Below are 57,671 nucleotides of genomic sequence, written 5' to 3'. Positions count from 1 at the left end.
ATAACGCAAGAAAAATACGGTTATGATGCCGGCGGTATGATCCCAAGTTTGCCTGTAGAAGATGAAAAGCTACTGGTAAAACTAGACTGGAACATCAACGACGATCATCGTGCAAGCTTCGTATATAACTATAACGATGGCTTTTCTTTGTCTCAATCTGATTCTGGTTCTGATAGGCTATCTTTATCAAACCATTTCTATGAACGTGGCGCAGAGCTCAACTCCTTTGTTACTTCAATCTATTCAGATTGGAGCGATGTGTTTTCGACCGAAGTCCGTATTGGTTATTCAGAGCTTGATAACCGTCAATTATCGCTAGATAAAGCATCTGGTTTTGGTGAGTTTCAAGTAAATGTCGATGATGTCACTGTTTACTTAGGTCCGGATGATTCTCGTCAAGCAAACAAATTAAAGTACGATAACCTTTCTCTGAAACTTGCAGGTACCTATTACCTTGATGAGCATGAGCTTTATTTCGGATATGAGCGTGAAGAACTCGATGTATTCAATATGTTCGTGCAACACAACGAAGGTGAATATCGCTTTAGCAGCATTGAAGATCTCAGTAATGGTATTGCGCGCGTTTACTATGGCAATGCTTCATCACATAACCCTGAAGATGCAGCTGGTGAATTTAAGTACGCACTAAATACGTTGTACTTCCAAGATAAGTTCGACTTTATCGATTACGATATGACCATCACGGCAGGCGTTCGTTACGACTGGTATACAAGCGATGACGTGCCAGCATATAATCCTAATTTTGAACAGCGTTTTGGCTTTTCAAACCAACAGAATCTGGATGGCGTTGACCTATTACAACCGCGTTTAGGTGTTAATTGGACTTACAATGACCAGCTAGAATTGCGTGGCGGTATAGGCCTTTACTCTGGTGGTAACCCAAATGTATGGATCTCAAACAGCTACTCAAACGATGGTATTCGTAACATCCAAACAGACAAGAAAAACCTTCAGTTGCTAGGCCCAAATGCAGTTGCGTTCGTTGGCGACGGTAAAGCTGGTTTCGATATTCCTAAGGAATTATACGATACTGTCTCTGCGGGTGGAGCTGACGATAGCACTAACGTAACTGACCCTGATTTTGAAATTCCTTCTGAATGGAAGCTTTCACTGGGTGCAACTTATGTTACTGAATCTGATTATGTATTCAGTGTTGACTACTTATACACAGATAAACAAGATTCAGCGGTTATCAAGAATATCACATTAGCATCTGATGAAACTGCACCCGATGGCCGCCCAATTTACAATGATAAACTTCATTCTCGCGAATCAGACTTAATGCTAACCAATGTGTCGGGTGATGATGGTTATAGTCATGTTCTATCTTTCGGCATGAACAAATCATTTGATAACGGTATAGATTTAGCGCTTTCTTACGCATACACAGTTGCAAAAGATGTGCATCCAATGGGTAGCTCTGTCGCGTTTTCGAACTATCACAGAATAGCAACTGCGGATCCGCAAAACCCAGAAGTCGCGACTTCAGATTACGAAGTACCACATCGTGCAACAATGTCTCTATCGTATAAAACTGAGCTATTTGATGGCTTAGAAACTCGCTTTAGCCTATTCGGTCAAGCAAGTATGACAAACCCTTACTCGTACACGTTTAATAACACAGGTATGTTCGGTTATGCTGATGAAAAGCGCGATTTGCTATACGTACCTTCTGAAGGCGACCAGCGTGTAGTCTATGGTGAAGAGTTTGATAAAGCTGCATTTGACTCATGGATTGGTCGTGAAGGTCTATCACGAGGTCAAATTCAAGACCGAAACTCTCAAGACGGCGAATGGTTTGTTACTTTCGACTTAAAAGTTGAACAAGAGTTTGGCGGCTTTGCTGATGGACATAAAGGTTCTGCATTCTTCGTAATAAAGAATGTTGGCAATCTACTTAACGATGACTGGGGCACATTAGAACGTGGTACGTCAATGCAAAACGCAGTGACAGCATCTATCAATGACAATGGTCAATATGTGTTTGAGAAGTTCAATAACCCTTCAGGCACTGACTTTGAAATTAAGCCATCGTTATATGAAATCCGTTTTGGTGTTAAATATAACTTCTAAATGATAAGTTCAGATTGAATTTATCACTTTTACGACACGGCTACCTTCTTTAGAAGCTAGCCGTACTACGTCGTAAACCAGCAGATGGTTTTGCTTTATAAATTAATCAACATAGTTAGAGAATTGTAGTATTAGGTGTCGTTTAATCACATCTAAAAATCTAACTCTCATAATCTACTTACACGGGAAATGAAACAATGAAAAACGTTCGCTTAACTAAAGTAGCTGGCGCACTAGCTCTTGCACTTGGCGTATCAGCGAGTGCTTATGCTGCTGACACGTCATCTGCAATGCGTGGTAAAATTACAACGCCAACAGGTGAAGCCGCTGCAAACGTTAAAGTTACAGTTATTCACGAACCAACTGGAACAACAAGTACTTTTCTAACCAACGAGTCAGGTACGTTTATCGCAAAAGGCCTCCGTGTAGGTGGTCCTTATCGCGTAATCTTGGATTCCAACAAGTATTCAGATACACAACTTGACAATATTTATCTAGAGCTTGGTGATACTCACCGCCTAAATAACCAGCTTCAGCCATTACAACAAATAGAAAAAATCGAAGTCACTGGATATAAGCTAGTGCAACAAGCTGGTGGCTCAAGCAGTGTATTTGGTGCAGATACCATTGAAAACGTGCCTAGCTTCAATAATGATATCAAAGATATTGCACGCTTAAACCCACTAGCCAGTATCAATGGTAATGGCGAACTAACGATTGCGGGTAATAACCCAAGAACCAACGGTTTAACCGTTGACGGTATCGGTCAAAATGATGATTTTGGTCTAAACTTTGGTGGTTACCCAACGGCGCAACCACCTGTAGCACTTGATGCAATTGAACAGATCTCAGTTGATACCTCACCTTTTTCTGCTAAAAAAGGTAACTTTGGTGGTGGCACAATCAATGCTGTTACTAAGTCTGGCTCTAATGAATATACTTTCACTGGCTTCTACGAAACCAGCACACCAAGTCTAGCAGGTAAGCTTGATAACATTTCTGAAGCTAAATACAAAGAAGATGTAAAAGATGCTGACGGTAAAGTAATTCACCGTGCGGGTTCAAATATTCTTGATCAAGATGGTCATAAGACTTTCGAGGTGGCAAGCACAGATCCTATCGTTACCGAAAAGCGTTTGGGCTTTAGCACCGGTGGCGCGATTATCAAAGACAAGTTATTTTACTTTGTTAACTACAACTCTTGGAAACAAGAGATGGACATGGACTACGGTTTTGATGGTTCGGGTACAGCGCATGAATTTGATGTGAGTGAAAATGACTACAATAAATTCATTACTACATTAAACAGCGTATATGGTATCGAAGATGGATTTGGTGGTAATCCAGAAGACACCAGCGATAGCGTGTTAATTAAGCTTAGCTGGAACATTTCAGATCTTCACCGTGCAGACTTTACTTACCAATGGCAAGATGAAGAAGATGCAAGAGGCTTCGCAACAGGTGGCGAAACAGTATCAATGGCGTCAAGTCGTTATACCTACACAACCAAGTTCGATAATTTTGCCGCTAAATTGTATTCAGATTGGTCTGATGATTTCTCGACAGAAATTGGTCTTGCCTACAAAAATGTAACTAATGACAGCGTAACAAACTCAGATTTAGGCACCATTAAGGTGTACTTGAATGGCGACCGTGGCGCAGGCTTCCAATTCGGTCGCGATGTATACCGCCATGTCAATGAATCTGAAACTGAAACTTTTGCGTTTACACTTGATGCAACTTACTTAATGGGCGACCATGAGATTAATTTTGGTGGTCAATACGAGAGCAAGCGTCTTTACAACTTGTTCGGTGAAGACTCAAGAGGTAGCTGGACGTTTGGTAGCATACAAGATTTTGAAAACAAAAAGCTATTCCTAAACAAGTATGATGACTACAAATTCTCTTATACCAATGCTTATACTAACGATGTCAATGACTTAGCTTATGATGCCACGCGTGAGCAACTTGCGCTTTATATTGAAGATAAGTTCTATGTGACTGATGATCTTGAAATGACAGCGGGTGTTCGTTACGAACGCTTATCTTCAAGCGATAAGCCAACGTTAAATACCGCATTCCAAGAAACTTATGGTTATACGAACCAGGAAAACTTGGATGGTGCTGATATCATTTTACCACGTATCGGCTTCAAGTATTATGCAACTGAATCACTTACCATTAATGGTGGTGTTGGTCGTTTCCATGGCGGTATCCCAAATGTTTGGTTTAACAACCCATTCCAAAAAGACGGGTTAACGCAGGTTAGCGCAAACCAGGACGCTATCAACGATTATTTCGCTGGTGTTGAACAAGTTGACTTCACTCGTGTACCACAGCCAATTCAAGATTCTCTACAACAAGGTGCTGGCAGCACAGCTTATACGGATCCTAACTTCGAGCTACCATCGAGCATTCGTGCACAGGTTGGTTTTGAATATGATTTTGATTCTGAACTATTAGGTGATGGCTTCAAGTGGACTGCTGAACTTGCTTACCACAACAAGCAAGACGAAGCGGTATGGCATAACACTTCTATCACGCCAAAGCTTGATGAAAACGGTAATATCGTGCGCTCTGCAACTGGTCGAATCATCTATGACAACAAGTACTCTGGTGAGCTTAGAGATAACTATGACATTATGATGACCAATGCAGATGAAGACGCACGTTCTATTATTTTAAGCACCGCAATTGCTAAAGAGTGGGATAACGGCCTTTACGTTTCTGCAAGTTACACGAATCAAGATGTTGAAGATGTATCACCTGGTAGCGCTTCTCAAGCAGATGGTAACTACAAACACGCAACTACGCACAGCCGTAATGTTGACTTAGTAGGTCGTGGTCACTACGAAGTAGAACATAGCTTCAAGATTAACTTGCGCTACACTACTGAATTCTTTGACGGTTATGCGTCTAAGTTTAATGTGTTCTTTGAACGTCGATCTGGCCGTCCATTTAGCTACACTATGGGCTCATACAACGACTACGATTTTGGCGATACTCGTGACTTCGCACGTACATCAGCATACCTAGCGTACATTCCGTCTGGTCCTGATGATGCCAATGTAAACTGGGAACAGTCAGATTTATCATGGAACCAGCTAGAAGCCTTACTTAATCGTGCTGGCATTACTGAGCGTGGACAACTACTAGACCGCAATACGGGAACTCAGCCTTGGGTTACCACCATGGATGTTAGCTTTAAACAAGAAATCCCAGGTTTCTATAAAGACCATAAAGGTGAACTTTACTTTATGATCGAAAACTTCGCTAACCTACTAAATAGTGACTGGGGTGTAGAGAAGAAATTAAGTTACTCTGACCAAGCTGTTTATGACTTCGGTGGCCTAGATGACGATGGCAAGCTAATCATCGAGCCACGCTACAACGGTGCAGATGTTCGTAACTACTCGACTATCGATAAAGGCGCGTCAGCATGGCAAGCTAAAATTGGTATTCGTTACACATTCTAATATCTAACACGTAATTAGATAATCTCCCAAAGGCCAACGATTGTTGGCCTTTTTTCGTTAATCAGCATTACTTGTATGACTGTTTACTAGTCTATTTTGAAGCACCGCTAACAGTTCAATAAATTTCTCTTTCTGCTCATCGCTAAAACAACTAAGTAGCTCAGCTTCCCAAGCCAATGCAAACGGCGTTAACGTTTGATAAAGCACTCTTCCTTGCTCTGTCACCGCAATAGTTTTTGCACGTTTATCACTTGAACTTACTAACATCTCTATCAACTTTCTGTCTTGTAACTGTTTGATCGCTCTCGAAACTGTCGATTTGTCCATATTTGCCAGTTCACAAATGTGCTTAGCGGTGCTCCCCTCCTTCTGTATTGCGTGAGATAACACCCGCCATTGTGGCTGAGTTAATTCTCCCTTTTGTTCATAGACGTGCGCAAAGTCACTGCTCACTTTTGTTGACAGTGAAACGAGCTGATACGGCAAAAATTCGTTTATATTCAGAAGCTTTTCATCATTTTTAGACATTATTCCACACTCCCAACTGTCACTATAGCTTTACAGGGCGACTAGCTGACAAACATTGAAAATACTCTCACATGAGAGTATCTTACTATAAAACATTAAGGAGTCGAGACACATGAGCCAAGAACTTCAATATTTAACTGGGTTTGGTAATGAGTTTGAAAGTGAAGCATTGCCGGGCGCTTTACCTATAGGTCAATTTTCACCGCAAAAAGTAAAATACGACCTTTATGCAGAGCAATATAACACTACAGCATTTACAGCACCTCGTGCTGATAATCGTAGAAATTGGTTTTACCGTATTCGCCCTTCTGTTTTACAAGGGGAATACGAGGCCATTGATAATGGTTTACTGCGTACAGCACCAATAACTGAAGCCATTACCCCCCCTTCTATGTTGCGCTGGAACCCTATCGAGGTACCACAAGAAAAAACAGACTTTATCAATGGCTTAGTAACGATGGCTGCTAACGGCAGTGCCAACGGACAAAGCGGGATAGGCATTCATGTTTACGTTGCTAACGCATCAATGGAGGGACGTTACTTTTATAATGCGGATGGTGAATTATTATTCGTCCCACAGCAAGGTGAACTCATTTTACATACAGAGTGCGGAAAACTCGCGATTAAACCAGGTGAGATTGCCGTTATCCCTCGTGGGATCAAGTTTAGAGTTGAGTTACTCAGCGATGCAGTGCGCGGTTATATTTGTGAAAACTATGGCAATCCCTACATCCTGCCGGAACGAGGCCCCGTTGGCGCAAATGGTTATACAAACGAGCGTGATTTCCAATACCCAGTGGCTGCCTTTGAAGACATAGAAGGCGACTTTGAACTGGTTGCTAAGTTCAACGGTAATTTATTCCGCTGTGACATTGGCCACTCACCTCTTGATGTAGTAGCGTGGACAGGTAATAGCGCCCCATACAAATATGATTTAGCACGATTTAACGTAATGAACACCGTAAGCTTTGATCACCCAGATCCGTCAATCTTTACTGTGCTTACTTCTCCATCAGGCACACCAGGTGTTGCCAATGTAGACTTTGTGATCTTCCCACCGCGCTGGATGGTGGCAGAAAATACCTTCCGCCCTCCTTATTATCACCGGAATATCATGAGTGAGTTTATGGGGTTGATCGAAGGAGTCTACGACGCCAAAGAGCATGGCTTTGTACCTGGTGGCATGAGCCTGCATAACTGTATGTCTCCACATGGACCAGAAGCGGATGTCTTTGAAAAAGCAAGCAATGCAGAACTTGCACCGCAGCGTTATGAAAACACGCTCGCGTTTATGTTTGAGTCACGTTACATTATCTCTCCAACTAAGTATGCTTTAGAAGGCAAAGCGCGTCAGCCTAACTATGCTGATTGCTGGAAAGGCATTAAAAAGTACTTTAAAGGAGCATAAAGATTATGTTGAAACTCTATACTTATTTTCGCTCATCTGCGGCCTATCGAGTGCGTATTGCTTTAAATCTTAAAGGATTAGACCACGAGTTAGTCCCTGTAAACTTGCTTAAATCGGAGCAAAACGGCGAGGCATATTTAAGTAAAAATGGTCAAGGGTTGCTTCCAGCACTAGAAACTGAGCATGGCGTTCTTGCACAGTCTTTAGCAATACTGGAGTGGTTGGAAGAAACGCAAAGCGGCCAAGCTTTGTTACCACAAGACCCATGGCAAAAAGCGCAGGTAAGAAATTTTTGCTATGCCATCGCTTGTGATATCCACCCTATTGATAATTTACGTGTACTTAAATACTTATCAAACGAGCTAGGCGCATCTGACGACCAGAAAAACGAATGGTATCGTCACTGGGTTATCGAGGGCTTTAAAAAGCTAGAGCCTATGATAGGCGACGGTCAATTTTGCTTTGGTACAGAGCCTACACTAGCCGACGTTTGTTTGGTGCCACAAGTATTTAATGCGCTGCGTTTTAAAGTGGATATGACTGCATTTCCTAAGATCGCCCGAGTATATGAATATTGCAATACGCTAAGCGCGTTTTCTGATGCTGCGCCTGAAAATCAATTAGACGCACAATAAGGCTATTAAAAAGAGTGATATGCTGAGCATATCATTCTTTCAATTAAACGAATGTTTGTTATTTCAGTGCGCTATAGACATGGTCAAAGTGACCAATAAGGTCATGACCCAGATCAGTCAAATATCCCCCGTCAGGACTGTCAATGACCCCTTTTTCAAATAGCCGCACCGCCGCACCTTGCACACCTTCTGGCGCACTGCTATGAATTTTTATTCCCTGATGCAAACTATGTCTTGGAAATCTAGCTAGTAAGGTCAATTCATCCAATAATTTTTGGTCTAAAGCCATTGTCATTTTTCCTTATTCTTCTATAGTCATTTAACACTCTAGTTCAAAAAACTAAATTTGATGAAGTTTTTAATTTGTTTAATCGCTGTTAATTTGATCTCACTGCCGATTTTGGCTGCAACGCCCGCTGATTTAAGGTTGTATACAGAAATACCAAAGGAAGTGTGCTGGTATGAAGGTAAATCATATAGCGAAGGCGCACTGTTGTTACAGTTTGATATGCTGTTTGTCTGTGCCACAAAAAAATACAACGAAGATAACAGTAAACTTATGTGGGTAAAAGCTGACGCATCTGGTACGCCAATTAGACCTGAAATTTCAAATAAAATTAGGGTAAACTAGGTGTAATATCTCAAGTTATATAGAAGTAGAAGATGACAACCCAAGCAAATAACCCCCTTCACGGTATCAAGTTAGAAGAAATTATTGTAAAACTTGAACAGCAGCTAGGCTGGAAAGAAATGGCAGCCGCCGTAGATATCAACTGCTTCAAAGATAATCCAAGCGTTAAATCTAGTCTCAAGTTTTTGCGCCGCACACCTTGGGCAAGAACCAAAGTGGAGCAACTGTATCTAGATACATTTCACGGCTTTCAGTGGCCAGAGATAAAAAAATAATCCGTTTTCCTCAAGCTTATTTGGCTGAATAAAGCGCGTTGTAGGTTTCCTGAAGTTTCTCAAGGATGTGTTTGGGAACATTTTTATTACAAGCTAAGTAAAGTGACGTATTAAACTTATCTAAGGTATATACCGGCTCAAGTAATTGAGCCGTTTGCTCTTTTGCACTTCGAAATCGAAACTGAGCATCACTTAGTATCACCAAGTCAACAAAGTCTTTTCGCGCTTTGAGTAGTTCAAAAACCTTGTCAAAGGAGTTAATCAGGATCAGCTGCCTTCCCTCTTGAAAACCATGTTCCATTAAAAACTGGTGGCTAAAATTATCCCGGATCACTGCAGTTCGATAAACTTGCGCGTCCTCTAATTTATTCAACTTGATTTTGCTTTCACGTAGCGCATAAAAAGATGTAGAAAAAGTATCAATTGGAAATACCCAGTTAAACTCATTTTCGCGAATGGTATTTCTGGCTGTTGAAAATACGCAGGTATCTTCTTTTCTCAATGCGGCATTATAGGCTGCAGGCCATGAAAGTACGTTGATGGTGTAATCCACGCCAGCGCCATCAAGCACGGCCCTAACTTTATCCGCAGAGCGACCAATCAACTCTCCTTTTTCATTAAGGTATTGGAAATCAGGAAAGTTCTCAGTGACAATATTTAGCGTATAGGCAAGCGCACTGAAACTCATCAGTAAAATACAAAGACCAATTGAGTATACACCCATCTGAAACTCTCCCCATAGCTACTTGAATAATATAGTCTTAACTTAAAGGTTGAGCAATTTTTAAAAAGGCTGAATGGTTTTTTAAAAAGCGTATTATGGGTAATTTATTGAAGTGAATGAGTGATAGACATGGATCCCCACGCCTATCACAGAGCTGTTTAGTTACTTAATTGCGTTAGCTATTGTTGATAGCATCAATTAAAAATGCACTCAACTTGGCGCCTTCTTTGAGCGTCGTTTCTGAGCTTGTTTGACCAACGAGGGAGCTATCGGTAAATGGTGCAATTTCCATCATGTCTGCACCTGTGATTTTAAACTCGCCTCGCAGCGCTTGTAGAATTAGCATCGCTTCGTCTGGAGTCATACCACCCGCCTCAGGAGTACCTGTTGCAGAAGCAAATTCTTCATCTAGTGCATCAATATCGAAGCTGACATAAAGTTCTTCAACGCCATCAGCCTTTAACTGTGTAATAACTTCTTCAACAATCGTTTGTGCACCACGCTCCCTAATTTCATGAGCCCAATGCTGCTTAACACCAAACGTTGACTCCCAATGAGATTTAGGTTTGCCACTAGAGCGGATCCCAAATTGCACTAAGTGGTGTGGTGCAGGCAGGAACTCTAGGATATGCGTACACCAAGAGCCAAAACATAAATCGATACCTAAGCGTTCGACAAGTAAATCCGTATGGGCGTCAAAATGAATAATTGCTGTTTTTACACCGCGAGCACGCTTTGCTTTAAGATACGCTTTTGTTAATGGGTAGCTGATTGAGTGGTCGCCACCAATACCAAACACACCTTTATCTGGATAATTTTCGTAAAAACCATCACAAACATCTTCTGTAATAGATAAAGGTGACACGTAATATTCACTCTCAGGATCCGCATAAAGTGCTTTTTGACAGTTGCTGATCGTGCTTTCATTCAAGTATTTATCATGAAGTAAATGTGGAATAACACGCACATCTCCAAGGTCAAACGCATTCGTTTGCGGCTGCTGCTCAATTAATGTCGAGCGCAAAAATAACGGACCCCAGTTGGCACCGCGTAAAATTCCACCACCACAATCTGAACTAATCCCAAGAATTACCGCTTTATGCTCACTTTCGCCCAGCTGTTCTAGCGATGTTTTCCAAAGAGCATCAATACCTTCTGTTTGCCCGTATAGCTTTTGTCTTAGCGCATCTTTTCTTTCTTTCGCTGTGTTTACTGTAAACACACCATCTCCCGGTGGGCATAAACAGTGCTCAAGTTTTTTATGGAATTGTTTTTTGCTCTCAGACATCGCTATCCCCTCTTAAGTGCATAATCATGCGATCCAGAAAAACCTTGCCCATTACGCATTATAGTGTGCGTCACATTCAAAATACGGTCGATTTAAAATGCGTAAAAACCATAAATTTAAAATAAAAAACCTTATAATTCATAGGGTTTCATTGGTTTCAAACTTAGTTTTTGGAAGGCTTTACCTGTTCGTTAGGTCGTTGTTGCAGCACATATAACAGGTTCAAATAGGAAGTCAACCACAGTACCAACAATGCTCGTTGGCGCTGCGGTTGTTTATTCATAGAGGGCGTTTAGTTATTCGTAGTGGCGTGGAACTTTTGTTTTAATTACAGCGATATAGCCATGCCAACTTGCGTACGCTAGTAACGGCATAATAACGATAAAACCAGCAGTCCCAGTTGCAAATCCTAGCATCACCAAAAACACTAATATACCGCACCATACCACCATAGCGCCGACATTCTCTTTTACCGCATGCATTGAACTGATGACCGCAGTCATGATATCGACTCGACGCTCCATCATTATTTGTGGGGTAAATGCTGAGATTGCAAATACGCAAACCAATAAAATGCCCCCCACAATTGAGCCGAGGGCTAAAAACGCCGAAAGCTGTTCAAACGTTGGGTTAGGAACATTAGGATATAGCGCATGAATGAGTGCTGCCAAGCGCATCCAAACAATCATAATGACCATTAGTAGCACCGCAAACCCCCATTCACCAGCGGGATTGCGAAACATAGATTTAAGGCTATGTGTTAACGTTGGTTTATGACCCTTTTCTAACTCCCACGCGACATCATACAAACCTGCTGCGAAAGCAGGTCCAATAAGTGCGAAGGCAACCGCAGCAGGCAAAATAACCAGGTGAGTTCCTGATTGATATACTAACCACATGATAAAGGCGGGGATCAAGGTAAAAATAAGTCCATACACTAGGCTAAGTAATGGCGCATTCGCAATATCTTTAAAGGCTAATGCGAGCCAGTGAAACGGTGCCATGACCGGGACTTTGTTGCACTCAAAGCAACGTGCAAATTCGTTGTCTTTATTTATAGAATGTGTAGCAGGCATAACCATTCCTCATTGTTGCTCTCATGTTAAGGTTTAGTGGAACATCGACAATCCCGCAAGCTATTGTGAGTTATAATACTAACCGCTTTAATTCTCCAACCAATTTGAAGGGTAAATTATCAGATAAGCGTGTTTTAAGTTTTTTAATTAAAACAAATGATTAGAAAAACTTTTCTTTGCTTATACGGATGTAGATAGCTTGTCAGTGGCAGGACGCAAGAGCATGCTACTAAACACTATTTCCCCACTTCAAAATCGCTCATTTACTTAATACGATTGGTATAATTTAAACACCTCACGCTTAAATAGGACATCTGTCCTGTACTTGATAGCCGTTAACTATAAACATTACGCTTTAATTATAACTAAGGTTTACTATGGAAAAGGTATTTCACTTAGGTCTTACGAAAGCCGACCTACAAGGCGCTTCACTGGCAATTGTTCCGGGTGATCCCGAGCGCTCAAAACGCATCTCTGAATATCTCGATTCTCCTGTCTGCTTAGCACAAACGCGCGAATTTCATATTTACCTTGGCTTTTTAAATGAAAGTCCTGTGGTAATTTGCTCAACTGGTATAGGCGGCCCATCTACGTCAATTGCAGTAGAAGAGTTAGCGCAGCTTGGCATCACTACTTTTTTACGCATAGGTACAACTGGCGCAATTCAACCACATATCAATGAAGGTGATATATTGGTGAGTACGGCATCAGTGCGTTTAGATGGCGCTAGCCAGCATTTTGCGCCAATTGAGTTTCCTGCGGTTTCTGATTTCCACACTACAGCCGCTATGGTACAAGCCTGTGAATCATTAGGTATTACCCATCATGTCGGTATTACGGCGTCTAGTGATACTTTCTACCCAGGGCAAGAACGTTATGACACATACTCAGGCTACGTTAGAAAGGCGTATCAGGGTTTATGTGCAGAATGGCAAAAGCTTAACGTGATGAATTATGAGATGGAATCTGCGACATTGTTTACCATGTGTGCAGCACTTGGATTGAAGTCCGCATGTCTTGCAGGTGTATTGGTAAACAGAACACGCCAAGAGATCCCCAACGTTGACCATCAAGCTGTTGAAAAGAAAGCCGTCACAGCTGTGCTAAAAGCAGCTGAAATCTTACTTTCGAAATAATCGCTGAAGATATAGAGATTGAGTGATTACTCAATCTCTATATGTGTTAGTAAATGCTCAGCATTGTATGCCTGTAACACCGCTAGACTTACTTGCAACTGATTTGCAAAGCCTTGCTTTTCTAGCAAAGTGATCCCTGCCACATTTACCTCAGATAATACTTTACCCGACATCGCTAGTTGGCTTAGTGCACTTTGTAATGGTGACAAGCTTGGATTATAAGCCGCATTTTCAGCATAACGTCCATAAAAACACTCGCCACTGTCTAGTTTAATTTCCACGGCACTTTGATTATGTGTGTAGGGACAATAAGCACTAAGATAATGATGATAAAGCGCAGCACTAATTAATTCAGGCAAAGCTTTATCCTCAGCTAAATGATGTGTTTGAGAAAAAAGTTTTTCACTGTTACCCAGATCGTCCGGACCAAAGGAAGTCGGCAGCAAATCACAGAGCGAGGTTTTGCCTGTCGGCAATAAAATCTCAAGTTTCTTTGCGGTGTTTAGTTCATTCATAAATTGGCGACAAAACCCGCAAGGCGCGGCGTTGATCGTCATTTTAGAGATTTCAATTGCACCATTTAACCATGCATTGTTAATTGCCGCTTGCTCAGCATGAACAACTAAAGAAAGTGCTTGGTGTGAGAACTCTAAATTCGCCCCCAAAAACGCTTGATGAGATTTATCATCCCACGCGATGGCACCAACATAAAATTGCGAAATAGGAGGTGTAGCAAACTCAGCAGCAACTTCAAGCAGAGCAGCTTCAAGCTCGAGATCAGATAAATTAAAGCGATTTTGGTATTGTGTTAACTGGGAATAACTAATTATCCCACGATGTGCAGTGGCGTATTGCGTTAACGCACTTTTTATTGATGGTTCTATCTTTGCCATATTGTTGTCATGTTTATCTATGGCAGGATAGTTTACGCAAGAGTTACAACCGACTCAACCATTCTCTTGCAGATTTAAAACACTCAAAGTTTTCTGCGCTGATATTAAAACGTTTAATTTTCTGAAGAAAAAGATCATGCATATAACCTTCAAAGCCAACAACCCTTGCAATATGCATGTTGCCAATGTTGTGTGCAACTTTTGGCATTATGTTGACAATATCGATCGCAGCAAAGCGATGCTCAAGTTCACTGACATCCACTAGTACTTTACTACTATTATGCTTTTTAGCATATAGATTTGCTTTCTCGTATGCTGAGACCACATCGTTTGCACTCGCAACACCTCTGACCTTCATCATAATCAGATCGTTACACTCATCAAATGTGACACTAGTAGAAATTTTGTGCATGTATCGTAGACCTATCAACCGACAATTCTTGAATAAAACAAATAAAACGACTGGTTAAACCAGCCGCGCATTTTAAATCAATGAGAATTACTGTCAATAAATATACTAATAAAAAACCAATCAAACTAAAAAAACCAATCCATTAGGATTGGTTTTGTAGCTACTATGCTTATAAATGTAAAATTTTACAAAAATAGATTATTCAAATTGTTGCACTAACCCGTGTTGCGCATACCGGCCGCTATACCTGTCATCGTGATCATAAGTGCCAGTTCCAAATCATGATTGGTTTCTTCACGCACCCGCTTTAACAGTTCAATTTGTAACAAGTTAAGTGGATCAGTATAAGGGTTTCTCAACCCGATTGACTCTTTGATCCAAGGTTGCTGTGATAACAGCGATGACTCTGGCGCAAGGCCGCGAATAAGCTCGATGGCTTGTTGCAAGTTGTCTCTCAACTCACCACCTAAACCTTTATACTCATCACTGACTAAACTTGCATCATACATCTCGCTGAGCCAAAGGTCGGCTTTACAGAATACCATTTCGAGCATTTCTAGACGGGTTCTAAAAAATGGCCACTTTGCACTCATTTCTTGCAGCATGTCTTTACCAAACGTTTCTACGGCGGCTTCAAGACCTTCTTTCGCCCCCAGCCAAGCAGGTAACATCAAGCGATTTTGACTCCATGCAAAAATCCATGGAATCGCCCTCAAACTCTCTACTCCGCCGTTTGGATTACGTTTAGAAGGCCGTGAGCCTAGTGGTAACTTAGACAGCTCTTGTTCTGGTGTTGCCATTCTAAAGTAAGGAACAAAATCAGGGTTTTCTCGAACAATACTGCGATACTTTTTACAGGAAGCTTCACTTATCGTCTCCATTACCTCTACCCATTTAGGTTCAGGTCGAGGAGGTGGCAACAAATTACTTTGTAAAATCGCACTGGTATAAATGGATAGACTTTGCATCGCGACTTTAGGCAAACCAAATTTAAAGCGGATCATTTCGCCTTGCTCGGTTACTCGCAAACCACTTTTTAGCGAACCAGGCGGTTGAGATCTCAGCGCTTGTGCAGCAGGCGCACCTCCACGGCCAATCGTCCCCCCACGGCCATGGAAAAGCACCAGCTCAACGCCCTTGGCATCAGCAAGATTAACCAACTTTTCCATTGCATCATACTGTGCCCACCCTGCCGCCATCATTCCTGCGTCTTTTGCAGAGTCAGAATAGCCGATCATCACATATTGCTTGGCACCAATCGTGCCTTTATACCAAGTGTTCTCAAATAATCCGCTGATCACTGATTGTGCATTATTTAAGTCATCCAGCGTTTCAAATAACGGCGCTACCGGTAAGTTGAATTTACACCCGCTTTCTTGGAGTAATAAATGCACGGCGAGAATATCTGAGGCACTTTGCGCCATTGAGATTATGTAAATGCCAAGTGCGTTTTGGTCTTGATCCGCAATCGTTGCAAATGTTTCTAGCACCTCTTGAACATTGGAAGAAGGTTGCCAATGACGCGGCAGTAACGGTCGTCTTGAGCTTAGCTCGGTTAATAAGAAGGCTTGCTTGTCTGCTTCTTGCCACTGAGCATAATCGCCAAGACCCAAATAGCGCGTTAATTCAGAAAACACTTCGGTATGTCTGGCGGAATCTTGGCGAATATCTAACTTACATAAAGACACGCCAAAACAGTCAATTCGTCTTAATACATCCAACAACAAACCATCAGCAATATTAGCCATACGACAATCAACTAGTGAGCGATAACATGCCTCTAGTGGCTCTCTTATCTGTGAGACCTGCTTAATCTTGTCCTGATATTGAGAAGGTGTGCCTTTGATTTTATATTCCAATGCTGCAATGGTTTCTTCGACCTCAGCGCGTAGTTGCTTTAGCACATGACGATAAGGTTCATTACTGCCGTCCGCTCGCGCTATAAAGCTTTCGGACGCATTACTCATAGAGAGTTCTGCGCCCAAAATTTCTAGATCGCGACGATATAAATCAAGCGCCATCCAGCGGCCATGATCAAGCACAGATTGCGTCACATGAGAAGTAACAAACGGGTTGCCGTCTCTATCGCCCCCCATCCAAGAAGTGAGCTGAATAGGACTAAAATTGGCGGGTAGTTGTAAATTTAATCGCGTTTTCACTTGGGCGTTGAAATATCGAACAAACTTTGGCACGGCTTCCCAAAGACTATTTTCAATAACCGCAAACCCCCACTTTGCTTCATCCAGTGGCGTAGGTCGCTTTTCTCTTATATCGCTGGTGTGCCACGCCTGTGAAATCAACTGCTCAATGCGGTCAATAACCTCATCGTAAACAGGATCCTCACCAGAGGTCACCTCAAGCACTTTTAAACATTCGCTCAGCTCGACGTGTTTGTTGATGATAGTTCTGCGTGTTACTTCCGTCGGATGAGCGGTTAGCACCAAATCGATTTTTAGTTTGCTTATTACATCTGCAACTTCGTTAAGTGCCAGTGCGCCAGAATCAACTTTACTTTGCAACTCATCAAGCGCCTTATCGACTTCGATCATCACGCCGTCAGGAGAGCCCGATTTTGAAATGGTGTGAAATTGTTCTGCGACATTCGCTAAGTTTAAAAAATGATTAAATGAGCGAGCAACGGGAAGTAGCGCTTCATCGCTTAGGCTACGTAATGTGTCAATCAGCGCTTGCCTATCTGAATCATTACCACTTCTAGAGGATTTTGCTAGGTGCCTAATTTCTTCAACTTTGTCTAGCGTCTCTTGACCCTGCGCTTGTTGAATAATGTGTCCTAACATCTGCCCCAAAAGGCTCACATTACTACGTAGGCTTGCGTATTGCTCAGTCATACAATCTCCTTGATGAAAAGATACTCGAACTCCACTATACCGAGAATAAATTGATTTGCGAACGATCTATTTTCAAGACGTTAACGTAACAACATGACAAAGATAAGTATTATTCGAGTGAGCGAATGATTGTATTTTACGATGGTAACTGTCCGCTGTGTATGAGGGAAATGAATGAACTTAAACGTTTTGATAAACACAATAGCATTGATTTGGTGAACATTCACGATACCCGATTCGATACTGAGTTTCCTGAGATATCGCGTGAAGCAGCAATGGCAAAGCTCCATGGTTACGATAGCCAAGGCAAGCTTATTATCGGGCTGGATGTTACCGCAGCGGCTTGGGGTCAAGTCGGTAAACATCGCTGGATTAAATTACTTAGGCTACCAATAATTCGCAAGATTGCAGACTGGCTTTATTTGTTTTTTGCAAAACATAGAATGAAAATTTCTAAACTTTTGTCCCCAAGTCAATGCAGCATGCAAAATAGTGGAGATTGCAATCGTGACTAACCCCGCAATTATAGTCATTGGCGCAAGCTCTGCGATCGCGCGAGCCTTTGTAAAAACGCAAGTCGAGCAGAATTCCGACGTAAGAGTAATCACCGTGTCTCGGCAAGCTAAAGCGGCTTCAAAAGCGAGTGCCCTGCACTTTCAGTGCGATTACTCCGAGGCACAGATCCAGAAAGTTGGGAGACAAATATTTGAGCTTGACTGCACGGTTAAAAGTGTCACCATTTTTAATGGGCTACTCCATGACGAGTTTGATAAATTCCCAGAGAAAAAGCTTGAGGATGTTGATCTCGGCTACAGCATGGCACTTTTCAACATCAATACCATGATCCCCATGCTTTGGTTACAAGCTTTATTGCCGACCATTAAAGGGAAACAGTCATGTGTAGTTACTGCACTCTCTGCCCGTGTTGGAAGTATCAGTGACAACCGGATGGGAGGCTGGTACAGCTATCGCAGTTCAAAGGCAGCACTTAATATGATGTTTAAATCCGCGGCTGTCGAGCTTGCGCGTCGGGCAAAAAATATTAAGCTCATTTTGTTCCATCCAGGCACTACCGATACGCCACTTTCAAAGCCCTTTCAAGCCAATGTCCCAGATGAAAAACTCTTTACGCCAGAATTTGTGGCAGATCAACTCAGCAGCATCATAGCAAAGAGCCACCCGGATGGCACGGTGAGCTATGTTGACTGGCAAAATAAATCAATTGAATGGTGATCACTTCATGAAACACTTCTCCAGTGACGATATTAAAACCCTAGACGAACGTTACCGCGCACTGATGATAAATTCATTATCGGGTTTCAAAAGCGCTAACTTAATCGGAACAGTTGATGGGACAGGTCAGGAAAACTTGTCTATTGTTAGTTCAGTGTTCCACCTTGGCGCCAGTCCGGCGCTCGTTGGCGTGATTTTTAGGCCCCATAGCGTACCAAGGCACACGCTAGAGAACATATTAGCGACGCAAAAATACACGATTAATCAAGTTAACATTCAAATTTATATGGCGGCTCATCAAACCTCTGCCAGATATGAAAAGAGTCAATCTGAATTTGAGCAAACAGGATTAACCGCAGAGTACTTAAATGATTTCCCTGCTCCTTTCGTTAAAGAAAGTAGATTAAAATACGGACTTGCACTCAAAGATCATCAAACCATTAAACTTAATGACACAGAGTTAGTAATAGGCGAAATTGAATCGCTTCACGTTGAAGAAAAAGCGTTACTCGAAGACGGTTATATTGATATCGAGGCGCTCGACTGTGTTGCGATTTCAAGTTTAGACGGGTATCACAGTACCAAGCGTATTAATCGCTTAGAGTATGCAAAACCAAATAAGCCAACCAGAATTAAGCTGCTCGGCTAATTTTTTACAATGACTCTAAGAGCTCAAGCAATTCTTCAAGCTCTTCTTTGAAGTGCTTCTTTTGCTTGTCGCTCATGGTGTCTTTGAGTTTAACAGCGAGATTTGCATACTCATTTATTCGCCTTGCTTGAATATCTATGATGCGCTCGGGCAGCGCTGCGGGTGTAGTGACTATTGCTTGCTGCAACAGTTTAGGTGAAACCTGCTCAGTGCCGCTCAATAACATGGCTTGTTTAAACTGGCTAAAGCGCCTCTGTTCATGTGCACGCCAAACCTGACGCGCAAACTCGCCTTGTTCATAATATTCGTTAATAAGCTCCTTTTGTTTATTACTCAAATCACCAAGCCAACGCTCATAACGGTTAAATTGGTCTCCTTCCTCCCAGTCATCATCCAACATTTCTTTTTCTATGTTGGCTATCAGCATTTCTCGCTGTTCACGGTTAAGCGAATTTAGGTGTGTTTCTAACTTGGGATATACGGCTTCAACGACGGAATACCAATAGTTTCTTGTGGTATACACCATATCTACCAAATCACTCTCCGTCATGGTTTGCCAGCGCTTCAATAGTGATTGGATATGAAATTTGTATTTTGGTAGCTCTGACTGTCGATGCCACGCAACCAAAGATTCTACATCAGCCTCCAGCTTTTCCTCTTGCTCATCCGTCAGCTCAACATAATCGGAAATATAATAACTCGCTAACCATCCTAAGTTGTTATAGGCCAATCTTTGACTACATCCAGCCAAACACAGTAAACATAGCGCCAGTGCTATTAATTTCTTCATCCCATTGCCTCAATTTTTGTTTTTATTACCTTATATTAACGCAGTATCTGCGATTTTAGATTTGTATTTTGTAAATCTGTGTTTCTGGCATTAGAATAACTAACAACATAGTTAGCATAGCTACCTTAAGGAGGTCTATGATGTTAGGCAGGATTTCAAAAGCATGTATCGCCATTGCTCTGTTAAGCCAAGCACCGTTGGCAACAGCTGGATTGGAAGAAGGCATAGATGCACTCAATGCTGGCAGGTTCGAAGAAGCACTACAAGAATTCAATTATTTAGCTGAAATGAATTACGCCCCAGGCATATATCAACTCGGTGTGATGTACGAAGGCGGCTACGGTGTCATCAAAAATCCACGTAAAGCGGCAGAGTTATTTCAACAAGCAGTTAAACTTGGTGAAGCCGATGCGATGTTTGCGCTCGCAGTCATGTATGACGAAGGTCGCGGTGTTAAAAAAGACCGTTCTAAATACGTTGAATTAATGACTAGAGCGGCAAACAAAAACATGCCAGCCGCGCAATTTAACGTAGCGCTGATGTATGCAAACGGTGACGGTGTACCGCAAAGTTACCGCCACGCACTTAACTGGTATGAAAAAGCCGCCGCGAACAACTACACCCTAGCCATGTTTAATTTAGCACTCATGTATTTTCAGGGCTTGGGAGTCGAGAAAAGTATTGAACGCTCGTACGTATGGAACACATTAGCCGAGTTTAATGGTTATGCTGAAGCCACAAAGAGCCGAGTGCTCGACGAAAAACAGCTTTCCCCTTCACAAATCGAACAAGCAAAAGAACTCGCTAATAGTATTTACGAGCGGATTCAAGCCGGCAAATACGTGGCAGAAACACGCACTAAATAGTCTAAGTTTAGATTAAGAAAAAAGTTGATTAACTAAGGCCTCATAAGAGGCCTTTATGCTATTTCACCCTTCAAATTGATTAGAGAATTAATTCAATTGGTATTAATCATTGCCTGTAAACATCTACCATTTTGATCTTCCATGACTCCTCCTTGAGGGATCCAGCCTTGTTTGATTAGTTCATTAACCTCCTTGATTAACCCTTTATAGGTCGCGGTTTTCACTAACGTATATTCCATTTTTTATTTCCTTCGATATTTGTATTAAAAAAGCCTATCTTTTTATCATTGTTGAATCTGCTAACACTAAGGTAAACTAGCACTTCATTCATAATGGTCTTTGAAAATGAACCGCAAAAAGAAAATTTACGAAACCCTAAAGAAAAAAGACAAGCGTGCTAATGCTAAGCTCCACAAAAGCAACAAACCGCGCTACATCTCAAAAGCAGAGCGTGAGAAAATCGCAGCCCAGCAAGAAAGTGAGAAATTAGATAGCGAAGACAACGAGCATTAATAGCCCCAGTTTTGTGTCAGCTCAGCCTACAATTCCTCATTAAAAGTTTTCTTTTTAAATCTGTAAATTAGTTGTACACCGGAAGTTCAAGGGATGCAGCTAATCACGAACCTAACTTTAGAGCCATGTTAGCTTTAAACCTAACTAAAGCAATAATATAGCAGCATCTAAATAGCTCGATACTACTTTTTCCTCAAAAAGAGCCACTCCAATGGCTTTGTAAGCAGCTTTGAATGGCTAAGCAGCATCTTGTTGCGCCATTTAGTGTTATTAGACTGGAGTATAGGCTTTTTATGGCTAAAGGTATAAAAGCCTTCTTCGCCATGATATTGACCCATACCAGAGTGACCTAGGCCACCAAAGGGTAAAGACTCAACTGCCACCTGCACTATGGTTTCGTTGATAGCTAAAGTACCCGTTGCGAGCTCCTTTGACACTTTATTTATGGCGCCCTGAGATTGCGTAAACAAATAGCTCGCAAGTGGTGTGGTGTCGTCTCTAATGTGGCTCATTGCATCATTTAAGTTGGATATTTTTAGAATGGGCAAAATCGTTCCGAATAGCTCCTCTTGCATCACCCTCATACTTCTGTTGACCTGGGTAATGATATGCAGAGGGAGCTGACGATTGTCGCGTGCGGTCTCAGCTTGCCACACATTCGCGCCTTTACTTCTGGCATCAGTAATAATGTCATTTAAGCGCTGAAATTGTCTGTCGTTAATAATTGAAGTTTGGTTTTTTACACCTACTTTCGATTTATATGTTTTTTCGTAGTGCTGTTTTAGCTCAGTAATAAATACGTCGTATTTTTCTTCGTGCACTAATACATAATCTGGTGCAACACAGATTTGACCTGAATTTGAGAGCTTACCCATTAACACGCTCATCGCAGCGCCGCTGATATCGGCGTCATCAAGCACTATAACAGGTGATTTCCCCCCTAACTCTAAGGTGACCGGCGTGAGATTTTTAGCCGCAGCCGCCATCACCTTTTTGCCAACTGCTGTTGAGCCTGTAAATAGCAAGTGATCGAATGGCTGTTCAGTAAACGTTGATGCAATATCAGGCCCGCCTTCAATGACGCACACTTCATTGTCCAATCCTTTAAAAATGGCTCTTATCACCGTATTCACCTTGGGAGTGAACTCGCTTAACTTAAGCATAACTTTGTTACCAGCGGCGAGGGCGGTAATCACGGGAACAATCGCCAACTGAATTGGATAATTCCACGGGGCTATCACGCCCACGACTCCTTTTGGCACAATCTCAATTTTTGCCTTAGATGGTAGCCACTGCGCACCGGGTGAACGATGCTGCACTTTGCTCCATTTGCGCAGGTGCTTCGCGATATAATCAATCGAATTGATGCAAGGCATGATGTCTGCAATCACGGTATCGAATCGACTCCGAGTACCAAAATCCTGATCTGCCGCCTCGACTAATTGATCTTGCCGCTGCAACATGCGTGATTTTATTTCGGTTAATAGGCGTAAACGCTTTTCAAGCGCGGGATAAGGTTCTTGGTTAAAGCGACTTTTTAACTGAGTAAATGTAGCGATTAGGGTGCTGGTATTATCTTCAATCATTATCAGGTCCTGCTAATGTCTAATTCGAATATAGCAAGGAAAAAACAACGGGTCTATCTTCAAAAAGCTAGGTATTACTATAGAGACAGGCTGCGTATGACCGAGTTGCCCTTCGATGGACACAGCCTGTGGAGAATGGCAACTTTAAAACCCTAGTATGCTCCTTGCCAAAGTCAAGGTAACAATTGTAATTAGCCCTATCGCGACCAAGTTTAAAACAAATCCAGCTCTTATCATGTCTTTAATTTTAATCTCACCCGAGCCAAATACGATGGCATTTGGTGGTGTTGCAACGGGCATCATAAAGGCACAACTGGCCGCGATTGCAGCTGGGATAACCCAAGCTAAAGGTGAACCTGTGATTGATTCAGCCACCGGACCAAGTAAAGGCAAAAAGCCTGCTGCCGTTGCGGTATTACTGGTAATTTCCGTTAAGAATGTAATAAGTGCGGCAACAACAAGCACGCCAAGTACTAAGCCCATGGCATCCGCGCCCGCAAGTAAGTTAGCGATGTAATCGGCAAGTCCTGAAGATTTGATCTGTGCTGCTAGTGATAAACCACCGCCAAATAATAGCAAGATACCCCAAGGCACCTTAGCCGCGCTTTCCCAATCTAAAATACGTTCGTCACTTCCCGACTTGGCTGGAAGAACAAAGAGTAACAGTGCAGCCGCAATTGCAATGCCAGTATCTGACAATTTAAGACCCGTAACATCACCAATTAGCGGCCTAAAGATCCAGCATACTGCCGCTAAAATAAATACCGCAAAAACCCCTTTCTCCGCACGAGACATTTCTCCTAGTGCTTTTAATTGGGAAGTAAATAACGACTTAGTATCAACATTAATTTCTTCTTTATCGACCTTGTAAGTCACTTTGGTCAACCAAAACCAAGCAAATGCCAGCATCACCAAAGACAGAGGCACACCAATCATCATCCAAGTGGCAAAACCAATCTCAATTTGATAACTGTCTGATAAATACGCTGCCATTAACGCATTTGGTGGCGTACCGATTAAGGTTGCAATGCCGCCAATGCTTGCACCATAAGCGATAGAAAGTAATAGCGCTTTGGCAAAGCTCTGGCTATCTCCCCCCTGCTCTTTCACCAAGTGAATAACCGAGAGCGCAATAGGTAACATCATGACCGCCGTTGCCGTATTCGACATCCACATGGACAAAAATGCTGTCACGCCCATCATCGCCAAGATCTGTATGCTTGGTTTAGTTCCTGCGAACAACATCGTATTCAGCGCAATACGTTTATGCAGCCCCCACCTTTCCATGGCAATCGAGAGCAAAAATCCACCAAGGAATAGATAAATCAAAGGGTGCGCAAAGGGCGCGGCGACCGCTTTAATAGAAGCAATGCCAACCAAAGGCGAAATAACCAAGGGTAATAAAGAGGCCGCTGGAATAGGTACTGCTTCCGTTATCCACCAAGAGGCTAGCCAAAACGCTAAGCCAGCGGTTCTCCATGCCTCAACCGACATGCCAGATGGTGGCTCAACCGAACAGATCACTAACATAACTAAGGGACCAAGCCACAGAAACAGCTGCGTTTTTATCGTTTTTTTATTCTCTTCTGTCATTGTCTTGAGCCTTTAAAACTTGTATTTTAAGCCAACTGCGATGCTAGTATCGTCTTGCGTTTCAAGGTCGAGCTGCGTTGCCATCACATATAAGTTAGTTTGTTTATCAAAAATATAGTCTGTACCTAGCGTCCACTGAGTTGCATCTTCGCTGTGACGTAATCCGCTTGAGTCCTTGGCAAACTGTAGTTTCGGACGCCAATTATCGTCGAGTTGATAACTTGCACTTAGTACATAACCATTTCCTGATTTGTCTTTCGCTAGATTTTCGCTATCTTGGATAATGGCTCCAAGTTGTAGCTTTTGCCACTTATAAGCCACTGCGATACGTGTAGCAACTAAATTACCAATACTGTCTGTATGGCTTAAGGCAACATAGTAATCTTTACTTTTTAATGCTCGGTCACCATAAATTGCGGTTGCTGCAAATCCGGTTTCATCGTTGCTCGCGTCGTCTTTAGGTGTGTAGCTCAGAGAAAAAGAAAAGTCGTTCCATTTAGGTGAAGAATAGGTAATTGAATCACCAACTCTGTCTTGGCCAGCTAGCACTTGGGCAATATCACTTTGGGTTTCGTTGAATTGATCGATTTTACCTTCACTGAACTTAAAACGCGTGTCGTTCCTGCCCACTAAAACTGTACCAAATTTACCTTCAAGGCCAACATAGGTATTCCTTGCTGAAAATGGCTCGGTGGTATCGTCGTGTTCAAAACCTTTAACTTGTACTTCATATTTGTAGACGAGTTTTAGATCGCTTGATAAGCCGTGAGTACCTTTTACACCAATTCTTGAAAATGGCGCGTCAATTTGTGTGCCCTCTTTGGTATAGCGCATCACCCCTTTGTCGGTGTTGGCAATTTGAACTTCTGCTTTACCATAAATGCTGTAGTCTGCGGCTAGCGCAGAGGCTGATAACGTTGCACTGGCAACTGCCACCGCCACTAAAGATTTACTTGCTGTCATAACTTGTCTCATTTTTTGATTATTGTCGCTAAAGACAACGCAATTCTGAGACCAGAGTTTATTTTTTGATATAAATCAGATATATAAATTAAAACAAAAGATTAACACCAGCTAAATTGTGCGGCTTTCCACACACTTAAATCTATATAGTGTCACTAAACTCACCCATCATCATTGGTGAACATAGTGCGATTTAATCCATACTTGCTCATCTTATCGTACAAGGTTTTTCTCGGTACTTTTAGCAAATTCATCGCATCTTTAATACTGCCTTGGCTTTGCGCCAATGCTTCTTCAATTAACGATTGCTCGTAGTAGCTCACCTTCTCAGCCAAACTCAACGTTTCATCAGACAAATTGCTCTGTATGTTGTTATTCGCAGTCATCGCACCACCGAGTAAAATATGGCGCTCGGCGTGGTTTCTCAGCTCTCGCACGTTTCCAGGCCAATCTTGTGCCAGTAGCTGCGCCTCTAATTCAGGGCTAACAGGCTGCATAGGTTTATGAAAGCGAGTGGCGGCAATGGAGCTAAAGTGTTTATATAGCAGCGGAATATCAGCTTTTCTGGAACGAAGTGATGGGATCATTACTTTGACGAGGTTAAGACGATAAAATAAATCCGAGCGGAATTTACCTTGCGCGACTAAAGTTTGTAAATCCACTTTTGTCGCTGCAACCACCCTGATGTCCAGTGCTATCGCGGTGTTGCTGCCAACAGGCGTAACGCTTCTTTCTTCTAAAACGCGCAGCAGCTTCACTTGTAAAGCCGCAGACATGGCTTCGATTTCATCCAAAAAAACCGTGCCGCCTTGGGCAAAAGAAAACTTCCCCTCGCGAGACTCTTTAGCCCCTGTAAATGCACCACTTTTGGCACCAAATAATTCACTTTCAATCAGTTCTTCTGGTATGGCACCGCAATTGATGGCAACGAAGTTATGATTTGAGCGCTCGCTATGGTCATGTAAGTATCGCGCCACCAACTCCTTTCCAGTACCGGTCTCACCTTCAATCAGTACGTCAGCTGGGGTATCAATTACGGCATCAAGCAAATGTAGCATTTGCTGCATTTGTTTTGTCTCACCTAAGATCCGCACGCCCGGCGCAGACTTTTTCTTGACCTGCGCTTTGAGTTGTCGGTTTTCCATCACCAACCGGCGTTTATCAAGCGCCCTTTCTATGCAATCAAGTAGCGGCTCTGACACAGGCTTTTCAAAAAAATCGTAAGCCCCTTTTTGAATGGCTTTTACCGCCACTTCAACATCCGCAAAGCCGGTTAGAAATACCACAGGTAACTCAGAATCAAACTGCATTACCTGCTCTAAAAATTGAATACCATTGATCTCGGGCATGTTGATGTCACAAAGCACAACACCTTGAAACTGACGAGTTAGCTTTTTTAGTGCAGGCGCCGCACTGGAAAAACATTGCACTGAGTACCCTTCTATTTCGAATAGTTGCTTTAGTGCATCTCGTATACTTTGTTCATCATCGATGATTAACAGTGTTTTCTCTTCAGTCATTTTGCGGATTCTTTGTGTGTAAACTAATTAAAAACTCGGCACCACCTTGAGGATGATTATGGGCACTGAGTTTGCCATGAAATGATTCAATGATCTGCTTTGAAATGGATAGCCCTAAGCCCAAGCCATTACCTGATTTAGTGGTGTAGAACGGTTCAAATATGTTGGATAATGCATGTTGCTTAATCCCTTCGCCTGAGTCAATAATAGACAACTGGATCTTGCCTTCATGCTCCACGGCGCGAATATAAATACACTTGTTATCTTGCTCAACAATGGCTTGGCACGCGTTACTCAAAATATTCACCAAAACTTGCTCAAACTTAAATGGGTCAACCCAGATATTGCACGCAAGCCCCTCACTTTGGATTGCTACACCGTAGCGTTTGAGTTCAGGTCCAACTATAACCAAGGCGTTATCTACTGAGTGTTTAAGGTTGGCCACCAGCATTTTATTATCATGATGCTGGCTAAAAGACTTTAGCTGCGCCACGATTTTATGCACCCGAGTGATTAAAGATTGGATCAGTACCATGTTTTCGACTACTTTGCTCACATCTCCCTTTTGAGCCAACCGTTTAGCGCTGGCAACATATGCACTCATGGCACTAAGTGGTTGATTGATTTCATGGTTAATACTGGCGCTGAGCTGCCCTATAGTCGCCAACTTAGCAGCACGAATAAGTGCATCTTGGGCCTGCTCGAGCGCTTGCTTGCGGCTGGCAACCTCAGCCTCTAGACTGCGTTGGCTGAAAAGCAGCTGCCTATATCCTGTCAGTTTACTCAAAGTGTACTCAACAACAACGAAGAGTATGATTAATATCAGTGCGGTTACCCCAAGCCGCGGCCATTGCGCTGCTTTGATGGGCGCAGTATCATGCAGCAAATAAAGTGTATATTGCTTGTTAAACGGCCTCTTTTGCATCAGCGCGTCGCTGCCATGAGATGAAGTTTTAACTCTGGTTGGTGAAAGTACGCGCCAATCAATCGGAAACAGAGATTCATTTTCAAACTGCCTTGAGGATTCAATTTCTTTGCGCTTTGTAGGGGACAATTCCCCTAACGAGGCTAACCGCCACTGCTCAACATCAGATGCCAGCACAATATTATTGCCGTCCACGATTAAGAAATGACTATCAGTTCCTGTATCAAGCTGGGCTTTATCAGACTCAAATTTACTGGCGTTAACCTTCATCACCACAACGCCCACAAGTGCTCCGTCTTTGTAGACAGACTTAGCAAAATAAAACCCGCGAGTTTTGGAACGTAAACCGAGCGCGAAAGAAACATGCTCGTTGCCCTCGATTGTTTCGTAAAAATAGGGGCGAAAGGCAAAATTACTGCCTTTGTAGCTATGCGGCAAATACCAGTTGCTGCTCGCAATCACAGTTCCACTGAGGTCTAACAGGTAAACGTCTGACGCACCACTGGATATTTGGATGTCCTGAAGGTACCTGTCCAGTTCATTGGTGTCTTTCGTACTTGCTTGCTGTAAGCCTGATTGCACCAACGTACTTAGACTCAATTGAGTTTGGATGGCTTGATAGCGAGTAAACTCAGCCTGAATATAGCTATTGAGCTTTTCTAGGTTAGTTTTAGTTTGTACAAGGACACTTTCTTCGTCCTGTGCCACATTGAACAAGTAGCTTGCCCACAATCCGCAAAATAATAATAAGAGATGAATTAATATCTTAACTGAGAACTTATGTGGCACACGCAACTCCTAATATAACTCATCGAGTCTACCAGAAGCAGAATATCAATTAAATCAAATCTCTCTAAATCAATGTATCACTAAGCACCAAGACCGAAGATAAACAAGGTTTTATCTCCGATCTTGATTTTAAACGTGTTTTAATTCGCGCTAATATTTAGCGTTACATTGCTTGCGGCTTGATAGCCTTGTAGACCGATATACCAAGTACCAGCCTGAGGATTGGAGATCGTACATACCTCATTATTGCCATTTTTGTATGGTCGACATTGGTAGGTGTTAGTATTAGGTTGTGCGCCAAAATTAACATAAAGATCCGCATCTCCCGTGCCTCCCGACGTTGTAATTGTCAGGGTTTGGTATCCCGCAGCAAGTGCTTGACTAAAATACTGCCACTGTCCGCTGGCAACAGAAATACTACCAATGGTTTCGTCAATAGGCGTATTGCCACTCGAGGTATCGTACTGCCCTACCAAACTAACTCCCGAAATCGCATTCCATGCCTCAACCATCACATAATACGTACCAGTTTGCACAGCGGAAATATTGCATTGCTCGTTACTAGACGAGTTAGTGCTCTTGCAGTCATGAGTATCCAAAGTAGGTTTGGAGCCATAGCGAACATAGAGATCGGCATCACCAGTACCACCTGACGTGGTAAAAGTTAAATTAGTTGCACCTTGTGGAACCTCCATGGTGAAAAACTGTTGGCTTTTAGATGCACCGGAAATGCCAGTTTTAGCCACACCATTTTCAAGCTCATTGTTTGGCGGTGGCGGAGGTGTATCCCCCGCGTTTTTACCAAGCTCAGCAACAAATGCCAGCGCGAGTTTTGCAAATTTTTGTGCATGTGTTGAATCAAATTCAGTATCGTTGGTGGTATGAATTTTTCTGTTGATCTCAGACATTCTTGATTCAAATGGCATTGAAGCTGGGAACCCTTGCTGATACCAAGATGCATGATCAGAGCAACCATAGCCGCATTGGTCATAGGCATAGCTTAGGTTTGGCAAATAAGTTTCAATTAATTGGCCTAAGAACTGATTCTGTGCGCTGTTTGTATAGTCTGTCATCATCACAATATCCGCACTACTACCATTGCGTCCAGTCATATCAAACTGTGTCATACCGACTACGTTTTTTCCCTGAGAACTGTACGACTGCGCGATAGCTTTAGAACCTCGAAGCCCAACTTCTTCTGCCGCAAAACCCATGATTTGGATTGTCCGCTGAGGCTGGTACCCATCTTCAACAATAGCGCTTAGCGCTTCGGTCAGCACAGCTATCCCTGAGGCATTATCATCCGCCCCCGGCGCAAGCCCATTTGAGTTAGATTGGTTAATTGAATCAAGATGCCCGCCGATGATAACGATTTCATCACTCAGTTCGCTGCCTGGAATAGTGACAATCACCGAGGGCTGAGCCCAAGAGTGGCTAAAATATTCAACACTAATATCTGAGCGACTTGCTGCAATATCACTCCATGTTTGCTTGACCCATGCAGCGGCATCAATGCCTGTTTGCGAGGTATAATAGCGGTTATAAAAACTAGTTAGCGAGTTGACACTGCTGTCTAAGCTCACTGTACTGACTTTTGAAATTAAGCTGTTAACCCGTGTAGGATTATCGATGCTGTAATTAACCAGTGTCGCACTTGGATTTACGCTTTCTAACTGTGCAAGATAGCTTTGCGCCTGCTCTAAGGAGTCATGGGCGACAAAACCACCGCAGCGGTGATATTCTTCGTGCATAAATGCACTCAGGTGTGCATGTAAGTTTGCGGGTACTTTTAACGCTTTGACTTCGCTGTTTGGTAAAGAAAGCTGCTCGAAGTGAGTACCACGAATAGAATTATGAACTTGGAAATGCTGGCTAGACTTCGCATCCATCGTCACCCAAACCTCTTCAGACGCTTCAGAAAAGCCACTCAAACAGGCAATGCTCAGTAGCATAGATGTAGTTAATTTCATTGTTGTATCCTCAACTCATTTGAATAACAACATGATTTAAGCACTGAGCAAAATAAGAGGATTATTCAAATGAGATAAATTTCTGACTTTATTTAGGCCCTAACAACAAGGGAGCTTGCGCTCCCTATAAGCTGTTACTTAGTTCGCTTTGATATTCAGTGTTACACCGCTTGCTGCGTTATAGCCACGTAAATCAATATACCAAGTACCTTGTTGTGGGTTTGCAATCGTACAAGTCTCGTTGTTACCGTTTTTATAAGGGCGACACTGATAGCTCGACGTTGTTGATTGAGAGCCAAAGTTTACGTATAGATCCGCATCACCTGAACCACCTGAAATACTCACTTCAAGGTTGTTGTAGCTAGCATTTAGATCTTGCGTGAAACGTGTCCAACCGCCAGACGCCACGCTGATATTTGACTCAGTGCGGTCAATTGGTTGAGTTCCACCCGTTGAGCTATATGTACCAGTCAACGTTACACCCGAAATCTGATTCCACGCTTCAACCATCACGTAGTACTTACCAGCTTGAATGTTGCTAATGTCGCAGCTTTCGTTGCTTGTAGACGTTGTGCTATTGCAATCATAGGTGTTTAGCGTCGGACGAGAACCAAATTTCACATAAAGGTCAGCATCACCGCTGCCACCAGAAGTGGTGAAGTTTAGGCTAGTCGCATCAGCTGGCACATCAAGGGTAAAAAACATTTGCTCTTTTGCCGCGCCACTGATCCCAGTACGAGGTTGACCATTCGTCAACTCTTCGTCGCCACCGGGAGGTGGTGGTGGATTTGTATCACAGCTACTGCCAGAGCTTAAGTTGGAGTTAACGCCAACCGCAGCTAGCGCGGCTTGCACATCACCGGGCTCATATCCTAGGTCACATGCTGCGTCCATTACGCCGTTACCAGCTAAGTCCCAGTCAGTATTCGCGGTCCAATACATTTGGTTAGCTTTTGCCATTACGATAAAGGCTTTTTTCGTATCCCAACCTGCCGTAGTTGCTAGGTTGTAAAAAGCTTTGTTGAACACCCCTGAGGTGTGATGAACATCCATGCTGGACGTATAATTAGATTGGTGATCGATTGAGCGACCGTCTTGCGTTGGGTCATTCATATAACGCAGTGCCCCGCTACCTTTAAAGATATCTTGACCAACTAACCAATCATTGCTGCCTTTCATATAAAATTCAGCGGCTTCACCAGCCATATCAGAAAACGCTTCGTTCAAGCCACCTGACTTATAACGGTATACTAAGCCTGAGTTTTGCTCTGTGAAACCGTGACTCACTTCGTGAGCAGATACATCAAGACTTACCAACGGATAGAATGTATTTGCACCATCACCAAATGTCATCGCGCTGCCATCCCAGAACGCGTTTTCATAATTGCTACTATAGTGTACACGCATTTTAAGCTGGAACGACAATGGTGCAGTACCTAGCCAATCGTTGTACATGTTAAATACTACATTGCCAAAATAATGGGCATCGTTTAGCGGTGAGTACGCACCATTAATTTCTTTAACTGTATTTTCTGGGCACGTAAAGCTATGTGCAGTCGAACCACTGCTACCGTGATTTAGGTTGATTGTCTTAACATTCGCATTAGTCATGGTACAAGTGTTGCCTGACTGCGCCACGTCTAAATGATCATAATCAGTACCATACTGATAGCGACCCGTCTTTTGGTTACCGCCTGGACCCGTCGCATTGGCATGCTGCAAGTTGTTGAAACTTTCTAACACTTCACCTGTATTTGCATCAATGATCAAATATGGGCGCTTAGGCTCATCACCATAAGTAACAAAAGTGACTTCATACACTAAACGCGCCGTTGAATTACTATCAAGCCAGATCGCAAGACGAGATTTCTCATTATGCTTTTTAAGCTTTTTGCCTGCACTAAGTGATTGCTTTTCAAACTGACTCAATGCCATTTTGGCATTTAGCTTAGGTTTTACCGAACCGATGTCAGCCGCGATGTTATAAACTGCTGCGCCGTGAGCCTTCTTAAGCGTACCGGCATCGTCAAAGGTTAAAATGACCGAATCGCCGATCACCGGTAATCCTTGATACATTTGTTGGAAACGCTTAGTTACTTCACCTTTTTTACTATTAAAGCTTTTAAGCTCTTTTAGCTGGCTCGCACTTTCTAAGCCAATCAGTACCTCTGGCTGTGTACTTAACACAGTCTGAGAAGCCGATTTAAGCATAGTATTAATGTCAGCTTGCTGATTTAAATATTGTTTTGTCGCAGCCTGAGCACTGAGCGAAGTAAACGCAATCGCACATGCCGTAGCCATAGTTACTGTAGATAATTTCACGAATTACACTCCTAGTATTGTTGTTTTATTGTCCTTTTCATCATCGCTTTACAAGAAGCATTGGATGAAATATGACTGTTTTCTCCTTCAACTGCAGAAGACATGGCAGGCCCATTGGCACTCGCCATGCCTTATTAGACTAGGCAGCAATTCGAATAAATAAACCCCAAAGTTAACATTTTAATAATATTTAATTTACTTTAAATATTTATGCAATGCTTTCATGCATTTGTTTAAAAAACAGACCCAAACTTAATATCTTGAATTAAGTAACAAAACATATATTTGTAAATTTTTTGATACGATATGAGTAAATATGCCAATTTAATCCCTAACCTATCTTTAAAATCATTATGTTGTATCAAAACATGTAGTAACTACTCGGTAATTCTTTCTGGCTAGTGCTTCATTTATTCAATCTTAGAATCCACGGAAATCGGAATTATCCATAAAATTCAATAGATTAAAAAGCTCTTTCTGTCGGTATAACACTTGCAGTTTGAATAATTACAAGCTGCAACGAATTTAGGAGGAGTAATGGGTAATCTTGAAATATTATCCTATGCAGATCATAGAGTTGGGGCTGTTCTAACAGGGAGAGTAGCCGCAGAAAAATTGCAAAATGAATTGCTAAATAGTCACCTTGTTCAGCATGAGCATCTAGAATTGGTCAATCCGAATGATAAGAATGCTGACAAAAAGCTTGAATCTAAAAGCGAAAGTCGTCTTGCCAAAAATATGCTCAATTGGCATTTGTACCTTGGCAGTATGGGGGTGATATTAGGCTTTCTCATCGCCGGACTGTTAGTGAGCTACGGCCCCGCTTTTACACAAGCGAATCCTTATTTGACGTTTATCGCTTTACTAAGCCCCGGCTTATTTATAGGGCTATTTGCTTCAGGCCTTATTTCTTTGCGTCCAGATAAAGATGCATTTAATCAAGCAGTAATGAATAAAATCGCAGAGGGCAAATGGCTGCTCATCATCAAAACGAATAATGAAGCGCACCGGAGCAAGCTCATATCGTTTTTCAAAAACACTACCAAAGCAGACGTTTTAAACTAAAACAAGAGGTAACCTACATGGAAATTTTTAATGCAATAAAGCAAGATCATGATCATCAACGCGCCCTTTTGAATATGTTGGCTGACACTTCTGGTGATTCAAAAGTCCGTGAAAAGTACTATAAAGAGTTGAAAGACGCGCTAGAAGCGCATGCCATCGCAGAAGAAAGGTACTTTTACGCCCCGTTAATGGAAAGCGACATGACGATCGAAGACTCTCGCCACGGTATCGCCGAGCATCATGAGATTGATGAGTTAATTGAAGCACTGGATAAGACGGAGTTTTCCGATCCTAGTTGGCTAACTAAATTGAAAAAACTCAAAGACAAAGTTGAGCATCACTTAGCTGACGAAGAGCAAGCATTTTTCCAACGTGCAGGTAAGGTACTTGATAAAAGTGAAAAGTCGCAGCTTGCAGATGAGTATCAAAAAGAGATGGAAGAGCAGCTATAGCTTTCTATGCCCACAACATGTTGTGGGCATTTACTTTGCTAGATTTTGGTAACCGATACCATCACAGCAATTTACCAATTAATACCACTCCAAGCATGAGCAGTAGTCCGTTCATCACCAGCAAAAATTGCTTTTTAGGCAAGCGTTTCGCAAGGTACACGCCGAGTCTATTACCGAGCAATGCTAAAGGTGTAAAACAAATAGCAAGCAGCACATGTTGCCACTGTAACAACCCAGTTGCAGAGAAGGTCGCCAACTTAATCACATTCATCAGTGCAAATAGTACCGCAACCGTTGCGATATAAGCCGTTGGCTCCAATTTTCGAGCGTTAAAATACACCATAAGTGGTGGGCCGCCAGCATGAATTAAGGTGGTGGAGATACCAGCTGCTGTAGAGGTGCTCGCGGCCAGTAACCTTAAGTGCCCAACACTTTCAGGTGTATTTTTAATAAGTAGGCTTTTAAGCGCAAATATTATGCTCATCGCTGCAATCACAACCGTCAGCCAAAATTCACTGACGCCCTGAAGAAAAAGCGTTGCTAAAGCTATCCCGACTAGCGTACCTGGCAATAACCGCTTTAGTTCCGTCATGTTCCATAACCGCCAGTAACTCTTCAGACTAAAAACATCCGCCACGATAAGTAGCGGAAGCATCAACGCAATGGCGTCCCTAGGATTCAACACCATCATCAAAATTGGAACAGAAAACGCCCCTAATGCGCCTGCAAAGCCAGACTTTGAAATACCACTTAGCAGAACGACAAGGGCAATTACTGCAAGTTGAATTGGTTCTGTCATTCTTCAATTCCTTTAATTTGAGGCGCTGAATTTATTAATTAAGTAATAAAAACCACAGCGCTTCAACATCTGTTACTGCAGCAACCTGCATGTTGTCACCGGCATTCAGGCCGATACCGTCTCCTTGCTGAAATGCCTCACTATCGAGCGTCACTTCGCCGCCAACAATGTGCAAATAGGCTTTTTGCGTGTGCGCATTCAGTTGAATCTGTTGACCTTGATGTAGCTGCAAACGGTGTATTTCAGCTTCAGCATTGATACTCAGAGTGCCCCCCACGCCTGTAGGCGTAACAATTGGCGTAAGTGCACTACTCTGTTTAATTTGAATTTGTTCATAACTCGGCGTTATGCCTTTAAGCTTTGGCTCTATCCAAATTTGTAAAAAATGGGCAGGCGCTGTCTTTGAAGCATTATATTCTGAATGAAGAATGCCACTACCTGCGCTCATTCTCTGAACTTCACCTGCCGCCACAGTAAACTGATTGCCCATACTATCTTGATGTGCTAATTCACCGTCAATGACATAGGAAATAATTTCCATATCTCGGTGACCATGAGTATCAAAGCCATGACCACCAAGTACGGTATCATCATTGATCACCCTAAGATTACCAAATCCCATGTGGGCGGGATCATAATATCGACCAAATGAGAAACTATGTTGGCTTTGTAACCAACCAAAATCTGCTTTACCTCTATCTTGTGCTTTTCGAATATATCGCATGTTTCGCTCCAAACGCATGTTGATGATCTCAGTCTATTGCCTGTTTGAAACGGATAAAATTTGATAATTTAACATCAACCATTCTACTCAATAGAATCTTCCAGCTGCATGCACTGATATCTTAATTCACCAATAAATGCGCGCGCGGCGGGCCCAAGCCTGTCACCATCTTTAAAAATGAGATGAAGCTGTGCTTTACGCTGACTATGTTGTGATAGTGGTAGCGGTTTCAAAACGCCAGAGTCTAGTTGCGTTTTGATAGCCGGAATGGGCAACCAAGCAAATCCTAAGCCTTGCGCTATCATATCTATCGAGGTTGTCATATGGCTCACCGTCCAACGTTGATGCGCCCCCAACCAACCTTCATCTTTTTTACGCGAGATTGCAGAGTCTCTTACTACGATTTGACGATGGGACTTTAAGTCCTCGAATGTAAGCGCGCGACCAAATTGGTGTAATGCGTGATTGGGATTTGCCACTGCAATAAACTCGATTTGGCACAACTCTTCACTGAACCCGTCTTGCAAAGTCACAGGAGAAATGGCGATGTCTACGTCAGTATTTTGCAAAAGTTCAGATGCACCCGTTAATACAGACTCAACTAACTCGACACGCAGCAAGGGATATTGTGCAGATGTATTTTCTAGCACTTTATAGAGCACCTGCTGTGGAAAAATTTCATCGACCGCTATGCGCAGTTGACTCTCGACTCCCTCGCCCAGCGTCTGACCAACCGCTTCCACTTTTGCCGCTTCTTCCAATAGATAATTGGCACGGCGCAGCATCATTTCGCCCGCTTCGGTCAACAAGGTCTTTCGCCCTTCGACTCTAAAAAGCTTAACACCAAGGCCCTCTTCAATTTTATGGACCGCAGTGTGGATACTTGACTGGCTTTTATGTACTTCTTTGGCAGCTTGATTAAAACCACCATATTCGACAACGGCTCTAAACATGCGCCATTGCTCTAATGTCACTCTCAACATACTGATCTAACCCAATATTTATACGCTATCGTTCAATAGCTGATGGTTTATCTTCACAATTTTCACCATGGCAGGTATTAAGATCTTCTTGTGCTTTTTCGTCCGCCTGCAGCACTTGTTTGAGGTCTGCCATACGCTGACGAATCGCAATACCATAACTTTCATCGTCTCCCCACACATCAGCGAGCATATGCATAGATTCAACATCGTGTTTGGTAAAGAGGTGGCCCGCTCGTGCAACATCTTCTTCACTATGACCCAATAACTTGAGCGCCTGTTCACCTAACTTCACAGCAGAGACAAAGGTCTCTCGCTCAAACGCTGTGACACCCAACTTTATCAATTGGTAGGCATGACGACGGTCAGTCGCACGAACCACGAGTTTTAGATGAGGGAAGTGTTGTTGCGCCAACCTGACGATTTCGAGGGTTTTATCTGGTTCATCAATCGCCACAACCAGCATTTGCGCCTCGTGAGCCCCTGCGGCTTCAAGCAAATCTAATCGTGCACCATCGCCATAAAACACTTGATTGCCAAAGCGACGTAGTAGCTCAATTTGACTTGGACTGTGATCCAAAATCGACAAATGATAGCCCTGCGCGTGGAGCAAACGTCCTATCACTTGACCAAAACGCCCATAGCCGATCACTATGACGTTTTGTGTTGCTTCCATCGTCTCTAAGCTATCTTCTTCATGAGTAGTATTGGTCTGACGTTCAACGATTTTGTCATAAAGAATAAAAATGAGGGGCGATCCGAGCATAGATACCGCAACAACCAACGTAACTAACGCGGCTTGATCTGGAGTTAAGATTGCTAAACTGCCAGTAACCGAAAGTAGTACAAACGCGAACTCTCCGCCTTGACACAGGGCAGCAGTAAATAACCATGTCGCTCGCTGGTGCAGTGAAAACGCCATCGCCAACAAATATAAAATCACTGCCTTTAACCCCATTAACAGCAGCACTGAAGCCAAAATAAATGACCACTTTTCAGCTAATAAAGCAAAGTCAATTGATGCGCCGACTGTGATGAAAAATAGCCCAAGTAACAGCCCTTTAAACGGCTCGATATCGGCTTCTAATTCATGGCGAAATTCACTTTCCGCGAGGACGACACCCGCGAGAAATGTTCCAAGCGCAGGAGATAAACCAATACTTTGCATCAATAACGCAGTTGCGATAACGATAAATAGCGCCACCACGGTAAATAATTCGCGCATTCGAGTGCTGGCGATATATCTAAATAACGGTGCAGCGACATAGTGCCCAGCAGCGATAATAGCTAAAATGACAAAAACAGAAATAGCCACTTGAAGGTAAGTCGGAAAAGCGTGTAATAAATTTCCGTGACCATCACTCACAGCCAAATCACTAAATGCTAACAACGGCATAATCGCGAGAATGGGGATCACGGCTATATCTTGAAATAACAACACCGAAAACGCATTTTGACCGCCAGATTGTTTAATCAAGCCTTTTTCATTTAAGGTTTGCAGTGCAATGGCGGTAGAAGACAGTGCCAACATTAATGCAATGGCTAATGATTGCTGCCACAAAAAGCCAAGCGCTAAATCAATCGCGAAATAGAGTACAGCCGTTGTTATAACCACTTGTAAACCACCTAGACCAACTATAGAGCGACGCATCGTCCATAGCCTTTTCGGTTGTAACTCCAGTCCAACTAAGAATAGCATCATCACTACACCAAACTCGGCAAAGTGCATGACGTCGGTTTGCTCCCCCACAAGATGAAGAAGGTGAGGACCAATTAAGATCCCTGCCAATAAATATCCAAGCACAGAGCCAAGCCCTAGCCGTTTAGCGATTGGCACCGCAAATATCGCAGCAGCCAAATAGATAGTCGCGAGCAGTAACATAATAAAAAACACCTGTTGTTGTTATCGTCTTTATTATGTTCAGGGTAAATGAATTTATCCAGTATTCGTTCTAAAAAACAAAATATAAATGAGTAAAAAACCTGAAATTAATCTTGTAAATCCGAATATATAGTGGGATGGCAGATCTGCATCAAAATACTTGGATCTGGCACCGCTACAAAGCCAAATTTTTCATATAAAGTATGCGCATCAAGAGTCGCCAACATAAAGCGTCTCAGACCTTGTAGCTCTGGATGTTCAACCACAGCTTGAACAATCGCTTTGCCTACCCCTTTACCTCTAGCACTTTCATCAACTATCACGTCGGCAAGATAGGCAAAGGTGGCATAGTCAGTTATCACGCGACAAAAGCCTTGAAACTCGCCTTTGTCATCCAAATAAATGAAACTCAGGCTATTTTGAATGGCTTTTTCTAGCAAAGCTTTAGGCATCTGTTTTGCCCAATATGAATTTGAGAGTAGCGCATGAATAGTATCAAGGTGGCGCAAAATAAGAGAAGTATCATTGGTTATCATTATTGTCCCTGTTAACAGCAAAATAGAACTAAAAATTAAGCGATTTTTAGCGAGAAGCAAAGTGAAATTTTCACAGTCATAAATCTTTCATTATTGCGTCACCCTTCCGTCAATAACACAGCGTAGTCTGCTCTGTGAAGACTCCCCTTGATTGATTTAGAGTTGTTGGCAGTGTTGACTCAGTTGACACTGCTTTTTTTTGCTTGATACCAAACATAAAAAACGGCGCTCTAAGCGCCGGGAACCAAGCTTTTAATAACTAACCTAAGTTTATTTGATAGGTTGGCGGTTGATTGAGTCTATTACCAAGTCGAGACAACCCTTTCCACCACGCAAATCCAAACAACAACATCGCTACAATCCAAAGCGAAGCACTCGTTGGCGAGGTGCTTAACTGGCTAGCTTGGTAGACTAAAGTCGCCATGATATAAGCAATTGAGGTCGTCCAGCCAATAACAAGCCACATCCACTTACCGCCTGATTCACGTTTAATTGCACCTAATACCGCTACACAAGGAGTATAGAGCAAGATAAAGACAAGATAACTAAATGCACCGATTTGACCATTAAATTTCGCGGCCATTGCGGTGAGTAGCGCAGTACCACTTTCTGCGCCAGACTCTAATTCGTTAAGTCCCAACGGATCACCAAGGTTTGCAATAAGATCTTTACTATTGTCCACTATCGTCATCAGCGCTTCTTTTAACGCAGCCAACAATGAAAACTCTCCCCCTTCATCTGCAGCACCGGTGTAAAGCGCATCTAAAGTGCCAACGATAGCTTCTTTGGCGAACATACCAGTCACAACACCAACTGTAGCAGGCCAGTTTTCCTCTTTTAACCCAATCGGCTCAAAGATTGGAGTGACCACTTGTGCAGCCTTAGCCAAAAGTGATTTATCTGTATTCTCATTGCCAAACGAACCGTCGGTACCAATCGAGTTTAATGCACTGAGTAAAATAACCACCATGACAATTGTTTTGCCAGCACGTTTGATAAAGCCGCTCAGGCGCTGCCAAGTAGTGATGAAAATATTGCGCCAAATTGGCATATGATACGCGGGCATCTCGGTAAACGAGGGTAATTTTTGCGTTTTGAATACTTGCTTTCTAAATAAAAAGCCAGAGCCTACCGCAACCACTATGCCAAGCAAATACAGGCCAAAAACAACATTAGCTCCGTTCGTTGGAAAGAAAGCCGCAGCAAATAACGCATATACCGTCAAACGCGCGCCGCAAGACATAAATGGCGCCATAATAATTGTCAGTAATCTATCTGACTCTCGGCCCATCGTTCTTGACGCCATAACCGCAGGCACATTACAGCCGAATCCAACAATCAAAGGAACAAAAGCATTGCCAGGTAGACCAATAGATGACATCAAACGGTCAATCACAAACGCGGCCCGAGAAAGATATCCACTGTCTTCCAAAATGGATAAACACAGATACAGCACAGCAATAACAGGGATGAAGGTCGCCACCAATTGAATACCTGCGCCAAAACCATCAGCCAATAACACACCCAGCCATTGAGGTGCGCCAATATCTGCCAGCAGGATCTTTACACCATCGATGAGTAAGGCACCCACGGCGATGTCAAAAAAGTCGATAAATACAGCACCAACATTAACCGCAATAGTAAACATTAAATACATCATGGCTAAGAAAATAGGCACACCAAGCCAACGATTGAGCACGATTTTATCAAGTGTTTCTGTCGTATCTGCACGTTTTGGCGTAATGATACTTACGCCATCAGCCAATTTTTTTACTGCTTGGTGACGGGCGACCGCTTTTTCGAGGGGATCACTGCTGGTGCTTTCGACATTTGCAGCCACAGGAGTTTTAGGAAAACGAGTGATCTGCGCGAGTTGTTCCAACAACGCTTCTTGTCCTGTACCTTTAGCGCCGTGGAAAGGCACTACAGGTAATCCTAACTGTTCAGAGAGTCTTTTTAAATCTAGCGTTCTCCCGCGCTGAGTTGCAACATCAACCATATTTGCAACAACGAGAATTGGTTTACCTAACTCTTTCAGTTGGGAAGTTAATACTAGATTTCGCTGTAAGTTAGCGGCATCCACGATGTTAATGATGACATCAGCTTCATTTTGCTTTAGGAAGTCACACGCGATTTGCTCATCTTGGCTTGGCTCAATTTGCTCCATGCTATAGAGACCGGGTAAATCTACCAATTCTACGTTTGTGTTTTCTAAAGCAAAATAGCCGAATTTTTTCTCGACAGTTACCCCTGGCCAATTCCCTACTTTTTGTTTAGAGCCGGTCAGGCGATTAAATAATGTGGTTTTCCCGCAGTTCGGGTTGCCCACTAACGCAATTTTCATACGTGAGCCCTTTATAACTATAAAACTTCAATTTCAACGAACTGTGCGTCGGCCTTACGCACGCTCACAAAGGTATCGCCAATTTTCACTTGTATCGGGCATCCAAGTGGTGCGACGTTAATGACTTTTATTTGCTCACCGGGAATAATTCCAAGTGCCATTATTCGACTTAATAACGCAGTATCTGGATGGGTAAGAGAAGTGATGGTTGCTGCGCTATTTTTGGAAAGTTTATCTAATGTCATTGATTATGAGAACAATTTGCAATAAAAGTATGGCGCATCATACCCCATCAGCTATTTTCTTTAAACCAGATTGAGATAATAAACTATTATTACACGCCGAATGAAGGTGCCTGCGCACCTCAATATCAGCATAGACATAACCTCAAAATGACATAGAAGCGGCCGAACTTTTAATAAAGCTCAATTAAGGTATGGCCAATGTTACTTTAATAAAGTGGGTAGTACGGCTAAGACTTCATTTATAACTAACTCGGTAATCGTCGAGAAATTATTCCTGCCAACAACAACAGTATGCTTGATACTACCAAACAAGCCGCCAAGCCATACTCCAAAAAGATCCAACCTGATAGTACTGTACCAATTAGTCGCCCAATAGCGTTCGCCATATAATAAAAGCCAACATCAAGTGACACTCCATCACTATCAGCCAAACTTACAATAAGGTAACTATGAAGGGATGAATTGATAGCAAACACAATGCCAAAGAGCAAAAGTCCAACGACTACCGCTAAGCTTGTCCAGAGCTGTGCTTGAAGTGAGATAGCAATCAACAGCGGAATAGCCGCTAAATATAACGCCCATCCACTGACTTTACTTGGTGTTGATGCAAACTTATCACGACTAATAAATCTAGGTGTTGTTGATTGCACGATGCCATAACCGATAACCCAAGTAGCCATAAAACCACCAACCCACCAATGATCCCAACCGAACTGCTGTGATAAAAAGACCGGAAGCGCAACCACAAACCAAACATCCCGCGCGGCAAATAAAAACAATCGCGCAGCAGACAAAATATTAATTGCTCGGCTTTTTGAAAATACATCACTAAATTTGGGTTTACTTTTAGCCTTACCTAAATCGCTTTTTAAGCTGATCAGGCTAAATAGCCAAACTAATAGCAACATGATTGCCATCAACCACATCGCGCCGGTAAATCCAAGTAAGGTAAGCAACAACCCCCCAAGAAAAAATCCGACGCCTTTTAGTGCATTTTTAGAGCCGGTAAGTATTGCAACCCACTTAAATAGCGTGCCTTCTTCACCCGATTTTACAATGGCCTTTATCGCACTTTTGGCACTCATTTTATTAAGATCTTTCGCGATACCAGAAAGCGCCTGCACGGTCATAACGTAAGGTACGCTTAGCCAGTGCGTTGGTACAACTAACATCAATAATGCAGCTATTTGTAAGCCTAAGCCAATATTCATAGTGCGGTTTAAGCCAATACGTGCACCAAGCCAGCCTCCAATTAAATTGGTGACAACACCAAAAATTTCATAAAAGAGAAATAGCATGGCGATTTCAAGCGGGTTATAACCCAATTGATGAAAGTAAAGTACCACCAACATTCTGAGCGCACCATCAGTCAAGGTGAACGCCCAATAGTTACCTGTCACAATAAGGTATTGCTTGATATCTTGAGGTAAGGTGCTCAGCTGCATAATGTTTTATTCGCCTAACGATAAACCAACTTTGCGTACTAATTCCGCGGTACGATTTGCATAACCCCACTCGTTGTCATACCACACGTATAATTTAACCTGAGTACCATTAACCACCATGGTCGACAAAGCATCCACGATGCTAGAGCGCGGATCTGTTTTATAATCGATAGAAACTAAAGGCCGTGATTCATATCCTAAAATTCCTTTAAGCTCAGTAGCAGCAGCTTGCTCCATCCAGTGATTAATCTCTTCTACTGTGGTTGGCCGTTCGACCTCGAACACACAGTCTGTTAAGGATGCATTCGCCAATGGGATACGAACAGCGTGGCCATTTAACTTACCTTTTAATTCTGGAAAAATATGGGTGATTGCAGTCGCTGAACCAGTTGTTGTCGGAATTAAACTCATGCCACAGGCTCTCGCGCGGCGTAAATCCTTATGTGGCGCATCCAAAATGGTTTGCGTATTGGTGATATCATGGATTGTGGTCATTGAGCCATGCTTAATACCTATTTTGTCTTGTAGTACTTTAACAACAGGTGCTAAACAGTTTGTAGTACAAGATGCTGCAGTCACTATTTCATGTGGCTGTTCATCATAAATATGCTCATTCACACCCATCACTATATTTAGCACGCCGTCTTCTTTGACTGGTGCAGTAACGACAACCCTTTTAACACCCTGATCTAAATATTGTTGTAGTAGAGCTTTGGTTTTCATTTTACCAGAGGCTTCTATAACTACATCGCATTGTGACCAGTCAGTATCAGCAATGTCTTTATTTTGGGTTACCGATAACTGATGACCAGCTATTATGATATGGTCATCTTGATGAGAAACTGCGTGTGCCCACTTGCCATGCACCGAGTCAAACTCCAATAAATGGGCAAGTGTCTCGGCGTTGCCCGCAGGATCGTTAATTTGTACAAACTCGATTTCAGGCCAGTCAAAGCTCGCGCGAAGCGCCAAACGTCCCATTCTACCAAATCCATTGATCCCTACTTTAATCGTCATAAACCCTCCAATATCAAATTATTAGTTACAGCAAGCCACCATACGTGTTGGGCGCTCACCCATCATGTTGAGTCTTCCCAACTCTACCTCAATGTATTCTGGTTGATTAACCACGGTTGCTTCTATCACCGCTTTCATCCATGGCTGCAGCCTTGGGTTTATGGAATAAAATACCCATTGCTTTTGCTTACGATCACACACGATCTCTGCTTTCTTAAGCTGAGCCAAATGTCGTGAAACTTTGGGTTGGCTATCTTGTTCAAGCGCGACCATTAGCTCGCAAACACATAACTCACCTTCTAGCATTAGCATGGCAAGCGTTTTTAAGCGGATCTCATCTGCTAAAGATTTATAAAATTGAAGAGGTGAAAGCTGCATCATCCAAACATAATAAGTTTATTATATAACAGTATTGTTATGCAATTATTGCGTTGTGTCAAACCAATCTTCCTTCATTTTCGATTAGAGAAACCAACACTTTCTATTTAACTTGAGTTCAGGATAAGTAAAGATCTAACTCATTGCTTTAACATCACTTTAAGTAATTTTCTCATCTAACCAAAGAGTTGCGGGGCAACATCGCTTCCACGTGCTGCTCTGGCTAAGGTACCTACCTCCATTCGGCAAGGCGATTTACGCACCAATAGCTGGCTGCTAAAAGCGATGAAAGGAGCTTTTCCTGAGGCTGGGAAAATAGAGAAATTACTGAAGCATTAACTGCTTGCTCTCTGGTTAAGGTGGGAAGATGAAGTATAGGAGCAAAGATTAAACGCTTGCAGCGAGAGAAGGTCTCTCGCTGCATGACGGTTAATTAATGACCTGTCTCATAATCAATATGAGCAGAGTTTGTTGTCTCGTAAGTACCGTCAGTGTATAGAATAGTTGCCGTAGCATTATATTGGCGATAAGCGCGAATAGTCATATAACATGTTGTGCCGCCAGAACAGCTCGCATCACCGTTCCAAATCACTTTACTGATCGGTTTTGATGCGTTAGCAATGTAAAATTTACCGCTAGTCGAGTTACCAAAAGAAAAGTCTAGTCCAGAGCAGTGATTACTTCCATTTCCCCATACGTTTCCGCCTGATTTAACATTCAAAGAGCATCGTAAATCAGCTGCCTGAGAATCAAGTGACAATGTACCGAGTAAAACTAGTGCTGAAGCTATTAATGTTGTTTTCATTATTATTTCCTTTAATCTATTTGTAATAACAACCAAGACACCTTGGTTAAAAATAAACTACACAATAAAAATAAAAATTTCAATTTTTTAACCAAGGCAAACTAAAAATTTACAAAGAAAATAAAAAATAGCAATTAGATCAGGTTCATTGCTTGATTTAAGCAAGGCATAGGCTACATAAGAAATTATCGGCTTAAGAAAAAAGGCCGCAGCGGCGGCCAAACACATCATGGGTAAAACAATGTAGGGATGTACTGTGAATACACGACCATTGTATGTGACTTATTATAAATTAAAATCACATTATAAAGATCAATATCATCGCTTTTTTCGAACACTCAATTTTCTACGACACTCGTGATACAATTGCTGGATTAAAAATTACAACTAATTAACTATGCCATTACTTTGGGTTGTTACTTTACTTTGGGCGTTCTCGTTTTCGTTGATTGGTGTCTATCTGGCAGGTCAGGTCGATGCTTGGTTTAGCGCTTTGTCCAGAACCTTACTTGCAGCGATTGTGTTTATTCCATTTTTGAAATTGAGTTCAGTGAATAAAGAGTTGATAATCAAGCTGATGGCAATAGGTGCAGTACAGATTGGTCTGATGTATGGCTTTTACTATCATTCCTTTTTATACCTAAGCGTACCTGAAGTGTTGCTATTCACTGTGATGACACCCATCTATATTACTGCACTCAATGACTTACTAAACCGCTCGTTCAACGCCACTTTCTTGCTGTCTGCACTCATTGCTATTGTTGGTGCAATCACCATTAGATTTACTGAGCTTACTAGCGACTACCTTTTTGGCTTGCTATTAGTTCAAGGTGCAAATCTTTGCTTTGCAATCGGCCAAGTAAGTTACAAACGCTTAAGTAACCATTACCAGCTGGTACACCATCAAAGCTTCGGTTTTTTCTTTATTGGCGCCTCTTTAGTGCTCACCATTGGATTTATGCTATTCGGCAATCCTCAGCAACTCCCAAGTGATAATCTACAATGGGGAATACTGATTTATTTAGGCTTGATTGCTTCAGGCGTAGGGTATTACGTCTGGAACTTAGGACTGACCCGCGTCTCGGTGGGTGAACTCGCAGTAATGAACAATGTGCTGATCCCAGCTGGGATTATTGTCAATTTGCTGATTTGGAACCGAGAAGCAGACCTAGTTCGCCTGGGTATTGGCAGTGCCATTATTTTTGCGGCGCTTATCTATAGTAAAAAAGAGAGCTAAGCAGGCTATGACAAAAATCGTACAACTATTCCCTCTTTGGGCCATTATTTGCTCAGTAATAGCGTATCTTTTCCCAACTCTATTTAGCGCATTTAAAAGCGGCATTATTCCGTTATTAATGTTGATCATGCTGACAATGGGTTTAACCCTCACTACAAAAGACTTTTTACGCGTACTCGACAACAAAAAAGCCATTTTCGTCAGCGTGCTGCTTCAATTTACAGTGATGCCAAGTGTTGCCTACTTGATTGCCACCACAATGAGCCTAGAAACTGACTTATTAATTGGTATGATTTTAGTGGGCACGGTTGCTGGCGGCACAGCTAGTAACGTTTTGTGTTATCTCGCCAAAGGAGATGTTGCGTTATCGATTTCTATGACCGCGATTAGTACTTTACTCGGCGTGTTCTTAACACCACTAATTACCACATTGATGATTGGCCAAGTGGTTGATATTCAGTTTTCTGATATGTTGATCAGCCTGCTAAAAATTGTACTACTTCCGGTGACTGTGGGCGTTGCTTTCAATACCTTGTTTGCCAAACCACTAACGCACTCTGTTATCAAAACAACTCCGATACTGCCTTTACTTTCAATGCTTTCAATCGTTTTTATCATTGCGGTGATCGTTGCTCTTAATCAACCTAAACTTCAAAGCATTGGGCTCGTTATGCTGGTTGCCGTGATCCTGCACAATACTACAGGGCTACTTTTGGGTTATTTCATTCCAAAACAGCTCGGTTTTGACGAGAAGGTATGTCGCACCATGGCCTTTGAGGTGGGTATGCAAAACTCGGGGCTTGCTGTTGCGCTTGCTATGAAGTTCTTTACTCCTGCAGCGGCCGTAGCAGGCACCCTATTTTCTATTTGGCATAATGTAAGCGGCTCGATATTAGCAGGAATATGGCGAAGAAGCGCCACCAGCTCATCTGATAACAATAAAGCCTAATATCAAAGGTTAGGCTTTATTGTAATTGCTTATAAAAGTGAATTTTGCAATCCGATGAGCCGTTGATTTGTTCACATTTTACAATCTGGTAATCGCGGCTTATTAGCATCAATAGCATGTTTTTGAATAGGTTTCTCGACTTTACTCTAATGGCGCTATAGCCTTGCGCTTTGCACCAAGTTTCTTGCATCACCAACAGCTGCTTGGCAATACCTTTGCCGCGATATTCGGGGATGACCGCGCCTAACCAGCTATAAAACTCGTTATTTGGTAATTCGTGACCTAGCTTATACCCTACAGGCTTGCCTTGAGCGTACGCCACCAGCAACAAGTGCTGTTTATCTCGCAGTTTATCTACGACTTCCTCACGCTCTCTTGGCGTAGCAAATTCAGGAATTTGGATTTCTATTGCGAGGAGGTCATCTATCGAGCCGACTTTATATTCTAGATTCATATTAATGTCTGTGTAATTGAAAAGGTATCGCCAACTGTCACTTCGGCATAAGCGCCGTTAATCAGCGTTAAATTCGGCGCTTGATGGCCAATATCTACATCGTATAGCACTGGGAAATCAAAACCAGTAAAGACGTTTTGCAATGCATCTAGGTGCGTCCAGTCGCTATCTTTTGCTAGTGGCTCTGGATTTCGACCAATCAAAACTCCAGCGACTTTCGAAAACCAACCTCGTAATTTAATACTTTGCAGCGCACGATAGTATGCCGCTGGCGGCATTTCGCCATTTTCAAAATATAAGATAATCGACTCATCAGGATGCGTCTGTGAAAAAGCGTCCAGATCAAAATATTCCGTACCAGCCAATAACATGTGAATATCCAAACAGCCGCCTAATAATCGACCAGCAAACTGCTGCCGATGATTTCCATTGGCCAAAATACGCCATTGAGTGGTCGCGGACAAGTTAAATCCAGCATCGGGAAAATCAACAAAATTGAGTGGCTCAGCTTCAAAATGTGTCGAGGGAAACTGCGTAAAAGAGTCATTAGGCGCACGCCTCAAATGGTTAAAAAGTCCAACCGTTAACGCGTCTTGTTGATGGACATTTAATTGCATAAGGTTAGTTGCATGCACACTTGCCCAGCCTAGTTTGCAAGTCACTGCGCTCAGCAAAGTGCTGACATCAGAGAAACCAATGAGCCATTTTGGCGGAGCATGCGCCAACTTTTCCCAATCAAGTAATGTCAGTAAATCCATTGCAATTGCACCGCCCCATGGCGGCATAATCGCGTCTATTGTGTCATCGAGTAAATATCCCATAAGCTCATTAGCACGGGTTTTGACATCTGCGCTAACGTAGTTGTGGTTATCTCGCAGGCATTCACCAACCACGAGTTCAAAACCTTGTTGCGCGAGATAATCCAAAGCGTTGTCTAATCTCGCGTGCATAGCAGCAGGTACGCCCGCTGAGAATGCCGTGATCGCAATTTTACTGCCCGCTTTCAACGGTTTGGGATACTTCATCATGATTTCCGTTATTTTTTGCTTATCCTACCTGAATTTCCGCTTTTGCATACTTTAAATTCTCTCGTTTCGGGCGAGCGATTAAGTATAAAAAGGTTAACGGCCCCAAGCGCCCAATCAGCATTAAAAAGATGATTACCGCTTCACCGGGTTCGGACAATGAGCCGGTGATCCCTCGAGACAAGCCAACCGTGCCTAACGCCGACACCGCTTCAAACGTGATATCCGTTAAATTTGCCTGCTCGGTGATCGTCAAAATAAGGGTTGCGAGCATCACAGTAAAAAAGTACACCACGGTGAGGCTAAGCGCCTTAAATACCGTTTCAGGCGAAATTTGTCTGTGTCCGATAGCAACTTGTCCCCGGCGTCTAAGATAAGCGTAAGTTGCCATTAATAGCACCACAACCGTGGTTATTTTAAGACCACTGGCCGTACTCATAGAGCCGCCGCCTATTATCATTAACCAAATGGTCAGCACGGTACTTTCATCATTTACCAACGCAAAGTCAACACTATTAAAGCCCGCTGTACGTGGCGTCACGGCTTGCATCCATGCAGTGATCACTTGCTCAGACAATGGTAAATTTCCAAGGGTCTCTGGGTTATTTGCTTCAAAAAGCCAAAATAAGCTAAATGCCAGCACATTTAACACCGCAGTTGCTATCAACACTAACTTAGTGGCAGATCCAAACCGGCTCCAACGGCGTCTTTTCACTATATCCATCAGCACCACAAATCCAAGTCCGCCAATCACAAATAACCCCGATATCACAAGATTAACGACCCAATCACCACGAAAACTGGTTAGGCTGTCATCATGCAGTGCAAATCCCGCATTGTTAAAAGCCGAAATGGTGTAGAAGAAGCTTTGCATTATCGCATCACCCAGCGGTAGCGTTTGATACCAATGAGCAAGTAAAATGGTAAACCCAATCGATTCGATGATCAGTGCATAAACTAACACGCATTTGGCTGTATCAACCAACTGGTCAAACCGATCAACGCCAAAACTTTCTTTTGCGATCAGTTGTTTACTAATGTCCATTTGCTGCCCCATCCCCCGCAGCACTACAACCGTAATGGTCATAAAACCAAGTCCACCGATTTGAATAAGACAGGCAATTACGAGATGACCAAAGGTAGTAAAATCATTTGGCGTACTCAATACGGCAAGCCCTGTTACCGTTACCGCGGAAGTTGCAGTAAATAGCGCTTGCATCACTTTGATGTCTTGGGTGTGTGCTATCGGTAGTAGCAGCAACATAGTACCTAAAGCTATCAGCCCACAAAACCCTATAAACAGAACTGCAGGGGGACTTAGCCTCAGCGGCTTTTTGCGGGCTTTGAGCTTACTATTTGAATAGGGGAAATAATGGGGGCTCCATGTTTTCATTACGCCTCCAGTTTTAGCGCGATAGAATTTAACGCTTTTAACTGACCGTTGAGGATCACTTTATCATCTTCGTTGATCAAAAATGTCTCTGCCGGATTGGTATAACACGTTTTACCGCGCTGCACTAACACAGCCTTGATTTCGCCTTTTGCACGCTTTAATAGGGTTGCCAAAGACTGCCCGCAGCTTAATTTATTCACGATGACTTCCACCATATAAAAGCCATGTCCCAACTGCATATATTGATTGACCATAGGGTAATTCAGTGCTTGTGCAACCTTGATCCCCATTTCTTCTTCAGGGTGGATCACACGTGTTACGCCTAAACGAGATAAAATTGTATGATGCGCTTCTGAGCTGGCCTTAACCCAAATTTGCTCAACGCCTAAGTTCTTTAACGAAAGCACACATAAAATGCTAGCTTCTAGGTTTTCACCAATGGCGACCAGTACCGCTTTGCTTCTCGTAATATCTAGCTGGCGTAATGCCGTTTCATCGGTCGCATCCAAAGAGGTGGCATAATCAATATGCTCAACAACTTGGTTCACCACACGTTCGCGACTATCTACCCCTATCACTTTATTACCAAGTCGTTTTAATTCCAAACAAGCCGCAAAACCAAATCGACCTAAACCAATAACTACAAATTGTGCCATAACAACCTCTATATACTTCGTTACGAGAAATGCTTATTGAGTGGTAAAAGTAAAAACCGATAACCAACCCCAGGCTCAGTTTCTATGATTTTTGGTGTAGCAGCATCGTCACTGAGTTTCTTACGTAACTGGCTGACCACAATCCGTAAATAATGACTATCTTCGACATGGCTTTCGCCCCAAATTTGCTTTAATAAGGTTTGCTGACTGACTAACTCTTGTGCTCTTTGTGCAAGCATACTAAGTAGTGCAAATTCCTTTTTCGACAGTGCTAATGGTGCGTTATCCATAATGACTTGATGCTTTTGTAAATCTATCATCAACTTGCCGTAGTCAATGGCAAGCAAGCGTTTGTTCGGTACTAAATCTCGTAATAGCACTTTGACGCGTACCAACAGCTCTTTGATGCTAAAAGGCTTCGTCAGGTAGTCGTTTGCGCCGCCCTCCAGCAGTTTAATCTTCTCGGCCTCTTGATCTCGTGCAGTTAAGATCAATACAGGTAGCTTGCTGGTTTCTCGGATCTTCTTCAAAATGCTATACCCATCAAAATCAGGTAGCCCAAGATCTAAGATCACCAAGTCTGGCAGCTCACCTTTTAGCACCAACATGGCTTCCTTCCCGGTGCTGGCTTCCACATAATTAAGCCCTTCAGCTTTTAATGCTAAGCGGATAAAACGACGGATCTCTTCTTCATCGTCAATCAATAGAATGGTGTGGGTCATCAATGCGCCTCCTCTTTTGGCAAACTAACTTCCATTGTGCAGCCTTGCGTCGTCGGCAAAATGCGAATATCACCGCCGTGCGCACGAATAATACCTCTCGCCACACTCAGCCCTAAGCCACTGCCACCGTCTTTACTGACGCTTTGTCGAAACGAGCTAAAGGCGCTAAAGACTTCTTTTTGTCGAGCGACGGGGATCCCGGGACCATTATCCTGAATAAATATCAACAACGCTTGCTGCGTTTCTCCAAAGGAAATCTCAACCCGCTCTCCATCGGGACTAAAAGTGACTGCGTTTTCGATTAAGTTAAACAGAGCTTGCTCAATGAGTGCAGCTTGTATCGTGAGAATTGGACTCACATTCTGAGGCATTCTCGAGACGCATGGCGCACCTAGCCGCAAAATGACGTTATCGATCAATACATCAATTGATGTTGGTTGCTTAAAAAGCGAAAGCTCATCTCCCTGATGCTGTAACTTGGTGGCTTGCAAGATATTTTCGATATAGCGAAACAAACGGTGGCTTTCAGAGCGTGCCGATCCCAACAACTCGTTTTGCTCATCTTGGTCTAACTTATCGCGGTAGGTTTCTAGCGTTTCGAGCGCGCCCATCACCGCCGCAAGTGGAGTACGTAAATCATGAGAGACTGACAACAAAATATTCGATCTTACGTTTGCGACTAAAAGTAGCTGCTTTTGCTCTTTGATATAACTCGATAAATAGCTAGTAGCTAATGCCACAGCGATAAATACCACTAAATTGACCACATCTTCGGTATTGTTCATATGAAGCGTGTATCTGGGTTCTGTGATGAAAAAGTTGAACACTAGACTGCTAGCAATCGCCACTCCCAGTGCCATCCAACGTTTTGCGATGAGAGAAACAACGACAACCCCCAACTGCAATACCAACAGTACACTGATCGCCGAATGTAACAGCGAGTCTAAGATAACAGCAAAAGCACTGGTTAATAGCAAAACCAGTAAACTAACGAGATACTCGTTCTTGGCAATAAACCCATTCTCAGAAAACATAGTGACTCCAACTTGCGCTATGTCTTTATTCTATCCTTGTCGAAATTTCGTTGCCGTATAATTTGCGTAAAATTTACTTAGCTTGAGGTTATTTAGCACAAGAGCCTGTTTATCTCTCAAGTTGGTTTTTGCATGTTGATGATAAAAAGGCTAAGTGCGTATCTGATAAAGCCATTGTGATACGCTGGCACAAGCTGTTTAAAAGCAACTGGATAACTTAGAAGTTCATTGAGGAATGGCCGAGAGCGAGTACTGACCACTTATTGTAAAACACTCAAAAAACGACGGCGCACAAACCTAGCAAATTGTGAACGTTTGCTGGCTGGACCAAATAAAGGCTTTAGCAATAACGCCTCAAGCTGCGCTAGCCGTAGCCTCCCCTATGCCGTGCGCGATAAGCTGATTTTGACGTCGAGAAATACGTAAACGCCAGCCAGGCTTAGCACGTCCCACCTATAATTGATTCATTATGTGTTTACTTCCCCACTGCAACCAATTTATCTTGTTCGAATTTAAACGCGATATTTTCAAAGGTCACAACATCACCTTCATCAACAAGAAATGCTTCAGGCTTGGCTTGCCTTAATAGAAATAAAACATCTTTTTTGCTTTTACCTTCAATTCCTTTGACAATTAAGTTACCCATATCGGCAATTAACTGGTCTTGATGATGCAAATTCATAGACTGATATTTTTCGGTAAGAGCTTGGTCGGCAAAAACAAAAAACCAATATGTGTTGCTACCTATCAAGAACAAAATTGAAACGATAAAAGCGAACTTCCAAGTTTTCAGGTGACTCTCCTAAACATCGGCAGTCGCGGCAAGAGGCGCTATTTTTGCGAAAGCAAAAAAGTGACAATTGCCGGAGATCCGCTACCTGCCCGTATTATGTGCATATTACTTTAAACTATCGACTAATCGATTAAAAATAACAGACGATCATCAGCTTTAGATGGAGTTAACTCGATAATTTCTGGTTTAACCACATTTTCAATTACAAAAGGATCTTCAGCGACAATTTCTTCAATTTCCTCTTTGGACACTTTTACCGCAACAATACCACCGCCTGCATTTGGTTGCAGACTGCCGGATAACAAAAATATACCCTTATCAAATCCCGCTTGAAGCCATTCTTTATGGCCTTCCATAAAATCTCTCGCTTAAGACTTATTGTCTGAAAATTTTAATTGGATGATAAACACTTTTTACTTCTTTAATGTATTACTTAAATTCATTTTAAAATAACTGAGCTATCTAAAGAATATAATGCCATGATAAAATCAGTAAAATAGCAGAATAAGCTGAGCAAATAATGAGCGCAAGCCAGCCTTTTGTGTCCGTCCTTTTAAGCGCGTTGTTATGTGAATTTACAGTGATCGCGCCCTTTGCCAGAAATTATTAGTGTCTAAGTTCTTGTTCCAAAGCTCAAACTTAGCACGGTGACTTTCCCATGGTTCATCTAAGACTTCACGTGTATCAGTGAGAGAGTAAGCCATACCTTCCATAAACCATTGCGGAGTATCTAGCCATACCTCAAAGTCACCGAGTTTTTCATGCTGTAAATGATGAACAAATTCATGAGAAAGAAAAGTCGAGTTCCAACCTCTAGGACCTACGACTATACCAATTGTACTAATTGTTATAGCTCTCATTTCCTCAAGACCGAATGAGTTAAAGCAGGCAGAGGTAGAGCAAAAAATTACTCTAGGGCTTTTCTCGAATGAAGCCACCTTTTTTTCTGTGAAAAAATATGCTGATGAATACAGCTTTGATGCTTCATCAAGTTTAGAAGAGTCATCAATACAGATGGTAGCACTAACACAGTCCAAACCGTTAAGCTCAGGAGCCAATATTCGGATAGGTTTGTATCCGTACCAAAAAAATAATGGGCTTAGGAGCACAGCAACGAGTAGCAATTTCTTCTTCATATTTATCCATCTACATAACGTCTCGCATAACCGATTAATACTGGTGAGGCATAATAAATCGCTGACACCCACCACCGCTTAAATCGCTGACACCCACCACTAATTTGCACCTTCCAAAGATACTGCCTAAACTTTGAATCTACACTCAAAGGATTGAGGAAACCAAACTATGGCTACTGCCCGTAAAAAGCAAATCAGTTTAACCGACACCAGATACTACCACTGTATCTCCCGCTGCGTAAGGCGCGCGTTTCTGTGCGGTGAAGATAAATTTTCTGGAAAATCATACGAGCACCGCCGGGATTGGGTTGAAGAAAAGCTCCTGATGCTGGGCTCCGTGTTTTGTATTGATGTCTGTGCTTATGCCGTGATGAGTAATCACACCCACATTGTTTTATATGTTGATGATAAAAAGGCTAAGCGTCTGTCGGATAAAGCGATTGTGATACGATGGCACAAGTTATTTAAAGGCAATTGGATAAGCCAAAAGTTTACTGAAGGTGAACCACTCAGCGAATCGGAACCATTGATATTCGACGAGCTGGTTGATGGATATAGAGAAAGACTCGCAGATATTAGCTGGTTTATGCGAGTGCTTAACGAAGACATCGCCCGCCGAGCAAATAAAGAAGATAATTGTACAGGCCGGTTTTGGGAAGGACGATTCAAATCCCAAGCATTACTAGACGAGGCTGCATTGACTGCTTGTCTCGCTTACGTAGACCTAAACCCAATTAGAGCCAACATTGCCGCAACGCCTGAAACCTCAGACTACACCAGCATCAAAAAGCGCGTTGACCACGCAAAGCTGGGCAAACAACCAAAAAGCCTATTACGCTTCGCTGGCAGCCCACGAAAACACATGCCCAAAGGCCTGCCTTTTGAGCTCAAATCCTATATTGAATTGGTTGAGCTAACAGGCCAATGTATTCGCGCCGACAAGCGAGGCTATATCTTTGAGTCTCAGCCTATTCTCACTCGACTCAATATAGAGCCTGAGAATTGGATAAAACTCACTACGCAATTTTCTCGGGTATTCCACGGTGCAGTTGGAAGAGAGCGAACAATAACCGCCTACTGTGAAACACTGCAAAAACGACGACGTACAAACCTAACAAACTGCGAGCGCTTGTTGGCTTAGCAAAACTCACACTCTCAACGCTAGAATTTCTTACTGTTGTATTTACAGCGCTTTGTCGTGTGCGATAACCCTGTTTTAATATAGAGATACGCTTAAGTGCTAAGAAATAACTTATCGAAAAACGTTATTGACCAAAATGATTGGAGTGTTTACATACTTTTTTATTTCACTCCCCCAGCTTGAATATCAATAGTGGTGGGTGTCACTGTTTTTTTTGCTGGCTAGACCAAATAAAGGCTTTAGCAATAATGCCTCAAGCTGCGCTAACCGTAGCCTCCCCATGCCGTGCGCGATAAGCTGATTTTGACGTCGAGAAATACGTAAACGCCAAAAACTCGCTTATTTTAGAAACACTTTTGATATGAGTGATGAACACTTGTTTGTAATTCTCAGTCGAAACTGCCGTAACTATGGTGAATAGATAACAGTGGGTGTCTGTATTGTTTCCATAAGTAAAGCTCCCACTGCTCGGGGGGGATTGACTTGAACGCATCTTCGCTCATTAAACGTTCAAAAACAGCCTTATCCCACTTAGCTATTTCTGGCATGTTTTGCTCAATAAAAGGGATGAAAGTCTCACTAGGCTTAGCCTGATTGGCAGTATTAATTACCGCTATTCCAATAAAAAATAAGAATATACTTAGCAACCCGAAACCGATGTACTTAAAAAATTTCACTGATACCTCTGAGTACTTATAACGCCGTTGTAACCGGCAAATAATAGTTGGCTAAAATTTGTGAGGCACGAACAAAGCCAACTGTTATTTGTCCACGTTTACAACTTTGTTATGTTTTTTATTAAAGACTTGCATGTTTAGTTCTGCCCACTGACCTAGATTGTAAGCTTGTAATTTAATTTCAAAGTTACTTTCTTTAATACGTTGAACAAACTGACTTTTACTCTCTTCGCTAAAGTCATCAACTAATCGATACAATAAACCCGAAAGCTCATGGTTGCCAGAGCCTTCAAGGTTTAATAATTCGTATGCTCTTTTAACCGAATCTAAAAGTGAAATTTTATTTGATATAGATTCTTCAGCTATTTTGGATAACCAAAACTCTTCAGGAAAATCAAAAGTGTCGTAATTTTCTAATAACACAGCCATACCATCTGATACGCATGTGCTTTCATGCATTACTGTCTGAAAAACAGTTGATTCATTATAGTGGTTGCCAACCCAATTAATGAAATCCTTAAAAGGTATTTCACCTTTCATTGCTAGGTAGGAAACTAATGCAACTTCTTTTTGAATCATGCACTACTCTCAATAAAAACATAGACATAATGACTCCCACACGGTGCTAGCCTCCGCAT

General features: G+C 42.5%; 56 protein-coding genes and 1 pseudogene (1 of these 57 running past the window's edge). 18 read left to right on the top strand and 39 right to left on the bottom strand.

Translation table 11 applies throughout. The features are described 5' to 3' along the window. Both CWC29_RS18395 and CWC29_RS18390 read left to right on the top strand, forming a co-directional pair. Positions 1 to 2,094, top strand: partial view of a TonB-dependent receptor gene (locus CWC29_RS18395; RefSeq protein ID WP_138521362.1) — the 3' portion only. Its footprint begins 999 nt before the window's first position; 2,094 of the gene's 3,093 nt are visible here — the last part of the coding sequence; the start codon falls outside the window, past its left edge; it ends in the stop codon at positions 2,092 to 2,094. Positions 2,095 to 2,291: 197 nt separating this feature from the next. After that, on the top strand, positions 2,292 to 5,570 hold the full coding sequence (locus CWC29_RS18390; RefSeq protein WP_138521364.1) for a TonB-dependent receptor: 3,279 nt from the start codon (positions 2,292 to 2,294) through the stop codon (positions 5,568 to 5,570). A 57-nt stretch (positions 5,571 to 5,627) separates the two neighbouring features. On the opposite strand, the gene CWC29_RS18385 is transcribed toward CWC29_RS18390, so the two are convergent. Further along, positions 5,628 to 6,098: a MarR family winged helix-turn-helix transcriptional regulator gene (locus CWC29_RS18385; protein ID WP_128726645.1), complete on the bottom strand. Its 471-nt coding sequence runs from the start codon at positions 6,096 to 6,098 to the stop codon at positions 5,628 to 5,630. A 112-nt stretch (positions 6,099 to 6,210) separates the two neighbouring features. Between CWC29_RS18385 and hmgA the strand changes: the two genes are divergently transcribed. Further along, the gene (gene hmgA, locus CWC29_RS18380) at positions 6,211 to 7,506 is read left to right on the top strand and encodes a homogentisate 1,2-dioxygenase (RefSeq protein ID WP_138521365.1); all 1,296 of its coding nucleotides are present in this window, start codon (positions 6,211 to 6,213) and stop codon (positions 7,504 to 7,506) included. An 8-nt stretch (positions 7,507 to 7,514) separates the two neighbouring features. Further along, the gene (maiA, locus tag CWC29_RS18375; RefSeq protein ID WP_193554566.1) at positions 7,515 to 8,141 is read left to right on the top strand and encodes a maleylacetoacetate isomerase; all 627 of its coding nucleotides are present in this window, start codon (positions 7,515 to 7,517) and stop codon (positions 8,139 to 8,141) included. A 58-nt stretch (positions 8,142 to 8,199) separates the two neighbouring features. Here the strand turns inward: maiA and CWC29_RS18370 are convergent, their stop codons facing one another. Then, entirely contained in the window at positions 8,200 to 8,430 is a 231-nt protein-coding gene (locus CWC29_RS18370; RefSeq protein ID WP_128726648.1) for a TIGR02647 family protein, read from the bottom strand. Positions 8,431 to 8,490: 60 nt separating this feature from the next. On the opposite strand from CWC29_RS18370, the gene CWC29_RS18365 reads away from it, so the two are divergent. Then, on the top strand, positions 8,491 to 8,772 hold the full coding sequence (locus tag CWC29_RS18365) for a DUF1496 domain-containing protein (RefSeq protein ID WP_128726649.1): 282 nt from the start codon (positions 8,491 to 8,493) through the stop codon (positions 8,770 to 8,772). 32 nt (positions 8,773 to 8,804) lie between these two features. Then, positions 8,805 to 9,047 (top strand): VF530 family protein, encoded by a 243-nt coding sequence (locus tag CWC29_RS18360; protein ID WP_128726650.1) that lies wholly within the window; start codon positions 8,805 to 8,807, stop codon positions 9,045 to 9,047. A gap of 16 nt (positions 9,048 to 9,063) precedes the next feature. Here the strand turns inward: CWC29_RS18360 and CWC29_RS18355 are convergent, their stop codons facing one another. The 3 genes from CWC29_RS18355 to CWC29_RS18345 all read right to left on the bottom strand — a co-directional run bounded on the left by CWC29_RS18355 (position 9,064) and on the right by CWC29_RS18345 (position 12,135). Beyond that, positions 9,064 to 9,771, bottom strand: coding sequence for a transporter substrate-binding domain-containing protein (locus CWC29_RS18355; protein ID WP_128726651.1), 708 nt, complete (start codon positions 9,769 to 9,771; stop codon positions 9,064 to 9,066). A 175-nt stretch (positions 9,772 to 9,946) separates the two neighbouring features. Further along, on the bottom strand, positions 9,947 to 11,059 hold the full coding sequence (locus CWC29_RS18350) for an arginase family protein (RefSeq protein ID WP_138521366.1): 1,113 nt from the start codon (positions 11,057 to 11,059) through the stop codon (positions 9,947 to 9,949). Between the two features lie 296 nt (positions 11,060 to 11,355). Next, the gene (locus CWC29_RS18345) at positions 11,356 to 12,135 is read right to left on the bottom strand and encodes a DUF2189 domain-containing protein (RefSeq protein WP_138521367.1); all 780 of its coding nucleotides are present in this window, start codon (positions 12,133 to 12,135) and stop codon (positions 11,356 to 11,358) included. A gap of 377 nt (positions 12,136 to 12,512) precedes the next feature. Here CWC29_RS18345 and udp point away from each other — a divergent pair, with 377 nt between their 5' ends. Then, complete coding sequence (gene udp, locus CWC29_RS18340; RefSeq protein ID WP_128726654.1) at positions 12,513 to 13,271, top strand: uridine phosphorylase; 759 nt, start codon at positions 12,513 to 12,515, stop codon at positions 13,269 to 13,271. Between the two features lie 26 nt (positions 13,272 to 13,297). Here the strand turns inward: udp and cdd are convergent, their stop codons facing one another. From cdd to ppc, 3 genes are all read right to left on the bottom strand, one after another. Next, positions 13,298 to 14,164, bottom strand: a complete 867-nt coding sequence (gene cdd / locus CWC29_RS18335; RefSeq protein ID WP_128726655.1) for a cytidine deaminase — start codon at positions 14,162 to 14,164, stop codon at positions 13,298 to 13,300. 43 nt (positions 14,165 to 14,207) lie between these two features. Then, complete coding sequence (locus CWC29_RS18330; RefSeq protein WP_235956687.1) at positions 14,208 to 14,525, bottom strand: hypothetical protein; 318 nt, start codon at positions 14,523 to 14,525, stop codon at positions 14,208 to 14,210. A 266-nt stretch (positions 14,526 to 14,791) separates the two neighbouring features. Then, the gene (gene ppc / locus CWC29_RS18325) at positions 14,792 to 17,425 is read right to left on the bottom strand and encodes a phosphoenolpyruvate carboxylase (RefSeq protein WP_128726657.1); all 2,634 of its coding nucleotides are present in this window, start codon (positions 17,423 to 17,425) and stop codon (positions 14,792 to 14,794) included. A 125-nt stretch (positions 17,426 to 17,550) separates the two neighbouring features. Between ppc and CWC29_RS18320 the strand changes: the two genes are divergently transcribed. Genes CWC29_RS18320 through CWC29_RS18310 form a run of 3 tightly spaced genes read left to right on the top strand, consistent with a single transcriptional unit; the run spans position 17,551 to position 19,307 of the window. Further along, the gene (locus CWC29_RS18320; RefSeq protein WP_128726658.1) at positions 17,551 to 17,940 is read left to right on the top strand and encodes a thiol-disulfide oxidoreductase DCC family protein; all 390 of its coding nucleotides are present in this window, start codon (positions 17,551 to 17,553) and stop codon (positions 17,938 to 17,940) included. Continuing rightward, positions 17,933 to 18,658 (top strand): SDR family NAD(P)-dependent oxidoreductase, encoded by a 726-nt coding sequence (locus CWC29_RS18315; protein WP_128726659.1) that lies wholly within the window; start codon positions 17,933 to 17,935, stop codon positions 18,656 to 18,658. Before CWC29_RS18320 ends, CWC29_RS18315 begins: the two co-directional genes overlap by 8 nt. A 7-nt stretch (positions 18,659 to 18,665) precedes the next feature. Continuing rightward, a complete protein-coding gene (locus CWC29_RS18310) occupies positions 18,666 to 19,307 on the top strand; it encodes a flavin reductase family protein (RefSeq protein ID WP_128726660.1) in 642 nt (213 codons plus the stop codon). Between the two features lie 4 nt (positions 19,308 to 19,311). Here CWC29_RS18310 and CWC29_RS18305 read toward each other — a convergent pair whose 3' ends face one another. Continuing rightward, on the bottom strand, positions 19,312 to 20,097 hold the full coding sequence (locus CWC29_RS18305) for a DUF6279 family lipoprotein (protein ID WP_128726661.1): 786 nt from the start codon (positions 20,095 to 20,097) through the stop codon (positions 19,312 to 19,314). A 140-nt stretch (positions 20,098 to 20,237) separates the two neighbouring features. Here CWC29_RS18305 and CWC29_RS18300 point away from each other — a divergent pair, with 140 nt between their 5' ends. Then, positions 20,238 to 20,963, top strand: coding sequence for a tetratricopeptide repeat protein (locus CWC29_RS18300; protein WP_128726698.1), 726 nt, complete (start codon positions 20,238 to 20,240; stop codon positions 20,961 to 20,963). 92 nt (positions 20,964 to 21,055) lie between these two features. On the opposite strand, the gene CWC29_RS18295 is transcribed toward CWC29_RS18300, so the two are convergent. Continuing rightward, positions 21,056 to 21,202, bottom strand: a complete 147-nt coding sequence (locus tag CWC29_RS18295) for a DUF1737 domain-containing protein (protein ID WP_095729633.1) — start codon at positions 21,200 to 21,202, stop codon at positions 21,056 to 21,058. A 106-nt stretch (positions 21,203 to 21,308) separates the two neighbouring features. On the opposite strand from CWC29_RS18295, the gene CWC29_RS18290 reads away from it, so the two are divergent. Further along, the gene (locus CWC29_RS18290; RefSeq protein WP_128726662.1) at positions 21,309 to 21,476 is read left to right on the top strand and encodes a DUF2986 domain-containing protein; all 168 of its coding nucleotides are present in this window, start codon (positions 21,309 to 21,311) and stop codon (positions 21,474 to 21,476) included. Positions 21,477 to 21,658: 182 nt separating this feature from the next. Here the strand turns inward: CWC29_RS18290 and CWC29_RS18285 are convergent, their stop codons facing one another. The 7 genes from CWC29_RS18285 to CWC29_RS18255 all read right to left on the bottom strand — a co-directional run bounded on the left by CWC29_RS18285 (position 21,659) and on the right by CWC29_RS18255 (position 33,144). Beyond that, a complete protein-coding gene (locus tag CWC29_RS18285; protein WP_128726663.1) occupies positions 21,659 to 23,062 on the bottom strand; it encodes a coniferyl aldehyde dehydrogenase in 1,404 nt (467 codons plus the stop codon). A 144-nt stretch (positions 23,063 to 23,206) separates the two neighbouring features. After that, positions 23,207 to 24,655, bottom strand: a complete 1,449-nt coding sequence (locus CWC29_RS18280) for an SLC13 family permease (protein ID WP_128726664.1) — start codon at positions 24,653 to 24,655, stop codon at positions 23,207 to 23,209. Positions 24,656 to 24,667: 12 nt separating this feature from the next. Continuing rightward, positions 24,668 to 25,618: a porin gene (locus CWC29_RS18275; RefSeq protein WP_128726665.1), complete on the bottom strand. Its 951-nt coding sequence runs from the start codon at positions 25,616 to 25,618 to the stop codon at positions 24,668 to 24,670. Positions 25,619 to 25,779: 161 nt separating this feature from the next. Then, the gene (locus tag CWC29_RS18270) at positions 25,780 to 27,138 is read right to left on the bottom strand and encodes a sigma-54-dependent transcriptional regulator (protein ID WP_128726666.1); all 1,359 of its coding nucleotides are present in this window, start codon (positions 27,136 to 27,138) and stop codon (positions 25,780 to 25,782) included. Beyond that, positions 27,131 to 28,852, bottom strand: coding sequence for a sensor histidine kinase (locus CWC29_RS18265; RefSeq protein ID WP_138521368.1), 1,722 nt, complete (start codon positions 28,850 to 28,852; stop codon positions 27,131 to 27,133). Before CWC29_RS18265 ends, CWC29_RS18270 begins: the two co-directional genes overlap by 8 nt. 140 nt (positions 28,853 to 28,992) lie before the next feature. After that, positions 28,993 to 30,822: a M28 family metallopeptidase gene (locus CWC29_RS18260; RefSeq protein WP_138521369.1), complete on the bottom strand. Its 1,830-nt coding sequence runs from the start codon at positions 30,820 to 30,822 to the stop codon at positions 28,993 to 28,995. 138 nt (positions 30,823 to 30,960) lie between these two features. Beyond that, complete coding sequence (locus CWC29_RS18255) at positions 30,961 to 33,144, bottom strand: M4 family metallopeptidase (protein ID WP_138521370.1); 2,184 nt, start codon at positions 33,142 to 33,144, stop codon at positions 30,961 to 30,963. Between the two features lie 537 nt (positions 33,145 to 33,681). Here CWC29_RS18255 and CWC29_RS18250 point away from each other — a divergent pair. Further along, positions 33,682 to 34,209 (top strand): hypothetical protein, encoded by a 528-nt coding sequence (locus CWC29_RS18250; RefSeq protein WP_128726670.1) that lies wholly within the window; start codon positions 33,682 to 33,684, stop codon positions 34,207 to 34,209. 17 nt (positions 34,210 to 34,226) lie between these two features. Next, a complete protein-coding gene (locus CWC29_RS18245) occupies positions 34,227 to 34,661 on the top strand; it encodes a hemerythrin domain-containing protein (protein ID WP_128726671.1) in 435 nt (144 codons plus the stop codon). A 61-nt stretch (positions 34,662 to 34,722) separates the two neighbouring features. On the opposite strand, the gene CWC29_RS18240 is transcribed toward CWC29_RS18245, so the two are convergent. The 11 genes from CWC29_RS18240 to CWC29_RS18190 form a co-directional block, all read right to left on the bottom strand. Beyond that, positions 34,723 to 35,460, bottom strand: coding sequence for a sulfite exporter TauE/SafE family protein (locus CWC29_RS18240; RefSeq protein WP_138521371.1), 738 nt, complete (start codon positions 35,458 to 35,460; stop codon positions 34,723 to 34,725). Positions 35,461 to 35,494: 34 nt separating this feature from the next. Beyond that, complete coding sequence (locus CWC29_RS18235; RefSeq protein WP_138521372.1) at positions 35,495 to 36,184, bottom strand: pirin family protein; 690 nt, start codon at positions 36,182 to 36,184, stop codon at positions 35,495 to 35,497. 83 nt (positions 36,185 to 36,267) lie between these two features. Further along, complete coding sequence (locus CWC29_RS18230) at positions 36,268 to 37,167, bottom strand: LysR family transcriptional regulator (RefSeq protein ID WP_138521373.1); 900 nt, start codon at positions 37,165 to 37,167, stop codon at positions 36,268 to 36,270. Positions 37,168 to 37,192: 25 nt separating this feature from the next. Further along, entirely contained in the window at positions 37,193 to 39,046 is a 1,854-nt protein-coding gene (locus CWC29_RS18225) for a monovalent cation:proton antiporter-2 (CPA2) family protein (protein ID WP_138521374.1), read from the bottom strand. A 107-nt stretch (positions 39,047 to 39,153) separates the two neighbouring features. Then, positions 39,154 to 39,582, bottom strand: a complete 429-nt coding sequence (locus tag CWC29_RS18220) for a GNAT family N-acetyltransferase (protein ID WP_128726676.1) — start codon at positions 39,580 to 39,582, stop codon at positions 39,154 to 39,156. 259 nt (positions 39,583 to 39,841) lie between these two features. Then, on the bottom strand, positions 39,842 to 41,926 hold the full coding sequence (feoB, locus tag CWC29_RS18215; protein WP_128726677.1) for a ferrous iron transport protein B: 2,085 nt from the start codon (positions 41,924 to 41,926) through the stop codon (positions 39,842 to 39,844). A 17-nt stretch (positions 41,927 to 41,943) separates the two neighbouring features. Continuing rightward, positions 41,944 to 42,171, bottom strand: a complete 228-nt coding sequence (locus tag CWC29_RS18210) for a FeoA family protein (protein WP_095729668.1) — start codon at positions 42,169 to 42,171, stop codon at positions 41,944 to 41,946. Positions 42,172 to 42,416: 245 nt separating this feature from the next. Continuing rightward, entirely contained in the window at positions 42,417 to 43,616 is a 1,200-nt protein-coding gene (gene arsJ / locus CWC29_RS18205) for an organoarsenical effux MFS transporter ArsJ (protein WP_138521375.1), read from the bottom strand. A gap of 6 nt (positions 43,617 to 43,622) precedes the next feature. After that, on the bottom strand, positions 43,623 to 44,633 hold the full coding sequence (locus CWC29_RS18200) for an ArsJ-associated glyceraldehyde-3-phosphate dehydrogenase (protein WP_138521376.1): 1,011 nt from the start codon (positions 44,631 to 44,633) through the stop codon (positions 43,623 to 43,625). Positions 44,634 to 44,654: 21 nt separating this feature from the next. Beyond that, entirely contained in the window at positions 44,655 to 45,014 is a 360-nt protein-coding gene (locus tag CWC29_RS18195; RefSeq protein ID WP_128726680.1) for a metalloregulator ArsR/SmtB family transcription factor, read from the bottom strand. A gap of 430 nt (positions 45,015 to 45,444) precedes the next feature. Then, the gene (locus CWC29_RS18190; protein WP_128726681.1) at positions 45,445 to 45,816 is read right to left on the bottom strand and encodes a hypothetical protein; all 372 of its coding nucleotides are present in this window, start codon (positions 45,814 to 45,816) and stop codon (positions 45,445 to 45,447) included. A 397-nt stretch (positions 45,817 to 46,213) separates the two neighbouring features. On the opposite strand from CWC29_RS18190, the gene CWC29_RS18185 reads away from it, so the two are divergent. Together CWC29_RS18185 and CWC29_RS18180 are read left to right on the top strand one after the other, a co-directional pair. After that, on the top strand, positions 46,214 to 47,053 hold the full coding sequence (locus CWC29_RS18185; RefSeq protein WP_128726682.1) for an EamA family transporter: 840 nt from the start codon (positions 46,214 to 46,216) through the stop codon (positions 47,051 to 47,053). A 7-nt stretch (positions 47,054 to 47,060) separates the two neighbouring features. Beyond that, the gene (locus CWC29_RS18180) at positions 47,061 to 48,002 is read left to right on the top strand and encodes a bile acid:sodium symporter family protein (protein WP_128726683.1); all 942 of its coding nucleotides are present in this window, start codon (positions 47,061 to 47,063) and stop codon (positions 48,000 to 48,002) included. A gap of 16 nt (positions 48,003 to 48,018) precedes the next feature. Here the strand turns inward: CWC29_RS18180 and CWC29_RS18175 are convergent, their stop codons facing one another. The 6 genes from CWC29_RS18175 to CWC29_RS18150 are packed head-to-tail and all read right to left on the bottom strand — an operon-like array spanning position 48,019 to position 53,286. Next, positions 48,019 to 48,456, bottom strand: a complete 438-nt coding sequence (locus CWC29_RS18175) for a GNAT family N-acetyltransferase (RefSeq protein ID WP_138521378.1) — start codon at positions 48,454 to 48,456, stop codon at positions 48,019 to 48,021. Next, positions 48,453 to 49,484 carry a S66 family peptidase gene (locus tag CWC29_RS18170; RefSeq protein WP_235956685.1) on the bottom strand — a complete coding sequence of 344 codons (1,032 nt, stop codon included), beginning with the start codon at positions 49,482 to 49,484 and terminating at the stop codon, positions 48,453 to 48,455. Before CWC29_RS18170 ends, CWC29_RS18175 begins: the two co-directional genes overlap by 4 nt. Positions 49,485 to 49,503: 19 nt before the next feature. Next, a complete protein-coding gene (locus CWC29_RS18165; protein ID WP_209319181.1) occupies positions 49,504 to 50,874 on the bottom strand; it encodes a TrkH family potassium uptake protein in 1,371 nt (456 codons plus the stop codon). Beyond that, positions 50,874 to 51,530 (bottom strand): potassium channel family protein, encoded by a 657-nt coding sequence (locus CWC29_RS18160; protein ID WP_128726686.1) that lies wholly within the window; start codon positions 51,528 to 51,530, stop codon positions 50,874 to 50,876. The genes CWC29_RS18165 and CWC29_RS18160 overlap by 1 nt, the downstream gene beginning before the upstream one ends. A gap of 20 nt (positions 51,531 to 51,550) precedes the next feature. Next, complete coding sequence (locus CWC29_RS18155) at positions 51,551 to 52,252, bottom strand: response regulator (protein WP_138521382.1); 702 nt, start codon at positions 52,250 to 52,252, stop codon at positions 51,551 to 51,553. Next, positions 52,252 to 53,286 (bottom strand): sensor histidine kinase, encoded by a 1,035-nt coding sequence (locus tag CWC29_RS18150; RefSeq protein WP_138521384.1) that lies wholly within the window; start codon positions 53,284 to 53,286, stop codon positions 52,252 to 52,254. Before CWC29_RS18150 ends, CWC29_RS18155 begins: the two co-directional genes overlap by 1 nt. A 128-nt stretch (positions 53,287 to 53,414) precedes the next feature. Between CWC29_RS18150 and CWC29_RS23825 the strand changes: the two are divergent. Further along, positions 53,415 to 53,504 (top strand): annotated as a pseudogene (locus CWC29_RS23825) (transposase); the annotation flags it as partial. A 257-nt stretch (positions 53,505 to 53,761) separates the two neighbouring features. Here the strand turns inward: CWC29_RS23825 and CWC29_RS18140 are convergent. The 3 genes from CWC29_RS18140 to CWC29_RS18130 form a co-directional block, all read right to left on the bottom strand. After that, the gene (locus tag CWC29_RS18140) at positions 53,762 to 54,043 is read right to left on the bottom strand and encodes an Imm58 family immunity protein (RefSeq protein WP_408004179.1); all 282 of its coding nucleotides are present in this window, start codon (positions 54,041 to 54,043) and stop codon (positions 53,762 to 53,764) included. Between the two features lie 158 nt (positions 54,044 to 54,201). Then, entirely contained in the window at positions 54,202 to 54,435 is a 234-nt protein-coding gene (locus CWC29_RS18135; RefSeq protein WP_209319180.1) for a YciI family protein, read from the bottom strand. Between the two features lie 219 nt (positions 54,436 to 54,654). Continuing rightward, on the bottom strand, positions 54,655 to 55,215 hold the full coding sequence (locus tag CWC29_RS18130) for a hypothetical protein (RefSeq protein ID WP_138521388.1): 561 nt from the start codon (positions 55,213 to 55,215) through the stop codon (positions 54,655 to 54,657). A gap of 169 nt (positions 55,216 to 55,384) precedes the next feature. Here CWC29_RS18130 and CWC29_RS18125 point away from each other — a divergent pair, with 169 nt between their 5' ends. After that, positions 55,385 to 56,356 carry a transposase gene (locus CWC29_RS18125; protein ID WP_138521390.1) on the top strand — a complete coding sequence of 324 codons (972 nt, stop codon included), beginning with the start codon at positions 55,385 to 55,387 and terminating at the stop codon, positions 56,354 to 56,356. A 389-nt stretch (positions 56,357 to 56,745) separates the two neighbouring features. On the opposite strand, the gene CWC29_RS18120 is transcribed toward CWC29_RS18125, so the two are convergent. After that, on the bottom strand, positions 56,746 to 57,033 hold the full coding sequence (locus tag CWC29_RS18120) for a hypothetical protein (protein ID WP_138521392.1): 288 nt from the start codon (positions 57,031 to 57,033) through the stop codon (positions 56,746 to 56,748). 84 nt (positions 57,034 to 57,117) lie between these two features. Beyond that, entirely contained in the window at positions 57,118 to 57,612 is a 495-nt protein-coding gene (locus tag CWC29_RS18115; RefSeq protein ID WP_138521394.1) for a hypothetical protein, read from the bottom strand. Positions 57,613 to 57,671: the final 59 nt, after the last annotated feature.

The sequence above is a fragment of the Pseudoalteromonas galatheae genome (genome assembly GCF_005886105.2).
In the GTDB taxonomy this organism is placed as follows: domain Bacteria; phylum Pseudomonadota; class Gammaproteobacteria; order Enterobacterales; family Alteromonadaceae; genus Pseudoalteromonas; species Pseudoalteromonas galatheae.
Note: the sequence above shows the minus strand (reverse complement) of the source record. Positions and strands in the feature narration are given on the sequence as shown.

Bases quoted from the DNA above. Each gene is read 5' to 3' on its own strand.
- CWC29_RS18200 (WP_138521376.1), bottom strand. From the start codon at position 44,633: ATGACGATTAAAGTAGGGATCAATGGATTTGGTAGAATGGGACGTTTG.
- ppc (WP_128726657.1), bottom strand. From the start codon at position 17,425: ATGACTGAGCAATACGCAAGCCTACGTAGTAATGTGAGCCTTTTGGGG.
- CWC29_RS18240 (WP_138521371.1), bottom strand. From the start codon at position 35,460: ATGACAGAACCAATTCAACTTGCAGTAATTGCCCTTGTCGTTCTGCTA.
- CWC29_RS18300 (WP_128726698.1), top strand. From the start codon at position 20,238: ATGTTAGGCAGGATTTCAAAAGCATGTATCGCCATTGCTCTGTTAAGC.
- hmgA (WP_138521365.1), top strand. From the start codon at position 6,211: ATGAGCCAAGAACTTCAATATTTAACTGGGTTTGGTAATGAGTTTGAA.
- CWC29_RS18210 (WP_095729668.1), bottom strand. From the start codon at position 42,171: ATGACATTAGATAAACTTTCCAAAAATAGCGCAGCAACCATCACTTCT.
- CWC29_RS18280 (WP_128726664.1), bottom strand. From the start codon at position 24,655: ATGACAGAAGAGAATAAAAAAACGATAAAAACGCAGCTGTTTCTGTGG.
- CWC29_RS18225 (WP_138521374.1), bottom strand. From the start codon at position 39,046: ATGTTACTGCTCGCGACTATCTATTTGGCTGCTGCGATATTTGCGGTG.
- CWC29_RS18250 (WP_128726670.1), top strand. From the start codon at position 33,682: ATGGGTAATCTTGAAATATTATCCTATGCAGATCATAGAGTTGGGGCT.
- CWC29_RS18130 (WP_138521388.1), bottom strand. From the start codon at position 55,215: ATGAAGAAGAAATTGCTACTCGTTGCTGTGCTCCTAAGCCCATTATTT.
- CWC29_RS18190 (WP_128726681.1), bottom strand. From the start codon at position 45,816: ATGAAAACAACATTAATAGCTTCAGCACTAGTTTTACTCGGTACATTG.
- CWC29_RS18125 (WP_138521390.1), top strand. From the start codon at position 55,385: ATGGCTACTGCCCGTAAAAAGCAAATCAGTTTAACCGACACCAGATAC.
- CWC29_RS18305 (WP_128726661.1), bottom strand. From the start codon at position 20,097: ATGAAGAAATTAATAGCACTGGCGCTATGTTTACTGTGTTTGGCTGGA.
- CWC29_RS18285 (WP_128726663.1), bottom strand. From the start codon at position 23,062: ATGATTGAAGATAATACCAGCACCCTAATCGCTACATTTACTCAGTTA.
- CWC29_RS18230 (WP_138521373.1), bottom strand. From the start codon at position 37,167: ATGTTGAGAGTGACATTAGAGCAATGGCGCATGTTTAGAGCCGTTGTC.
- CWC29_RS18245 (WP_128726671.1), top strand. From the start codon at position 34,227: ATGGAAATTTTTAATGCAATAAAGCAAGATCATGATCATCAACGCGCC.
- CWC29_RS18160 (WP_128726686.1), bottom strand. From the start codon at position 51,530: ATGGCACAATTTGTAGTTATTGGTTTAGGTCGATTTGGTTTTGCGGCT.
- CWC29_RS18330 (WP_235956687.1), bottom strand. From the start codon at position 14,525: ATGATGAAGGTCAGAGGTGTTGCGAGTGCAAACGATGTGGTCTCAGCA.
- CWC29_RS18350 (WP_138521366.1), bottom strand. From the start codon at position 11,059: ATGTCTGAGAGCAAAAAACAATTCCATAAAAAACTTGAGCACTGTTTA.
- CWC29_RS18355 (WP_128726651.1), bottom strand. From the start codon at position 9,771: ATGGGTGTATACTCAATTGGTCTTTGTATTTTACTGATGAGTTTCAGT.
- CWC29_RS18150 (WP_138521384.1), bottom strand. From the start codon at position 53,286: ATGTTTTCTGAGAATGGGTTTATTGCCAAGAACGAGTATCTCGTTAGT.
- CWC29_RS18115 (WP_138521394.1), bottom strand. From the start codon at position 57,612: ATGATTCAAAAAGAAGTTGCATTAGTTTCCTACCTAGCAATGAAAGGT.
- CWC29_RS18195 (WP_128726680.1), bottom strand. From the start codon at position 45,014: ATGATGCAGCTTTCACCTCTTCAATTTTATAAATCTTTAGCAGATGAG.
- CWC29_RS18360 (WP_128726650.1), top strand. From the start codon at position 8,805: ATGACAACCCAAGCAAATAACCCCCTTCACGGTATCAAGTTAGAAGAA.
- arsJ (WP_138521375.1), bottom strand. From the start codon at position 43,616: ATGCAGCTGAGCACCTTACCTCAAGATATCAAGCAATACCTTATTGTG.
- udp (WP_128726654.1), top strand. From the start codon at position 12,513: ATGGAAAAGGTATTTCACTTAGGTCTTACGAAAGCCGACCTACAAGGC.
- CWC29_RS18165 (WP_209319181.1), bottom strand. From the start codon at position 50,874: ATGAAAACATGGAGCCCCCATTATTTCCCCTATTCAAATAGTAAGCTC.
- CWC29_RS18185 (WP_128726682.1), top strand. From the start codon at position 46,214: ATGCCATTACTTTGGGTTGTTACTTTACTTTGGGCGTTCTCGTTTTCG.
- cdd (WP_128726655.1), bottom strand. From the start codon at position 14,164: ATGGCAAAGATAGAACCATCAATAAAAAGTGCGTTAACGCAATACGCC.
- CWC29_RS18270 (WP_128726666.1), bottom strand. From the start codon at position 27,138: ATGACTGAAGAGAAAACACTGTTAATCATCGATGATGAACAAAGTATA.
- CWC29_RS18175 (WP_138521378.1), bottom strand. From the start codon at position 48,456: ATGAATCTAGAATATAAAGTCGGCTCGATAGATGACCTCCTCGCAATA.
- CWC29_RS18310 (WP_128726660.1), top strand. From the start codon at position 18,666: ATGAAACACTTCTCCAGTGACGATATTAAAACCCTAGACGAACGTTAC.
- CWC29_RS18180 (WP_128726683.1), top strand. From the start codon at position 47,061: ATGACAAAAATCGTACAACTATTCCCTCTTTGGGCCATTATTTGCTCA.
- feoB (WP_128726677.1), bottom strand. From the start codon at position 41,926: ATGAAAATTGCGTTAGTGGGCAACCCGAACTGCGGGAAAACCACATTA.
- CWC29_RS18170 (WP_235956685.1), bottom strand. From the start codon at position 49,484: ATGATGAAGTATCCCAAACCGTTGAAAGCGGGCAGTAAAATTGCGATC.
- CWC29_RS18385 (WP_128726645.1), bottom strand. From the start codon at position 6,098: ATGTCTAAAAATGATGAAAAGCTTCTGAATATAAACGAATTTTTGCCG.
- CWC29_RS18370 (WP_128726648.1), bottom strand. From the start codon at position 8,430: ATGGCTTTAGACCAAAAATTATTGGATGAATTGACCTTACTAGCTAGA.
- CWC29_RS18295 (WP_095729633.1), bottom strand. From the start codon at position 21,202: ATGGAATATACGTTAGTGAAAACCGCGACCTATAAAGGGTTAATCAAG.
- CWC29_RS18290 (WP_128726662.1), top strand. From the start codon at position 21,309: ATGAACCGCAAAAAGAAAATTTACGAAACCCTAAAGAAAAAAGACAAG.
- CWC29_RS18135 (WP_209319180.1), bottom strand. From the start codon at position 54,435: ATGGAAGGCCATAAAGAATGGCTTCAAGCGGGATTTGATAAGGGTATA.
- CWC29_RS18235 (WP_138521372.1), bottom strand. From the start codon at position 36,184: ATGCGATATATTCGAAAAGCACAAGATAGAGGTAAAGCAGATTTTGGT.
- CWC29_RS18345 (WP_138521367.1), bottom strand. From the start codon at position 12,135: ATGCCTGCTACACATTCTATAAATAAAGACAACGAATTTGCACGTTGC.
- CWC29_RS18365 (WP_128726649.1), top strand. From the start codon at position 8,491: ATGAAGTTTTTAATTTGTTTAATCGCTGTTAATTTGATCTCACTGCCG.
- CWC29_RS18260 (WP_138521369.1), bottom strand. From the start codon at position 30,822: ATGAAATTAACTACATCTATGCTACTGAGCATTGCCTGTTTGAGTGGC.
- CWC29_RS18275 (WP_128726665.1), bottom strand. From the start codon at position 25,618: ATGACAGCAAGTAAATCTTTAGTGGCGGTGGCAGTTGCCAGTGCAACG.
- CWC29_RS18155 (WP_138521382.1), bottom strand. From the start codon at position 52,252: ATGACCCACACCATTCTATTGATTGACGATGAAGAAGAGATCCGTCGT.
- CWC29_RS18220 (WP_128726676.1), bottom strand. From the start codon at position 39,582: ATGATAACCAATGATACTTCTCTTATTTTGCGCCACCTTGATACTATT.
- CWC29_RS18390 (WP_138521364.1), top strand. From the start codon at position 2,292: ATGAAAAACGTTCGCTTAACTAAAGTAGCTGGCGCACTAGCTCTTGCA.
- CWC29_RS18320 (WP_128726658.1), top strand. From the start codon at position 17,551: ATGATTGTATTTTACGATGGTAACTGTCCGCTGTGTATGAGGGAAATG.